The organism is Rhizobium sp. 01T444 (genome assembly GCF_056398305.1).
Window position 1 is genome coordinate 56,458 of record NZ_JBFTPD010000016.1, and the last position, 56,438, is coordinate 112,895.

Below are 56,438 nucleotides of genomic sequence, written 5' to 3' on the forward strand. Positions count from 1 at the left end.
CTGGCAGCCGATGATCGGCTGCAGACCGTCGTCCAGCGCCTTCTGGGAAAATTCCAGGGCGACGAAAAGATTGTTGGTATCGGTGATGGCGATTGCCGGCTGGCTGTCGCCCGATGCCTTGTAGAGGATCTTTTTGAGGGGCAGCGCGCCCTCGAGCAGCGAATAGGCGGAGTGGACCCTCAGATGGACGAAGCCCGGTTTCCCGCCGACGACTGCGCCAGCAGCACCTTTTTCCGCATCCGCCATGATCTGCCTTTCGAACCGCCTCACTGAAGAGTGCGCATTGTCGGCATTGTCGGCGATTCTGTCCAGAAAAAGTCCTGCTTCGGGACCGCATGGCTGCCATGCGATCCCCTGAATTCTTACATTGCCATGACGATCAGCGAGAAGCTGGTAATGAACATTGCGATGGAGGTGAATGCTGCGATATCACGGATCATGTCAGTCATTTGGCTCTCCTTTTGCTCTTATGTTTTTAATTTGTTCCATTTATGTTCTGTTGTCAACAGGTTTACCCCCCGCTTCTGCGGGACATGGTTAACATCGGAGCAGTGGGACGATGGACACGCAGGAACTCAACGGCTTCATTGTCGAAGCCAAATCGCAGACTTATGTTGCCGGCGCCAAGGCACAGCCTTCCTATCGGATCGGCGCCCATGACCTCGGCTACAAGCGCGGCATCTGGCGCTATCTCGACAGCTATTTCGGCGGCACGGATTTTGCCGGTCAGGAAGTGGTGTGGCTGGAGGAAAAGCCGGTGTGGGCGATGAACTATTTCGGGCGGATCATCGAGCCCGGGATCATCGACGGAACTGTCGCCGGCACGATCATTAGCGCCGCGCTGTCACAGCTCTACAAACAAGGCCGCTTCCTCGGCGGCATGGTCTTCGATCATTCGCTGGGGCGCTATGTCGATACGAGCGAAGGCGACTGCACGCATTTCCGTGGCCATGAATTCATCCTTGTCGATGGTCACAAGGCCTATGAGCTCGATTATCGCGGCGGGCTGATTATCCCCTGATAATCAGAAATCCACGACCTTGCCGTCGGAGATCGTCACGCGCCGGTCCATGCGCCGGGCGAGCTCGTGGTTGTGTGTGGCGATYAGCGCGGCAAGGCCGGACTGACGCACCAGAGCCTCGAGAGCGTCGAAGACATAGCTGGCGGTTTCCGGGTCGAGATTGCCGGTCGGCTCGTCGGCCAGMAGCAGGCTCGGTGCATTGGCAACGGCGCGAGCGATTGCCACGCGCTGCTGCTCGCCGCCGGAAAGCTCGCCCGGGCGATGCGTACCGCGGTGGCCGATGCGCATGTAATCCAGAAGCATCTTTGCCCGCTCGCTCGCTTCCTTCCATGAGAGACCGGCGATGAGCTGCGGCATCATGATGTTCTCCTGCGCCGAGAATTCCGGCAGCAGGTGATGGAACTGATAAACAAAGCCGATCTCACCGCGGCGGATGGCCGTGCGCTTGTCATCGGAAAGGCCATCACAGGGGCGACCGTTGACCATTACCTCGCCGCCGTCAGGATGCTCCAGCAGCCCTGCGACATGCAGCAGCGTCGACTTGCCGGTGCCTGACGGCGCCACCAGCGCCACCATCTCACCGCTCGACAGGGTGAAATCCGCACCCTTGAGGATGGTCAGCAGCGTTTCGCCCTGCCCGTAATGGCGCTCGACGCCCGAAAGCTTGAGAACGACGTTGCGTTTCATGAATGCGGCATTCCTTGGATTGGGCCGGGGATTTGACCTTGGATCACGGCCCTATTCGTAACGAAGGGCCTGGACGGGGTCGAGGCGGGAGGCGCGCCAGGCGGGGAAGATCGTCGCGATGAAGGAGAGCGTCAGCGCCATGATGACGACGGACACCGTTTCGCTCACATCCATTTCCGCCGGAAGCTGGCTCAGGAAGTAGAGCTGCGGATCGAAAAGCACCGTGCCAGAGACCCATGAGAAGAACTGGCGGATGGACTCGATGTTGATGCAGACGAGCACGCCGAGCAGCACGCCAGCGATCGTGCCGACAATGCCGATTGCAGCTCCCGTCATGAAGAAGATACGCATTATTGCGCCGGCGCTCGCGCCCATGGTGCGCAGGATCGCGATATCGCTGCCCTTGTCCTTCACCAGCATGATGAGGCCGGAGATGATGTTGAGCGCTGCGACGAGCACGATCAGCGTCAGGATCATGAACATGACGTTGCGCTCGACCTGCAGGGCGGAAAAGAAGGTCTGGTTGCGCTGACGCCAGTCGGTGATGGCTATCTGCCGACCGGCCGCCTCCTCCACCTTGGGCCTCAGATTGTCGATATCGTCGGGGTTATTGACGAAGAGTTCGATCGACTGCACCAGCCCGTCGGCATTGAAATAAAGCTGCGATTCCTCGAGCGGCATATAGATGATCGAGGAATCGTATTCCGACATGCCGATCTCGAAGAGACCGGAGATCTTGTAGGATTTGATGCGCGGATTGACGCCCATCGGCGTCACATCACCTTCCGGTGACGTCAACGTAATCAGGTCACCGACCCGCAGGCCGAGCTGGTCGGCCATGCGCGTGCCCATCAAAACGCTGTCGCCTGCAGCAAAGCCTACCATGTCGCCGGACTTGATATTGTCGGATACTGCCTTGAGCTTGGTCAGGTCTTCGGCGCGCGTGCCGCGCACCAGCGCACCGGTGCTGCCGCCCGTCCGCGAGGAAGCCAGCACCTGGCCCTCGACCAGCGGCAGCGCCATCTTGATACCGGGCACCGCCTCGAATTTCTTCACGAGGTCGGCATAGTCGGTGAAGGGACCATCGACCGGCTGGATGATCATGTGGCCGTTGATACCGAGGATGCGGGAGACGAGTTCCGTGCGGAACCCGTTCATAACAGCCATGACGATGATCAGCGTCGCAACGCCCAGCATGATGCCGACAAAGGAGAAGCCGGCAATCACCGAAATGAACGCTTCCTTGCGGCGGGCGCGCAGATAACRCCACGCCACCAGGCGTTCGAAGGTGGAAAATGGCTTGCCAGCCGGACCCAAGCCGGATTTGGAACTCCGGTCCAATGCTGCCTCTGCCATTTCGCCTCCGTCTTTCTTAAGCCACGAACCTGTTAATCGCCGCCTCGATGGTCATCGTCTCGCGGGCGCCAGTCTTGCGGTCCTTCACTTCCACTTCGCCATTCGCGACCGCGCGCGGACCGGCAATGATCTGGTACGGCACGCCGATCAGGTCGGCGGTCGCAAACTTGGTGCCGGCACGGTCGTCCGTGTCGTCATAGAGCACATCCTTGCCGGCCTTGGTCAGCGCCGCGTAGATCAGCTCGCAGGTGCCGTCGCAGGCTTCGTCGCCGGCCTTCATGTTGATGACCACGACATCGAAGGGCGCGACCGACTCCGGCCAGATGATTCCGTTCTCATCATGCGATGCTTCGATGATGGCGGGAACAAGGCGTGTCGGGCCGATACCGTAGGAACCCATGTGAACGGTATGTTCCTTGCCGTCGGGACCCTGGACCTTCGCACCCATCGGCTCGGAATACCTGGTACCGAAGTAGAAAATATGACCGACTTCGATGCCGCGCGCAGAAAGACGCTCGCCTTCCGGAATGGCGTTGAAGGCGGCCTCGTCATGCATCTCGGAGGTCGCGGCATAAAGCGACGTCCACCTGTCGAAGATCGACTTCAGGCCGTCAACGCTATCGAAATCCGTATTTTCCACGGGAATGTCAAAATTGACGAAATCCTTGTGGCAGAAGACTTCAGACTCACCGGTATCGGCAAGAATGATGAACTCGTGGCTGAGATCGCCGCCGATCGGGCCGGTGTCCGCGCGCATCGGAATGGCGCGCAGGCCGAGACGATCGAAGGTGCGCAGATAGGCGGTGAACATCTTGTTGTAGGAATGTTCCGCACCTTCGCGCGTCAAGTCGAAGGAGTAAGCGTCCTTCATCATGAATTCGCGCGAGCGCATGGTGCCGAAGCGCGGACGGATCTCGTCACGGAATTTCAGCTGGATATGATAGAGATTGAGCGGCAGGTCCTTGTAGGACTTCACGGAGGAACGGAAGATATCCGTGATCACTTCTTCGTTGGTCGGGCCGTAGAGCATCGGACGGTCCTGACGGTCCTTGATGCGCAGCATCTCCTTGCCATAGGCGTCGTAACGGCCACTCTCCTGCCAGAGCTCGGCCGACTGCAGCGTCGGCATCAGAAGCTCGATGGCGCCGGCGCGGTTCTGCTCCTCGCGGATGATGTTGTTGACCTTGTCCAGCACCTTCTTGCCGAGCGGCAGCCAGGAATAGATGCCCTGGGACTGCTGGCGCACCATGCCGGAGCGCAGCATCAGCCGGTGAGAGACGATTTCCGCCTCCTTGGGGTTTTCCTTCAGGATGGGTATGAAAAAGCGGGACAGACGCATGGCGGATTCCGGTACAGTTGAGACGCCGCTTACCCAAGCGGAATCGACGGCATTTGTTAAAGATGGGAGCGTTCATAGCCGCTTCGCGGCAGGAAGGAAACCCGCGACCGGTGCCAGCTGCCTCCCGCAGACGCATGTTAGCGCCCACAAATTGAGCAGGCGCGAAAAAGCGCGTATTTATAAGGGCTTGAAGGCAAATCTTGTCAACAGAAAAATTTTGCGTGAGTGTAGCAAAAATGCAAAAAAAGCTAATGACAAAGCACAATCTTTGAGCTAGCTTTAGCTCACAAAACAGGCAGGAAGGTTAAATTCTTGCCGAACTCGCGGTCAAGTCTTGGGAGGATCAGATCTTAGGCGCGCTCGTCGCTGCCCCGGTAACGGTTAAGGATCACGCGATAATTAAAACAAGGCTTTTAGCCTTGTTTTTTTTTGCTTTTTCGGCTTCCACCATTCCTGAAAAATCAAGCTCGCCTTTCGTTAAGTAAGCTCGCCTTCCGTTACGCAAGCTCTTTGCCTCACTTGCGTGACGTACGTATGACAGATTTTTCGCGGTTGCATTTACATCTGCTCAAAGATTGAGCAAAAGCCATCCCTAATAGAAGCTAGGCCCTATTTGTGGAAGTGCATCGAAGCCGAGACCGAAATAGGTCGAGCAGATATACCAGAAGCCATAAATTGCACCTGAAACGAGCGTCGTCAGCGAAAAAACAAAAACCGGACGAAAACGGGTCGGGGCGCTCGGCACGGTGCCCAGCACAACATCATTATCGTCCGCCTGGGTGCGCAGGCCGATCGGCAGTACGGCAAAAAGCGTGATCCACCAGATGATGAAATAGACTGCGAATCCCTGGAGGAAGGCCTGAAACATCTTGGTTCCCGTCGATATGGTGCCTTGGCGGCAGGTTTTGGCTGCTTATAAGGCGGAATGGCCGCGAGTTCAAAGGCGGTGAACAGTTTAGGTCACTCTGACGCAGAGCTTCAGACCTGTTCCAGCTCGATCAATGTACCGAAGAAGTCCTTCGGGTGGAGGAAAAGCACCGGGTTGCCATGCGCGCCAATCTTCGGCTCGCCATTGCCAAGCACCCTCGCCCCCGATGCCGTTAACCGATCGCGGGCGGCGAGGATATCGGCGACCTCGTAGCAGATGTGGTGCATTCCGCCCGACGGGTTCTTCTCGAGGAAGGCCGCAATGGGTGAGGCTTCACCGAGCGGCTCCAGCAGTTCCACCTTGGTATTCGGCAGTTCCACGAAAACGACCGTCACGCCATGCGCCGGTAGTGCTTGCGGCTGCGAGACCGCTGCCCCCAGAGTGTCGCGATAGCTCGCGACTGCGGCGGCCAGATCAGGCACGGCGATGGCGATATGGTTCACCCGGCCAAGCATCATCAGACCCTGGTGATGAAGACCGTGACGAGAGGCTTCTTGCCCCAGGTATGATTGGCGGCAGCGCGCACGGCGCGGCGCAGAGCCTCCTGTACCATGTCGATATCCTTCCGGCGGGCGCGTGGAATGCTCTCGAACGCCCCGATCGCGGCGTCGAACAACCCATCTTCCATATCCTCGCCCTCGTCGTCATAGACCGGCAGGCCGATCGCCACGAGATCGGGCTCGCCGATGATGTCGTAGCGGCTGTCGAGCACGATGCTCAGGGCGACATGGCCGACATAGGAAAGCTTCTTGCGCTCGCCGATGCCCATCTCATCGAAGTCACCGATCAGTGACCCATCCTTGTAGATGCGGCCATGCGGCGCCTCGTCGATCACCTCGACCGGTCCCGGTGCAAGCCGCAACACATCACCGTTTCGCACGCGCGGCACCGTCGGAATGCCCGACTGTTCGGCAAGCTCCTTATGCGCCGTCAGATGCGTTGCCTCGCCATGCACGGGCACAACGACTTTCGGCCGTGTCCACTCGTACATCTTCTGCAACTCGTTGCGGCGCGGATGGCCGGAGACATGCACCAGCGCCTCTGTGTCGGTAATGATGTGAACGCCCTGCTCCACCAGACCGTTCTTGATGTCCTGGATCGCCTTCTCGTTACCGGGGATGGCACGCGAGGAGAAGACAACGATATCGCCGGCGGTGAACGCCACATTGCGCATCTCGTCACGGGAGAGCTTGGCAAGGGCAGCGCGCGGCTCGCCCTGACTGCCGGTGAGGATCACCACGACCTTGTCACGCGGGATGAAGCCGTAATCTTCCTCGGAAATGAAGGGCTTTACGCCTTCCAGCAGGCCGATGTCCTGAGCAACGTCGCACACACGCTTCAGCGAGCTTCCGAGCAGCAGCACTTCGCGACCGGCGGCTTCGGCGGCTTCGGCGACAGTGCGGATACGGCCGACATTCGAGGAGAAGGTGGTAATTGCCACACGTCCTTCGGCATTCTCGATGATCTTGCGCAAGCTCTCCGAGACATCCTTCTCGGAGGGCGAAACGCCGTCACGCAGCGCATTGGTGGAGTCGCAGAGCAACGCCAGCACGCCCTCATCGCCAATCTGACGGAAGCGCGCCTCGTCGGTCAGCGGTCCGAGCGACGGCTCATGGTCGATCTTCCAGTCGCCGGTGTGGATGACATTGCCGAGCGGCGTGCGGATCACCAACGACATGGGCTCGGGGATCGAGTGATTGACGGCGACACCCTCGATGCTGAAGGGGCCGACATTGATCGTATCGCCGGCCTTGAAGATCGTCACCGGTACTTCGCCGATCGCATCCTTCTCGAAATTGCGCTTGGCTTCCAGCAAGCCGGCCGTGAAGGGCGAGGCATAGACCGGCACGTTGAGGCCCGGCCAGAGATCGGCGAGCGCGCCATAGTGATCCTCATGGGCGTGGGTGATGATGATCGCCTTGAGGTTCTTGCGCTCATTGGCAAGGAAGCGGATATCCGGCAGGACGAGATCGACACCCGGCAGATCCGGCCCCGGAAAGGTTACGCCGCAATCCACCATGATCCACTGGCGATGATCCGCCGGGCCGTAGCCGTACAGCGCGAGATTCATGCCGATCTCGCCGACGCCGCCCAGGGGCAGAAATACCAGTTCGTCCTGTTTCGCCATAATGTTTGTTTTTTCCACTATCCAAAGAATACATCGCCGGCCGCAATCGGCATTATCCTGCCTGCGCCGGTATCGAGCATCAACAGGCCATTATCATCTATTCCGGCGAAATATCCTGAAATCGACCTGTCGGGCAGATTCACGGTTATCTTTTCGCCAATGCCGCAGGCAACCGCACGCCATAGCGCCGTGACCTCGCTTATACCCTGCCCCTCGTCCCAGATATCCAGCACTTCGGTCATCGACGCAAAGAGGTGGGCGAAGAGTTCTTCGGGCGAAGCCGCACTTCCCTGATCACGCAGGCAGGTCACCGGATAGATTGGGTTGTCCGGCATGACGGATACATTGATGCCGATACCGATCACCACGGCATGGCGACCATCCGCCAGCCGTTCGCCTTCCACGAGGATGCCGCAGGTCTTCTTGCGGCCGATCAGGATATCGTTCGGCCATTTCACTTCCAGCGGCTCGGCGCCCGGCGGCAACACGCTTCGGATCGCCTGATGCACGGCGACCGCGATTGCCAGCGGCAGGGAGGCAAGGCGCTCCATAGGCGCCGGATCGATCAGAAGAAGGGAGGCGTAGAGATTGCCGCGCTCGGAAACCCAGGGACGGCCCCGACGGCCGCGGCCGCCGGTCTGTCTTTCGGCGGTCACCCAGAGCAGACCGCCATCCCCTGCCCGAGCCCGGGCAAGGCATTCCGTGTTGGTCGACGACGTATCCGACAAGGCCTCGTGCCTGATATCGCCGAGCGATATCCGGCGCCGCTTGTCGGAAGCCATCAGAACAGCGTTGCCGCAGCGAGCTCTGCCGCACCACCGATCGGACCGCCGATGAGAACATAGGCAGCGACGAAGAGGCCGGAGAGACCGAAGACGAGGCGCAGCGAACCGGAAACGCGGGCGAACTCGCCGGTCGCCTCATCGAACCACATCAGCTTGATGACGCGCAGGTAGTAGTAAGCGCCGACGACCGAAGCCAGGACACCGATGACGGCAAGCGCATAGAGCTTGGCTTCGATGGCGGCGACGAAGACGAAGTACTTCGCAAAGAAGCCAGCGAGCGGCGGGATACCGGCAAGCGAGAACATCAGTGCGGTCAGCACGACAGCCATGAAGGGGTTCGTCGTCGACAGGCCGGCGAGATCGCTGACATTCTCGACAACCGTACCGTCCTTGCGGCGCATCGACATGATGATGGCGAAGGAGCCGAGGGTCATGACCATGTAGATCGCCATGTAGAGTATGACGCCTGTGACACCCGTCTGGTTGCCGGCTGCGAGGCCGACCAGTGCATAACCCATGTGACCAATCGAGGAATAGGCCATCAGTCGCTTGATGTTCTTCTGGCCGATGGCGGCAAACGAACCGAGCAGCATGGAAGCGATCGAAATGAAGACGATGACCTGCTGCCAGTCGGTCAGCACCGGCTCGAAGGCGGTGATGACGATACGGGTCATCATCGCCATGGCGGCAACCTTCGGTGCGCTCGCCAGGAAGGCAGTGACCGGGGTCGGCGCGCCTTCATAAACGTCCGGCGTCCACATGTGGAACGGAACGGCCGAGATCTTGAAGGCGATGCCGGCGAGGATGAAGACGAGGCCGAAGATCAGGCCGAGCGAGCGTGCTCCTTCGACCGTGAGCGCCTGGGCAACCTCGGCGAAATGCGTGTGACCGGTGAAGCCGTAGACCAGCGACATGCCGTAGAGCAGCATGCCCGAGGAAAGCGCGCCAAGGACGAAATACTTCAGGCCGGCTTCGGTCGACTTCAGGCTGTCGCGGTTGATCGCAGCGATGACGTAGATCGCCAGAGACTGCAGTTCGAGGCCGAGGTAGAGCGCAATCAGATCATTTGCCGAGATCATCAGCATGATGCCGAGCGTGCAGAGCACCAGGAGAACCGGGAACTCGAACTTGTCGAGCTGGTTTTCCCGCGCATGACCCATCGACATGAACAGCGCGACCAGAGAACCGATCAGGGCCAGCACCTTCATGAAGCGTGCAAAGCCGTCGGCGAGATAGACGCCGCCATAGGCAAGGCCGTCGCCGGGAACGAAGATCAGCCACAGGCCCGAGATGGCAATCACGATCATCGCCAGCGCGCTGACGAGCGGACCGGACCGCTCGCCCGAGAAAACGCCGATCATGAGCAGCAGAAGGGCACCGATCGCGAGGATGATTTCCGGCGCGGACAGGTACAGGCTCAGGGAGATTGTTTCAGCAGTCATGTCCTAAAGTCCCGTCATTTCATCGACAGCGCAACATTCTGCGCTGCCTGCACTGCGGCCGAATAGCTGTTGATCAGATGGTCTACCGAAGCTGCGGTCGCATCGAAGACCGGAGCCGGATAGACGCCGAAGAAAATAGTGAGCGCGACCAGCGGATAAAGGATGACCTTTTCACGCGGCGAAAGGTCGAGCAGAGCCTTCAGCTTTTCCTTCTCCAGCGCACCGAAGATCACCCGGCGATAAAGCCAGAGCGCATAGGCAGCCGAGAGGATGACACCGGTGGCGGCAAAGAGCGCAACCCAGGTGTTGGCGCGGAAGACACCGATCAGCGTCAGGAATTCGCCGATGAAGCCCGAAGTGCCCGGCAGGCCGACATTGGCCATAGTGAAGACCATGAAGGCCACGGCATATTTCGGCATGTTGTTGACCAGACCGCCGTAAGCCGCGATCTCGCGGGTGTGGGTACGGTCATAGACGACACCGACGCAGAGGAAGAGCGCGCCCGAGACGATGCCGTGCGACAGCATCTGAAAGATCGAACCCTGCAGGCCCTGAGCGTTCGCCGCGAAAATGCCCATGGTCACGTAGCCCATGTGAGCGACCGAGGAATAGGCGATCAGCTTCTTGATGTCGTCCTGCATCATCGCGACCAGCGAGGTGTAGATGATAGCGATAACGGACAGCGCGAACACGAGCGGCGCGAAATGATCCGAAGCGACCGGGAACATGCCGATCGAGAAGCGGATCAGGCCGTAGCCGCCGAGCTTCAGAAGCACGCCTGCCAGGATGACGGAACCGGCCGTCGGCGCCTGGACGTGTGCGTCGGGGAGCCAGGTATGGACCGGCCACATCGGCATTTTCACCGCGAAGGACGCGAAGAAGGCAAGCCACAGCCAGGTCTGCATTGCCGGCGGGAACTTGTAGGCCAGCAGCGCGGTGATGTCAGTCGTGCCGGCCTGCCAGTACATGGCCATGATGGCGAGCAGCATCAGCACCGAGCCGAGCAGCGTGTAGAGGAAGAACTTGTAGCTCGCATAGACGCGGTTCGCACCGCCCCAGACGCCGATAATCAGGAACATCGGAATGAGGCCGCCTTCGAAGAAGACGTAGAAGAGAACGATATCGAGCGAGACGAAGACACCGACCATCATCACTTCAAGGATGAGGAAGGCGATCATGTATTCCTTCAGGCGCTTCTCGATCGAGAGCCAGCTTGCGAGCACGCAGAAGGGCATCAAGAAGGTCGAGAGGATGATGAACAGCATGGAGATGCCGTCGACACCGACATGGTAGCCGATACCGGTGCCGAGCCAGCTATGCTGCTCGATCATCTGGAAGCCCGGATTGGCGTTGTCGAAACCGATCCAGATGAAGAGCGAGAGGATGAAGGTGAAGACCGTGGTGATCAGCGAAATCCACAGCACGTTCTTGCGGCCGTTCTCGGTTTCGCCGTTCATCAGCAACAAGAGCACCACGCCGACGAGCGGCAGGAAGGTGACCGTTGAAAGAATAGGCCAATCGGTCATCAGAAGGAACTCCCGAGYATCATCCAGGTAACGAGCGCTGCAACGCCGATCAGCATCGCGAAGGCATAGTGATAGAGGTAGCCGGTTTGCAGGCGCACGACGCGGTCGGTAACGTTGACGACGCGGGCGGCAATGCCGTTCGGACCGTAGGTATCGATGACGCCGACATCACCCTTCTTCCAGAGGAAGTTGCCAAGCGCCTTGGCGCTGCGCACGAAGAGGAAGTCGTAGAGCTCGTCGAAGTACCACTTGTTGAGCAGGAACTGGTAGAGCACACGGTGCTGCTCGGCGAGCTTGCGCGGCGTCGACGGCGACCTGATGTACATGTACCAGGCGGTAACGAAACCGAGCAGCATGGCGATGAAGGGACTGAGGCCGACCCAGGCCGGGACGTGATGGAATTCTTCCACCAGTTCGTTCTCGGCACCAGTGAAGAGTGCGCCCTTCCAGAACTCGGCATATTCCTCGCCGTAGAAACGGCCTTCGAAGAGCACGCCCGCGACGACCGCGCCGATCGCCAGGATGTAGAGCGGCACCAGCATGACCTGCGGCGATTCATGGACGTGATGCATGACTTCATGCGAAGCGCGCGGCCTGCCGAAGAAGGTCATGAAGATCAGGCGCCAGGAATAGAAGCTCGTGAAAAGTGCCGCAATAACGAGCAGCGTGAAGGCGAAGCCCGCAGCCGGCGAATGCGACGCATAGGTAGCCTCGATGATGACATCCTTGGAGAAGAAGCCTGCAAAACCGATCGGGGTGAAGGGGATGCCGACACCGGTGATCGCGAGCGTACCGATGATCATGAGGCCGCCGGTAACTTTGATATGCGGGTACAGACCACCCATATGACGCATGTCCTGCTCGCCATCGACGGCGTGGATGACCGAGCCGGCGCAAAGGAAGAGCAGAGCCTTGAAGAAGGCGTGCGTGAAGAGGTGGAAGATCGCCGCGCCATAGGCGCCGACGCCGAGGGCGACGAACATGTAGCCGAGCTGCGAGCAGGTCGAGTAGGCGATGACGCGCTTGATGTCGTTCTGCACAAGGCCGACGGTCGCCGCGAAGAAGGCAGTGATCGCGCCGATGATCGTCACGACGACGAGTGCGTCCGGCGACAGTTCGAAAAGCGGCGACATGCGGGCGACTAGGAAGACGCCGGCGGTCACCATTGTTGCGGCATGGATGAGTGCGGATACCGGGGTTGGGCCTTCCATGGCATCCGGCAGCCAGGTGTGCAGCAGGAACTGCGCCGACTTACCCATTGCGCCCATGAAGAGCAGCAGGCAGGCGCCGGTCAGCGCATGCGCCTTGTCGAGATGCATGCCGAAGAGGTTCAGGATCACTTCACCGGCTTCACCGCCGCCTTCCGCCGGAGCGAAGGTCGAAGCATTGGCGAAGATCGTGTCGAAGTTGATCGAGCCGAACAGCACGAAGACGGTGGCAATACCGAGCACGAAGCCGAAGTCGCCGACGCGGTTGACGATGAAGGCCTTTATTGCAGCCGCCGATGCCGAGGGCTTCTTGTACCAGAAGCCGATCAGCAGATATGAGGCGAGACCCACGCCTTCCCAGCCGAAGAACATCTGGGCGAGGTTGTCGGCGGTCACCAGCATGAGCATGGCGAAGGTAAAGAGCGACAGATAGGCGAAGAAGCGCGGGCGATGCGGATCGGTGTGCATGTACCCGATCGAGTAGACGTGCACCAGGGTCGAGACCGTATTGACGACGATCAGCATGACCGAGGTCAGCGTATCGACACGCAGAGACCAGGAGACGTCGATGCCGCCGGACTGGATCCAGCGCAGAACCTCGACCTTGATCACGCCTTCCGGATGGCCGAGCGCAACCGTGAAGAAGACGACCCAGGACAGGATGGCGGCGATGATCATCAGGCCGCTGGTGACATATTCCGACGCCTTGGCGCCGATCGCACGGCCAAAGAAGCCGGCAATGATCGCACCGATCAAGGGAAGGAAGACGATAGCCTTATAGAGGAACATGAGCCGCTCAGCCCTTCATCATATTGACGTCTTCGACCGCGATCGAACCGCGGTTGCGGTAGAAGACAACGAGAATTGCGAGACCGATCGCCGCTTCAGCAGCAGCAACAGTCAGAATGAACAGTGCGAACACCTGGCCGACGATGTCGTTGAGGAACGACGAGAAGGCGACCATGTTGATGTTGACCGACAACAGGATCAATTCGACCGACATCAGGATGACGATGATGTTCTTCCGGTTCAGGAAGATGCCGAAGATGCCGATCGTGAAGAGGATGGCGCTGACCGTGAGATAGTGGGAAAGTCCGATGACCATGTTCTTTGCTCCTTGACCTCTCGGCTCAGCTCACGCCTTGGCCCGGCTTGACCTTGATCACCTCGACGGCGGTCGCAGGCGTGCGGGCAACCTGGCGGGAAATATTCTGCCGCTTGATATTGGTGCGATGCTTCAGCGTCAGCACGATCGCGCCGATCATGGCGACCAGCAGGATCAGACCGGCGATCTGGAAGAAGTAGACGTAGTTCGTATAGAGCACATCGCCGAGAGCCGCCGTATTGGTGCGTTCGGTCAGTGCCGGGATCGGCATGGCGACCGTCTTGGCAATCTCGGGCGAGATCGAGCTGCCGCCGATGACGACGATGAGTTCGGCTGCGAGGATGAGACCGATCAGCGCGCCGATCGGCGCATATTCGAGAACACCGGCGCGAAGCTCGGTGAAGTCGATGTCGAGCATCATCACAACGAAGAGGAAGAGAACAGCGACCGCGCCCACATAGACGACGAGCAGGATCATCGCCAGGAATTCGGCACCCAGCAACAGGAAGAGACCCGCTGCATTGAAGAACACCAGGATCAAGAACAGAACCGAGTGAACCGGGTTCTTCGCCCAGATGACCATGAACGCCGACGCTATCGCGACAAAGGCGAAAAGATAGAAAAATAGAGCCTGCAGACCCATGTTGGTGCCTTTTTCATCTTCCCCCGGGCAGCCGGGAGTTTCCCTGCCCGATAGGACTTCGCACAGCTTTCGCCGGCAAAGCCCCGGTGCATGTTGACCGCGGTGAGCAAGAGTGCTCTTCCCGCGGCATTTCAAATTTCAATCAACGATACGGCGCATCGATCGCCATGTTGCGGGCGATTTCACGCTCCCACCGGTCGCCGTTTTCGAGGAGCCTCTGCTTGTCGAAGTAGAGTTCTTCACGGGTTTCGGTGGCGAATTCGAAATTCGGGCCTTCGACGATCGCATCAACAGGGCAAGCTTCCTGGCAGAAGCCGCAGTAGATGCACTTCACCATGTCGATGTCGTAACGCACTGTGCGGCGCGTGCCGTCATTGCGGCGCGGGCCGGCTTCGATGGTGATCGCCTGAGCGGGACAGATCGCTTCGCACAGCTTGCAGGCGATGCAGCGCTCTTCACCGTTGGGATAACGGCGCAGTGCATGCTCGCCGCGGAAGCGCGGGCTGACCGGACCCTTTTCGAAGGGGTAATTGATCGTCGCCTTCTGCTTGAAGAAATAGCGCATCGACAGGAAGAAGGCGCCGACGAATTCCTTAAGAAAAAGCGAGTTGATGGAGGCGGACAGGCTTCCCATCTTCAATCTCCAATTTTGCCGGAAACGAGGTTGGACATCAGCCTGCCCATCCCGTCAGTTTCAGCACGAATGCAACGATGACGACCATGGCGAGCGACAGCGGAAGGAAAACCTTCCAGCCGAGACGCATGAGCTGGTCGTAGCGGTAACGCGGCACGAAAGCCTTGACCATGGCGAACATGAAGAACACCAGGCACGACTTCAGCATGAACCAGATGATACCGGGCACCCAGTTGATGAGCCAGAAATCAACCGGCGGCAGCCAGCCACCCAGGAAGAGGATCGTCGTCAGCGAGCACATCAGCACGACGGCCGCATATTCGCCGAGCATGAACATCATGTACGGAGCCGAGCCGTATTCGACCATGAAGCCGGCGACGAGTTCGGATTCTGCTTCCGGAAGGTCGAAAGGCGGGCGGTTCGTCTCGGCGAGCGCAGAGATGAAGAAGACGATGAACATAGGGAACAGCGCCAGCCAGTGCCAGTCGAGGAACGAGTTCGGCAGGCCGAGCATCGTACCGAGGCCGGTGCGCTGGGCATTGACGATGTCAGTCAGGTTCAGCGAACCGACGCAGAGAAGAACGGTAACGATGACGAAGCCGATCGAGACTTCGTAAGACACCATCTGTGCGGCGGAGCGCAGCGCGCCGAGGAACGGATACTTCGAGTTCGAAGCCCAGCCACCCATGATGATGCCGTAAACTTCGAGCGAGGAGATCGCCAGGATGTACAGGATGCCGACATTGATGTTGGCAACCACCCAGCCGTCAGCAAGCGGCACGACCGCCCAGGTCGACAGCGCCAGAAGCACGGTCACGAGCGGGGCGAGCAGGAAGACCGCCTTGTTGGCGCCGGCCGGAATGACCGGCTCCTTGAAGACGAACTTCAGAAGGTCGGCGAAGGACTGGAACAGGCCGAAGGGGCCGACGACGTTCGGACCGCGGCGCAGCTGGACGGCAGCCCAGATCTTGCGGTCGGCAAGAAGGACGTAAGCAATGAAGACCAGCAGGCAGACGAGCAGCAGCAGTGACTGACCGATCATGATGATCGCCGGCCAGACATAGGTCGAGAAGAAAGAATCCATGAGTTCCTGCCCTTACTCTGCCGCGACTTTGAAATTGTTGCGGGCCAATGCCGAGCACTCGGCCATGACAGCCGAGGCGCGCGCTATCGGGTTCGTCAAATAGAAGTCTTTGACCGACGACGCAAACCCGGATTTGTTCATCTTACCGGCTTTTTTCGCCAGTGCGGCAATTTGGGCGCTATCACCTTCGGTGATCTCATCGATGGCCGCAAAATGCGGGAATGCCGCATAGAGTTTGCTGCGCAATTCGCCGAGAGAATCAAAGGGAAGCTTCTTGCCGAGCACGTCGGAAAGGGCGCGGATGATCGCCCAGTCTTCGCGGGCGTCGCCCGGTGCGAAACCGGCGCGATTGCCCATCTGGACACGGCCTTCGGTGTTGACCCAGGTGCCGGACTTTTCGGTGTAGGCAGCAGCCGGCAGGATGACATCGGCGCCATGTGCGCCGTTATCGCCATGCGAGCCGATATAAACGGTGAACTTCGCAGCCTTGGTCGAGAAGTCGAGTTCGTCGGCGCCGAGCAGGAAGAGCACGTCCATGGCCTTCAGCATCTCGGCGGCATTGGCGCCCTTGGCGCCCGGCACGAAGCCGAGGTCGAGGCCGCCGACGCGCGACGCCGCGGTGTGCAGCACCGCAAAACCGTTCCAGCCTTCAGCGATCGCGCCGACATTGACGGCGAGCTTGGCGGCGGTTGCGAGAACGCCTGCGCCATCCGTGCGGGTCAGAGCGCCCTGACCGATGATGATCATCGGCTTGGAAGCCTTGGAGAGGACTTCGGCGAAGGCGTGGCCGCCGTCGAGAATGTCCTTCAGCGTATCGGGGCCTGCGCCGAGGTAATCATACTTATAGCGCATCTCGCCGCCCTCACCGATCACACCGATCGGGAAGCCGCCGCGACGGAAACGCTTGCGGATGCGAGCATTGAGGATGGCGGCTTCAAAGCGCGGATTCGCACCGACGATAAGCAGCGCGTCGGCCTGTTCGATGCCTGATATAGTCGGATTGAAGAGGTAGCTTGCACGGCCGAGCGACGGATCAAGTGCCGCCCCATCCTGGCGACAGTCGAGGTTCCCGGAACCCAGCGACTTTACCAGTTCGGACAGGGCATACATTTCTTCAACCGAAGCGAGGTCGCCGGCAATCGCGCCTATCTTTTCGCCCGACGTTGCCGATACGGCAGCCTTGATGGCGCCGAAGGCTTCGCCCCAGCTCGCCGGCTGCAGGCGGCCGTCCTTGCGGACGTAAGGGCGGTCGAGGCGCTGCGTCTTCAGGCCGTCCCAGACGTGACGGGTCTTGTCGGAGATCCACTCTTCGTTCACCGCCTCGTTGACGCGCGGCAGGATGCGCATGACTTCGCGGCCGCGGGTATCCACGCGGATTGCCGAACCGACAGCGTCCATGACGTCGATCGATTCGGTCTTGTTCAGCTCCCACGGACGGGCCGTGAAGGCGAAGGGCTTGGAGGTGAGCGCGCCGACCGGGCAGAGGTCAACAACGTTGCCCTGCAGCTCGGAGGTCATGGCCTGCTCGAGATAGGTGGTGATTTCAGCGTCTTCGCCGCGGCCGATCAGGCCGAGTTCGGAAATGCCGGCCACTTCCGTCGTGAAGCGGACGCAACGCGTGCAGTGAATGCAGCGGTTCATGACGGTCTTGACGAGCGGGCCGATATACTTGTCTTCGACGGCGCGCTTGTCTTCCTGATAGCGCGACGTGTCGATCCCGAAGGCCATGGCCTGGTCCTGCAGATCGCATTCGCCGCCCTGGTCGCAGATCGGGCAATCCAGCGGATGGTTGATCAGCAGGAATTCCATCACGCCTTCGCGGGCCTTCTTGACCATCGGCGTGTTGGTGAAGACTTCAGGCAGTTCGCCGTTCGGGCCGCCGCGGATATCGCGCACGCCCATGGCGCAGGAAGCCTGCGGCTTCGGCGGACCGCCCTTGACCTCGACGAGGCACATGCGGCAATTGCCGGCAACCGACAGACGCTCATGGAAGCAGAAGCGCGGAACTTCAGCACCGGCCTCTTCGCACGCCTGAATCAGCGTGTAATGATCCGGAACTTCGATCTCGTTACCGTCAATCTTCAGTTTTGCCATCGTCACTCAGTCCTGTTTCCCATTCGCCGGGCACCGGCAAACAAACCTATTTTTGCAACATCCATATTGCCAAGACAGACATTTCGTCCGTCCTGGCGCCGGAATTGCCCAAATTCTCTTTCGCTGGTTCCGAGACCCGAAACCCGCCATCGGCACCACGACCCGGAGCCCCTGCCCCGTCGATCAATATGCCATTCTTCCGGCCATCGCCTGCGGCCGGAAACCTATTTCTTCCTGCGACCCCGTGTCGCCAGGACCTTGGCCTGGCCAACCCAGTCGTCACGCAGGATGCGGCCATCGAAGCCGAGTTCGGCGTCCAGGCTCGCAACGTCGGCATCGCTCCATGCCGCGATATCAGCAAAGGTGCGGATGCCTCTTTTGTTCAGCACCTGCTCCAGCTTCGGACCGATGCCGGCGATCAGCTTCAGGTCGTCAACCTTCCTGGACCTTGCGGCCGGCTTCGCCTTGGCAACCGTCGGCTTTACAGTTTCTACCGTCGGGGCCCTGGTGGAAACCACCGTCAGCTTCGGCTTTACAGCCTTGCGAACCGGCATAGCCGTTTCAGCCGGGCGGCGAATATTCTCCGGACGGATGGCCATCTCAGGCGTTTCTTCATCCGGCGGCGTTTCGTCGAGCGCTGCGGCTGCCATGTTCGCCGTCTCGAATGCTCCCTGCAGCGCGCCGAAGAAGACGCCGGCCATCTGCGTGGAAATGCCGAAACCGATCGCCGTGGCTGCGGCAAATGCCGCAGCTTGATGCGCCATCAGCGGATGAACGGGCATCGCACGCGCATTTTCCAGCATGCCGGCAGCAAGACGGCCGAAGTCAGCCGCGAAATCGGCTGCCCCTTCTCCCACCTTGCTATCGGATGCCTTGGTCGTCATGCGCTTACTCTGCCGCCTCCAGAACCGCACCGTGATCGAGCGCACTGGCCGTATACTGGTCGATGCGGGCTTCGATTTCCGGACGGAAGTTACGGATCAGACCCTGCACCGGCCATGCGGCGGCATCGCCGAGCGCGCAGATGGTGTGGCCTTCGATCTGCTTGGTGACCTGGAACAGCATGTCGATTTCGCGCTTCTGGGCGTTGCCGCGTGCCATACGCTCCATCACGCGCCACATCCAGCCGGTGCCTTCGCGGCACGGCGTGCACTGGCCGCAGCTCTCATGCTTGAAGAAGGCCGAGATACGGGCGATCGCCTTGATGACGTCGGTGGACTTGTCCATGACGATCGAGGCGGCCGTGCCGAAGGAGGAGCCGACGGCGCGCAGACCGTCGAAGTCCATCGGGCAGTCGATGATGTCCTTGGCCGGAACGATCGGGCACGATGCGCCACCCGGAATGACGGCCAGCAGGTTGTCCCAACCGCCGCGGATGCCGCCGGCGTGCTTGTCCACCAGTTCGCGGAAGGTGATGCCCATGCTCTCTTCTACGGTGCACGGCTTGTTGACGTGACCGGAGAGCATGAAGAGCTTGGTGCCGACGTTGTTCGGACGGCCGATGGACGAGAACCAGCCGGCACCACGGCGCAGGATGGTCGGGGCAACGGCGATCGATTCGACATTGTTGACCGTCGTCGGGCAGCCATAGAGACCCATATTGGCCGGGAAYGGCGGCTTSARGCGCGGCTGGCCCTTCTTGCCTTCAAGGCTTTCGAGCAGCGCGGTTTCTTCGCCGCAGATATAAGCGCCGGCGCCGTGATGGACGAAGATGTCCATGTCCCAGCCGAGCTTGTTGTTCTTGCCGAGAAGGCCGGCATCATAGCATTCATCGATTGCGGCCTGCAGCGCTTCGCGCTCGCGGATATATTCACCGCGCACATAGATATAGGCAGCGTTGGCGCCCATGGCGAAGCTTGCGACCACGCAGCCTTCGATCAGCGTATGCGGATCGTTGCGCATGATGTCGCGGTCCTTGCAGGTGCCGGGCTCCGATTCGTCGGCATTCACGACGAGGTAATGCGGACGGCCGTCGCTCTGCTTGGGCATGAACGACCACTTGAGACCCGTCGGGAAGCCTGCGCCGCCACGTCCGCGAAGGCCGGAAGCCTTCATCTCGTCGATGATCCAGTCACGGCCCTTTTCGAGGATCTGCTTGGTGCCATCCCAGTGGCCGCGGCTCATCGCGCCCTTCAGGGATTTGTCCTTAAGGCCGTAGATGTTGGTAAAGATGCGGTCTTTATCTTCTAACATATCTCACACCTCTTACCGCGGCTTCTTGCCGAAGACCTTGATATATTCCGCTTCGCCGCCCTTGGCGAGCGCCTTGGCCTGCTTGACCCAGTCATCGCGCTCGATGCGGCCGCGGAAATTCAGGAAACCATCGACCCATTCGCGTTCGGCCTTCTTCCAACCCGCGATCTGCGAGAAGGTGAAAATGCCGATTTCGTTCAACGTTGCTTCGATCTTCGGACCAACGCCGGAAATCATCTTGAGATCATCGGGAGCGGCGGGCTTTTCGATGCCGGCCGGGCGATTCTTGTCGGTCAGCGACGGCTTTACAACGGCTTCAGCAACAGGTTTCGGCGCGGGTTCGGAAGCAGCCGTACCGGACAGCGGCTGAACTTCGGCAGCCTTCGCGTTCTTGGCCGATGCCTTGGGAGACGTTGCCGGCGTCTTCAGCGACGCGTTGGTCTCTGCATCGGTGCTCTTCGGGCGAGCGGCCTCGGAGGGCGGAACCGGCGCGCCGTCGACAGGCGCGGCAGCCGGGGCCTTCTTAACCCCAGTGCGGCTGACAGCAACATCGTCCAGCAGGGTCGTCGGGCCACCTTCGGGTGAGGACAGGTGACGGTCGATCTGCGGGCCGACCTTGACGCTCGCCCCATTTCCTGCCGCGAACGTATCGATGATTTCTTCCAGGCGCTCCGGCGTCAGATCCTCGTAGGTATCCTTGCCGATCATCACCATCGGAGCGTTGACGCAGGCCCCGAGACATTCGACCTCTTCCCAGGAGAGCGTGCCCTCGGCGTTGCGCTCGAACGGATGCTGGTGGATCTTGCTGCGGCAGACCCCCATCAGCTTTTCCGAACCGCGCAGCATGCAGGGCGTCGTGCCGCAGACCTGCACGTGAGCGCGGGTGCCGACGGGATGAAGCTGGAATTGGGTATAGAAGGTCGCGACTTCGAGGACACGGATATAGGCCATGTCCAGCATGTCGGCGATCTTTTCGATCGCCGGACGGGTGACCCAACCATCCTGCTCCTGCGCACGCATCAACAGCGGAATAACCGCGGACTGCTGACGGCCTGCGGGATATTTCTGAATCGTCTTTTCCGCCCAGACCGCATTTTCATCGCTGAAAGCGAATGCGGCCGGCTGGAATTGATCTTCGGCTAATCGACGAACGGACATTCTTCCTCACGCCTTGTCAGTTTAGCGTTCCACACCGCGAAGCAGTCAAAGACTGCATTTCACAGGCATAGGCCGACTGGTCTTTTTGCATAAACACCACGAACTTGCCGCCATTCGGCACGGCGGCCTTGATTTGATAGCCCTTGGACAAAAGATCGCCCATGGACGATTGCTCTGCCGGCGGCTGCGCTTCCTCATGGCCCAGCGGCGTGCCGAGCTTTCCGGCATCCTGCGCAAAGGCGGAGGAAGCCGAAAGAAGAAGTGCGGCTGCGAGCGGCAGAGCCTGCATCAGCGGTCCACCTCGCCGAACACGATGTCGAGCGAGCCGAGAACGGCCGCGACGTCGGCAAGCTGGTGGCCACGGCACATGAAGTCCATCGCCTGCAGGTGTGCATAACCCGGAGCGCGGATCTTGCAGCGGTAAGGCTTGTTGGTGCCGTCGGAGACGAGGTAGACGCCGAACTCACCCTTTGGCGCTTCGACGGCAGCATAAACTTCGCCGGCCGGAACGTGATAGCCTTCGGTATAAAGCTTGAAGTGGTGGATCAGCGCTTCCATCGACCGCTTCATCTCGCCGCGCTTCGGCGGAACGACCTTGCCGTCGATCGAGGAGAACGGTCCCGCCTTGGCATCACCGAGCAGGCGGTTCACGCACTGCTTCATGATCTTCACCGATTCGCGCATCTCGATCATGCGGATCAGGTAACGATCGTAGTTGTCGCCGTTCTTGCCGATCGGAATGTCGAACTCGAGATCCGAGTAGCATTCATAGGGCTGCGCGCGGCGCAGGTCCCAGGCAGCGCCCGAACCGCGCACCATGACGCCCGAGAAGCCCCAGGCCCAGCAATCTTCCAGCGAGACGACACCGATATCGACGTTACGCTGCTTGAAGATGCGGTTGCCGGTCAGAAGGTCGTCGATATCGTCGAGCTTGCCCGGGAATTGGTCGCACCACTTGCCGATATCCTGCACGAGCTCTTCCGGCAGGTCCTGATGGACACCGCCCGGACGGAAGTAAGCGGCGTGCATGCGTGAGCCGCTAGCACGCTCATAGAACACCATCAGCTTTTCGCGCTCTTCGAAGCCCCAAAGCGGCGGCGTCAGCGCACCGACGTCCATGGCCTGCGTCGTGACGTTCAGCAGGTGCGACAGAATACGACCGATTTCCGAGTAGAGCACGCGGATGAGCTGGCCGCGAATCGGGATCTCGATGCCGAGCAGCTTTTCGACCGCCATCGCATAGGCATGTTCCTGGTTCATCGGCGCCACGTAGTCGAGGCGGTCGAAGTAGGGAACGGCCTGCAGATAGGTCTTGGTCTCGATCAGCTTTTCGGTACCGCGGTGCAGCAGGCCGATATGCGGATCGACGCGCTCCACGATTTCGCCGTCAAGCTCCAGCACAAGACGCAGAACGCCGTGCGCTGCCGGATGCTGCGGCCCGAAATTGATGTTGAAGTTACGGACGTTATGTTCGGTCATGGCGATGGGCTCGCTTTTTCAGGTAGTCAGTGAACAGCAGGCTTTCGGCCCGCCACACGCCTCAAACTTACTGCTTCGCCTTTTCGTCGCCCGGCAGCACATATTCCGTGCCTTCCCAAGGGGACAAGAAATCGAAATTGCGGAATTCCTGCTTCAGTTCGACAGGTTCGTAAACGACGCGCTTTGCCGCATCGTCGTAGCGAACTTCAACGAAACCGGTCGTCGGGAAGTCCTTGCGCAGCGGATGGCCTTCGAAACCGTAGTCGGTCAGGATCCGGCGCAGGTCCGGGTGGCCGGTGAAGAGCACCCCGTACATGTCCCAGGTCTCGCGCTCGAACCAGTCGGCGCCCGGATAAACGGCGCAGGCGGACGGAACCGGCGTATCCTCGTCGGTCGCCACCTTCACGCGGATGCGCAGGTTCTGCTTCGGAGACAGAATATGATAGACGACATCGAAGCGCAGTTCGCGCTGCGGCCAGTCGACGCCGCAAATATCCGTCAGGTTGACGAAGCCGCATTTGGCGTCATCGCGCAGGAAGGTCAGCAGCGGAATAAGGTTATCGCCAGTCGTCGTCAGCGTCAGCTCGCCATATTTGAGCTGTGAGGCGGCAATCAGGTTGCCACGCGCTTCCGAAAGGTACGACGAAAGCTCAGTAAGGGCTTCGCTCATAATTCTCTGTCCTTACCCTTAGCGTTCGATCGTGCCGGTGCGGCGGATCTTCTTCTGCAGCAGAAGCACGCCGTAAAGCAGCGCCTCCGCCGTGGGGGGACAGCCCGGCACGTAGATATCGATCGGCACGACGCGGTCGCAACCGCGCACGACCGAATAGGAATAGTGGTAGTAGCCGCCGCCATTGGCGCAGGAGCCCATGGAGATGACGTAACGCGGCTCGGGCATCTGGTCGTAGACCTTGCGGAGCGCAGGCGCCATCTTGTTGGTCAGCGTGCCGGCGACGATCATGACGTCGGACTGGCGCGGCGAGGCACGCGGGGCGAAGCCGAAACGCTCGACGTCGTAACGCGGCATGGAGAGCTGCATCATTTCGACGGCGCAGCAGGCAAGACCGAAGGTCATCCACATCAGCGAGCCGGTACGGGCCCAGTTGATCAGCTCATCGGTCGAGGTGACGAGAAAACCCTTGTCGGCGAGCTCGTTGTTGATCTCGCCGAAGAACGCGTCGTTGCTGCCGATCGGCTTGCCGGTGGAGGGATCGATAATCCCCYTCGGCTGCTGCGCTACGAGCGTCTGATTGCTAGCGGGGGCTACTCCCATTCCAGGGCTCCCTTCTTCCATTCATAGATAAAGCCGATGGTCAGCACGAAAAGGAAGACCATCATGGACCAGAAGCCGAACCAGCCGATGGCGCCGAAGGAAATGGCCCACGGGAAGAGGAAAGCGACTTCAAGGTCGAAGATGATGAAGAGAATCGACACGAGATAGAAGCGGATGTCGAACTTCATGCGAGCGTCGTCGAATGCGTTGAAGCCGCATTCATAAGCCGAAAGCTTTTCCGAATCGGGCGCCTTGAAGGCAACGGCAAACGGCGCAATGAGAAGCGCCAGGCCGATAACGAGCGCGATGCCGATGAAGATAGCGATCGGAATATAGGAACTGAGCAGTTCAGTCATCATGTTCATCCCTGCTTGCGGGCGGCGCCTGGCGGCGCAACTGGGCAAATGCCCGGCAAGCGAACGTGCGTTGCAACAAGCCGTGGTTAGCGCAGCCGGAGCCCCGGCGCAAGACTTTTACAGAAGCTATTCGAACAGCGTGAGACGGACATTATCAAGCAGATGCAACGATGTCGCGACAAATCCGCAAATGTCGTGGAAGGCCGCATGGCTGACCCTCGGAAACTGCATGGCTTTTCGGAGATAAATGGCGCGAGTGACGGGGCTCGAACCCGCGACCTCCGGCGTGACAGGCCGGCACTCTAACCGACTGAGCTACACCCGCGCATTGGACCTTTCGGACCGTGAGGATACCACGCAACCGGACAGACGGCGTCAAATTGACGCCTGCTTTGAAATGGCGCGAGTGACGGGGCTCGAACCCGCGACCTCCGGCGTGACAGGCCGGCACTCTAACCGACTGAGCTACACCCGCATTCTTTCAAGCAATCCGGTGCCTGAGCACCTTCTCCAAACGGGCTGGCCGTTGGGATGAGCGGCTAACTAAGGGGTTCGCCTTTTAGTGTCAAGCAGGTTTGGAGACAAAACCATGACAGTCCTGAAATTGTTTCGGAAAGCCTTCTCGATCCTCCCGGCAAATCGGCGATTCTGCTTTGCCTGCGGACCTCATATCCGTTGCGTCAGGTTTTCCACAAGCAGCCCGCACGGATGCGGTGGGGATGCCTGAAACGCCTCGGCCCGCGACAGAGCTTCGCAACGGAAGCTCGAATCGCATGCGCTCTCTCAGAGCCTGAAGTCGGGCAGCCGCCTCAGGCCTTGCCAGCATATTGCTCGTCGCTGACCTGCTCCAGCCAGTCGGCGACGCTGCCGTTCAATGCTTCCTGGATGGCGATATGGCTCATGGCGGTCTCGGGGCTTGCGCCATGCCAGTGCTTCTCGCCCGGCGGGAACCACACAACATCACCCGGGCGGATTTCCCTGATTTCCCCGCCCCATGTCTGAGCGAGGCCTCTGCCTGACGTAACGATCAGCGTCTGCCCCAGGGGGTGCGTATGCCAGGCAGTGCGCGCGCCCGGCTCGAAGGTCACGTGAGTGCCCCGCACGCGCGCCGGCTCCGGCGCCTCGACGAGCGGATCGAGACGAACTGAGCCGGTGAAATAATCGGCCTGGCCCTTCGTGGAAGGGCGCGAGCCTGTAGCCTTGATATCCATGATCTTTCCTGTTCTTCCGTCGTCTGCGGTTGAAGCCGTCGTGGACAAGGATATTTGATCGCAGCAGGCGATCCAAGCGCCATCGGCAATTGCCGCCCTACCCGGCGCCTGCTACTGCGAGGGCCTTTCATCACGAACGGAGGATTTCCATGAAACATCATGCTTTTGGCCGCCTGCCCTTTACCGTCACCGATGTGGGCTTCGGCGCCTGGCAGATCGGCGGCTCCTGGGGCGATGTCAGCGAAGCGGACGGCCGCGCTGCCTTGAATGCCGCGCTCGACGCCGGCATGACCTTCATCGATACCGCCGACGTCTATGGCGACGGCCGTTCCGAAAAGATCATTGCCGAAGTGCTGAAGGCGCGCGGCGGTGAACGCCCGATGGTCGCGACCAAGGCCGGCCGCCGTCTGAACCCGCATGTCGCTGATGGCTACACCAAGGCCAATCTGGAAGGCTTCATCGACCGCAGCCTGAAAAACCTGCAGGTCGACAGCCTCGATCTCGTGCAGCTCCACTGCCCGCCGACGGAAGTGCTCTATCGCCCGGAAGTCTTCGCAGGTCTGGACGAGCTGCAGAAGGCCGGCAAGATCAAGGGCTACGGCGTCAGCGTCGAGAAGGTCGAGGAAGCACTGAAAGCGATCGAATATCCCGGCGTCGTCAGCATCCAGATCATCTACAACATCTTCCGCCAGCGTCCCGATCATCTGTTCTTCAGCGAAGCCCGCCGCAAGAACGTGGCGATCATCGCCCGCGTGCCGCTCGCCAGCGGCCTGCTCTCCGGCAAGATCACCCGCGACACGAAGTTCGCAAGCGACGACCACCGCAACTTCAACCGAAATGGCGAAGCCTTCGATGTCGGCGAGACCTTCTCGGGCGTGCCCTTCGAGGTCGGCCTGCAGGCCGTCGAGGAAGTACGCAAACTGGTGCCGGCGGGTGCGAGCATGGCCGCCTTTGCGCTGCGCTGGATCCTGATGGCAGAGGCCGTCACGGTCGTCATCCCCGGCGCACGCAATGCCGAGCAGGCCAAGGCCAATGCGGCCGCCGCCGATCTTGCGCCGCTCTCGGCTGACGTCATGGCGGCGACACGCGAGATTTACAAGCGACTGATCGCACCGCATGTCCATCAGCGCTGGTAGGCCCTGACTGATTGCTCAGGCCCGGCCGGCCAAGACGGCCGGGCCTGATCTATCCATCCGGCCCGTGCTGGATCACACCGTTACGACAATCTTGCCGAACTGCTCGTTCGATTCCAGGAAGCGGTGCGCCTCGACGATCTGCTCGAAGGGGAATGTCCTTGATATGACGGGTTTGAGAGCACCGGATGCGAACCCTTCCAGAATAAACCGCTTTGCCGCGTCCAGCCGGGCCGGATCGCGGGTGATTTCGTGAACGAGATAGCCGCGCAGCGTCAGACATTTTCCGAGCACGGCAGGCAGAGGAAAGGGCGTCGGCGCCGAGCTCAGTCCGCCATATTCGATGAGAATGCCGCCCGATGACATTGCTGCCGTCAGCGGTCCGAAGATCGGGCCTGCCACGGCGTCGAAGACGACCCGCACACCGTCCGCCCCGGCGATTTCCCTCAGCCGCATTTCAAGGTCCTCCTCCTGCGATGCAATGACATGCGCGGCACCGACATCCTGCAATGACTGACGTTTCGCCGCGGTCCTCGTGATCGCGATCGGCGTGGCACCCACCATGTTGACGATCTGGATCGCAGCAAGCCCCACGCTGCTCGATGCCGCGGTAACGGCAATGAAATCACCCTTCTGCAGCCGAGCAATATCGATAAGAGCGCCATAGGCCGTGAGATATTGCATCCAAATCGCGGCTGCCGCCACCCAGGAGAGCGACGGCGGGTGCCTGACTACGTATTCAGCGGGAAATGCGACCAGTTCGCCATAAGCCGGTGTGCGCACCATGGAGATCGGCGGAATGATGCTGACGCCGTCACCCGGCGCAAAGCCATCCACGCCCTCGCCTACCGCCTCGACGATGCCGGCCGCTTCGAGGCCCAGCCCAGATGGCAAAGGCGCAGTCTCGATGTAGTTGCCGGACCGGAGCAGCGCCTCGGCTCTGTTGATGCCCAGCGCCTTGACGCGGATTTGAACCTGCCCCGGCCCGGGTGCCGGTACATTTACATCCTCGATGCGAAGAACCTCGGGACCACCCAGCTCGTGAAAGCGGATTATGCGTGCCATTTCCATCGACTCCAAAACAATTGAACCGAATGAGCTATGACAAGCGGACGACAGAAGATAAATTCGCCAGAAAGCAAGACAGAAGAAACTATGGGTTTGCAATATGGATCGTCTCACCAGCATGACCGTCTTCGTGAAGGCCGTGGATCTGGGCTCATTTGCGGCAGCGGCAGCAGCACTCGGCCTATCTGGCCCCATGGTCGGCAAGCACATCCGCTTTCTGGAAGAGCGATTGGGGGTCAGCCTTATCAGCCGGACGACACGCCGCCAGAGCCTGACGGATTTTGGGCGCGCCTATTATGAGCGCTGTCGGATGATCCTTGCCGAGACGGAGGCGGCGGATGCGCTCGCGATCGATCATCTTTCCGAACCATGCGGCAAGCTGCGTGTCACCATGCCCGTGCATTTTGGGCGTCATTGCGTGCTTCCGGTTCTGATCGAGCTTGCAAAGCGATATCCGAACCTCGAACTCGATCTGTCGCTCAGCGATCCCATTACCGATCTCGCCGATGACGGTTACGATCTCGCGATCCGGACCGGCGAACTGGCAGACAGGTCAGGCATTATCGCGCGCCGCGTCGCGCGCCAGCGCATGGTGGTCTGCGCCTCAGCGAGCTATCTCGATGCGCATGGTAGACCTGAGCAGATCGAAGATATCGGCAGGCACAATGCGATCATCTACGCACGCTCTGCCCGCTTCAGCCCATGGCTCTTCCCGCATGGCGACCAGCCTCCGGTGGAAGTTCGGCCGAACAGCCGATTGCGGCTCGATGATCTCGATGCAATTGCAGATGCGGCAACGGCCGGCATGGGGCTTGCCTGGCTGCCTTACTGGCTCATCCGCGACCGCGTGCAGGCTGGAGCGCTGGAAGTGCTGCTGCCGGGTCAGCCGGAGTTTCTCTATGACTGCCATGCGCTTTGGCTGCAGACACCGCACCTGCCGCTCAGGATCCGTCTTGCCGTCGACGCATTGGCGGCCGCACTGCCCAAATTCATGGTCTAGGTCCGTCGGGTCGTCAGTGTGATTGAGCCAAAGAAAAGGCCGGGCAAAACCCGGCCTTTCCATTTCGCGGGAATGCGAACTCAGTTCGTAGCGGTCAGGTTGACCGGGAAGAACAGGGTTTCGCCCGAGGAGTCGCTCACACCGTCATTGTCGGTCACAGCATAGGCCTTGCCTGATGCGTCGAAGGCGAAACCTTCCAGCTTGTCGAGAACATAGCCATTGGTGGCCGACTTCAGGTCGCCGATGAAATCATGGGCTTCCGTCTTCTTGACGACCGGCAGTTCGGCCCCGAGCTTGCCGGGCTTCAGGTCGGAGATTGCGACCTTATAGAGCTTCTTCAGCTTGGCCGCATCGCCGACGAGGTTGTCGCGCTCGATGATGTAGACGCTGTCGCCCTGAGCGGTGATTTCGGAGAGGCCGACCCAGCCGCTCTCGGTCTTATCAAGCGGATAGCGGACGCCGCCCCATTCCTTCTTCTTGGGGTTATAGGAGAGGAGCTTCACAAAGCCCTTCTCGTCGTCGTTCCACTCGCGCTGAACGGCCATCCACAGCGTTGTATCGTCGCCGGTACCGATGATCGTGACACCTTCGAAGCCGTAGCGGATTTCGTTGGCGAGCAACTCCTTCGGCAGGGCGATCTCGGTCTTGATGTCGCCCTTGGCGGTAACATTGTAGAGCGCATGCGGAACCAGGCGCTCGGTATAGCCTTCCGAAGCCAGCCAGAAGGAGCCGTCGGCGGCAACAGCGATGCCTTCGATATCGAGCTTCTGAGCCGGAGCGCCGTCACGCTTGACGACCAGCGCATCGGTGATGACGGCCGGCTTCTTGGTGGCGTCGATCGTGTAGATCGTCGGCTGCGAACCGAGGACGCTGTCGCTGACGGCGTAGAGCATGCCCGGCTTGCCCGGAACGGCGGCGAGGCCCGAAAGGGCTGCAAAGCCGATCGGATTGCCGTCCTTCTCGGCGGAGACAATGTGCGGATAGGCCTTCTCGCCTTCGCGGCGCTCGTAGATCATCACGTGCGAACGCGCACCGCCGTCTTTGCCGAGGTCGAGTTCATTGGCGGTCGCAAGCAGGTTACGCTGCGGAATGGCGATCGCGCCTTCCGGAGAAATACCCGACGGCAGGATCTGCAGCAGTTCCGGATCGGCGCCCGTGTCCTTGTAGACGCCGACGACGGAAGCGCGCTCGGCGAGCAGGAAGAACAGGTTGTCAGTGCCGAACTTGGCCGCTTCGAGACCTTCCGGCTCGACGCCCTTCGACGAGGAGCGGCTTTCCGGATAGTGGCCGAGCGCGGCGACGGCACGCTCGAAGGAGCTGCCGGATTCGAAGAGGACCTTGCCGGTCTTGTCGAAGATGGTGAAGCCGCGCGAACCGCCTTCATAATCGCCTTCGTTGGCGACGACGAGACGGTTGTCGTCCAGCCACTTCACAGCGTCGGGCTCGCGATGGACGCCCTTCTTCTCGCCGGTAAATTTCAGGGCGCCGTCACGCTTGGTGTCGATGCCGGTGAGATCAACGGTGCCGGCGGTGAAATGCGTCTTCACCGTGCCGGTCGCGCCGTCGAGGATGATGATCTCGTTATTTTCCTGCAGGGTCAGGGCGATTTCGTTCTGGCTGTTGAAGGCAACGAATTCCGGCTCCGGATCCTCGGGTGCAACGCCGGCGAGACCGGCCAGGGCAACGTGCTTGATTGTGCCACAATCGACGGTACCGTCGGTCTTGACCTGGAAGACGACGAGGTCGCCTGCCGGCATCTGCGGGATCTTGCCGTCGTTGACATCTTCGTCGCGCTCGTTTTCGATCGCGATAGTGCCGAGCGTCCTATCCTTGTTGAGGGCGATCGAATCAGGCTGGCCGCCGAGATCGCAGGTGGCATCGATCTTCTTACCGGCGATATCGACGATCGCCAGACGGCCTGACGGCTTCTGCTTGCTTTCGCCGGTGTTGACGGCGACGAGCGCCTTGCCGGCTGCAGTCGTGACCGAGGTCGGTTCACCGTCCATCATCAGCGCGCCGCCGGCCTTGGGCGCTTTGGCATCGGTGATGTCGATGAAGCCAATCGCGCCGAGCGGACTGTCGCTGTAGATCAGCGTGTTACCATCCTGCGAAGCGGTAATGATTTCGGCCGAGGTGGCCGAAAGCTTGTCCTTGTCAGCCGGCAGGTTGGTCGCGACCGGGAAAGAGGCGATGCGGTTGAAAACCGGCTCGGCCGCTGCCGGGAAGGCAACGGATGCAAAAAGCATGGCAGCGAGCGCTGCCTTGCGCGAAGACAATGTCATTGAAAATCCCCCAATGTCGAAAAAATCGAACAGAGGTTTTTTGCGGGACTGCCATGACAGACACATGACAGCCTGCGACATTTTGTACGGTTTGCGTCAGGCCGCCTGCCGTTCGCGACGCATCTCGCTGCGCATGATGAAGAGCGACGCGGCGAGGATAAGCGCAGCGCCGAGCCACAGATAACCAGCCGGCGCATAGCCGAAGAAAAGCCAGCCGGCGAGCACGTTCAGCGGCAGCTTCAGGTCGTCGAAAGGCTGCACATAGGCAGCGTCGGCACTGGCATAGGCGAGCGTCAGCAGATATTGCGCCACGACCGTCAGGAGGCCTGCCAGAAGGAAGAGAGCAAGTGCGGCGCCCGTCGGCACCACAAAGCCCGCCGCGAGCGCCAGGCCGCCATTGATCGGCGTCAGCAGCACCAGCAGCCACACGGTGATCGTCTCCGGCTTCTCAATGCCGGTCAGGCTCTTGGTGATGAGCGAAGAGGCGCCCCAAAGCAGGGCCGAGATAACAGGCAGAAGTGCTGCCCAGGTGAAGCTGTCCGACCATGGCTGGAGGATGATCATGGCGCCGATAAAGCCGACACCTGTCGCCATCCAGCGAGTGGGGCCAACACGCTCGCCGAGGAAAAGGCGTGCGCCGAGAATGATGAAGAAGGGCGAGGTCATGACGAGTGCGATCGCCTGCCAGATCGGCACGGAGGCGAGGCCGGAGACCCAAGCCTCGACGCCGAGCGCGGCAAGGACGACACGCACGATATGCCGCCAGGGATAATCCGTGCGCATGGCAGAAAGGCCAACCTTGCGCAGGAAGGGCAAGGAGAAAAGGAAGGCGAAGCCATATTGCCAGAAGGCTGCGGAGGCCGCCGGGAAGGCAAGCTTCATCGTGAGCCATTGGGTGACGACATTGAGGAGCGAGAAGACGACGCCTCCAAGCACCATGAAGGCTGCACCGGCGAAGGCGCGGGAGTGCGAAACTGCAAGGGAATTCTGATTCATGTCTTCCATCCGGAATAGGGACCAAACATAAATCAGGACGCATGAGGCTACAGAACGCAGACGCCGACAGATCCCTGCCCGCGCGCGGCCATGCTCATTCTCTTTCATCCGGACTCTAACCGTCGGCTCCGGAATCACACCGGATCTGCTGACCCTTCCCAAACCAAGGCTTGAGAAGGCGCTCGCGGGCTCAGGCCGTAGCCCTTACCGCCGGTGGGGACTTTCACCCCGCCCTGAGAACATCACCGTCGTAAGACAAAGCGCTGCATGCCGCAAGCGGCGAAAACAAAAAGGGGTCCGGCGATGCCGAACCCCCCTCGAAATCCTGCGCGACCGTTCTCGTTTACGGCCGGCGGACAATCTCGTATCAGCCGTTGACGGCGTCCTTCAGGCCCTTGCCGGGCGTGAACTTCGGCACGTTGCGTGCCGGAATGTCAACTTCGGCGCCGGTCGACGGGTTGCGACCCTTCGTGGCAGCGCGATGAGAAACCGTGAAGCTGCCGAAGCCAGCGAGACGGATGTCGCCCTTGTTCTTCAGCTCGGCCTGCACAACATCAAAAACTGCGTCTACGGCAGATGCTGCGTCAGACTTCGTCAGTCCAGCCTTTTCGGCTACTGCGGACACGAGTTCATTCTTGTTCATGTTTCCACCCCTTTCTAAATGGTTTGAAACAACTCAATCTGTAAGCTAGGCGCAGAAATCGCTTTCATCAGGCCCGCCGAGAACCCAAAAACCCTGCAAATCAAGGAAAAGCAAGCGTCTACATGACGTTTTCACAAAAAAGGCCGGCGTTTCCGCCGGCCTTTTTCAGGATTTGCAACAATTGGGCATAAATGTGGCCGCCAAAGCTCAATGAGCGATGGCTGCACCTGCATCATCGAGCCCTTCGACAGTCGCGATGACGGGCGTTTCCACCGTGCCATCCCACTCGATCGGCTCGGGACGACGGACCAGCGCATGCTTGATCACTTCGCCCATGCGGGAGACCGGAATGATCTCCATGTTGTTCTTCACGTTGTCCGGAATCTCTGCCAGATCCTTGGCATTCTCTTCCGGAATCAGCACCTTCTTGATGCCGCCGCGCAATGCGGCCAGCAGCTTTTCCTTCAGGCCGCCGATCGGCAGGACACGGCCGCGCAGGGTGATTTCACCCGTCATTGCCACATCCTTGTTGACCGGAATGCCAGTCATGATCGAGACGATCGCGGTTGCCATCGCGACACCTGCAGACGGACCATCCTTCGGCGTTGCGCCTTCCGGCACGTGCACATGGATGTCGCTCTTGTCGAAGAGCGGCGGCTGGATGCCGAAATCGACGGCGCGCGAGCGGACGTAAGACGCCGCTGCCGAGATCGATTCCTTCATCACTTCCTTCAGGTTGCCGGTGACGGTCATGCGGCCCTTGCCGGGCATCATGACGCCTTCGATCGTCAGCAACTCGCCGCCAACTTCCGTCCAGGCAAGACCCGTGACCACGCCGACCTGATCCTCACGCTCGGCTTCGCCGTGGCGGAAGCGCGGAACGCCAAGATAATCGTCGATATTCGCTGCCGTGACGTGAACCGACTTCGTCTTGCCCTTGATGATCTCTGTGACCGCCTTGCGGGCGAGCTTCATCAATTCGCGTTCGAAGTTACGGACACCGGCTTCGCGGGTATAATGCTGGCTGATCGCCATCAGGGCATCGTCGCTGACCGAGAATTCGCTCGGCTGCAGCGCATGTTCCTTGATGGCCTTCGGCAGCAGGTGCCGCTTGGCGATCTCGCGCTTTTCGTCTTCGGTGTAGCCGGCGATACGGATGATTTCCATGCGGTCCATCAGCGGAGCCGGGATGTTCAGCGTATTCGCCGTCGTGATAAACATCACGTCCGACAGGTCGTATTCGACTTCCAGGTAGTGGTCCATGAAGGTCGAGTTCTGAGCCGGATCGAGTACCTCGAGCAAAGCCGAAGACGGATCGCCGCGATAATCCTGGCCGAGCTTGTCGATCTCATCGAGCAAGAAGAGCGGGTTGGACTTCTTCGCCTTCTTCATCGACTGGATGACCTTGCCGGGCATCGAACCGATATAGGTGCGGCGGTGGCCGCGGATTTCGGCTTCGTCACGGACGCCACCGAGAGCCATGCGGACATATTCACGGCCGGTTGCCTTGGCAATCGACTGGGCGAGCGAGGTCTTACCGACGCCCGGAGGGCCGACCAAGCACAGGATGGGACCCTTGATCTTGGTGGCACGAGCCTGGACCGCCAGATACTCGACGATGCGCTCCTTGACCTTTTCGAGACCGAAGTGATCGGCTTCGAGGATCTTCTCGGCATTGTTGAGATCGGCCTTGATCTTCGACTTCTTGCCCCAGGGAATACCGAGCAGCCAGTCCAGATAGTTGCGCACGACGGTGGCTTCCGCCGACATCGGGCTCATCTGGCGCAGCTTCTTCAGCTCCGCATCGGCCTTTTCACGGGCTTCCTTGGACAGTTTGGTCTTGGCGATGCGCTCTTCCAGTTCGCTCATCTCGTCGCGGCCTTCCTCGCCGTCGCCGAGTTCCTTCTGGATCGCCTTCATCTGCTCATTSAGGTAGTATTCGCGCTGGGTCTTCTCCATCTGGCGCTTGACGCGCGAGCGGATGCGCTTTTCGACCTGCAGGACCGAGATTTCGCCTTCCATGAAGCCAAGCGCCTTTTCGAGGCGAGCCTTGACGCTGGTGGTTTCCAGCATCTCCTGCTTCTCGGTGATCTTGATCGACAGGTGCGAAGCAACCGTATCGGCGAGCTTCGAATAGTCGTCGATCTGGCTGGCCGCACCGACAACCTCGGGCGAAATCTTCTTGTTGAGCTTCACGTAGCTCTCGAATTCCGACACGACGGAACGCGACAAGGCTTCCAGTTCGACCGGATCGTCATGCGGCTCTTCGAGCACATGGCCGAGGGCTTCGTAGAAATCCTCGCGGCTCGTATAGGTATCGATCTCGGCGCGGGCACGGCCTTCGACCAGAACCTTTACGGTGCCGTCAGGCAGCTTCAGGAGCTGCAGCACGTTCGCAACCGTACCGACGCGATGGATCGCTGACGGGTCCGGATCATCATCGCTGGCGTTGATCTGGGTGACCAGCATGATCTGCTTGTCGGAACCCATGACCTCTTCGAGCGCGCGGATCGACTTTTCCCGTCCGACGAACAGCGGGACGATCATATGGGGGAATACCACGATGTCGCGCAGGGGGAGAACAGGATAGGCGGTGCTGGTGCTCGCTACAGACGTTTTCTTCGTCATTTTTATTCCTTTCCATCGTCCCGTTACCGGGCTCTTTGGCGCGGCCGCTTGGGACCGGCCGGCACTCTCACTTGTTGTTACAAGTGGAGGTTCTGACTACGCTTTTCAAGCCACGTTAACGCCCGCGTTCCACGGTTGTGACAGCTTTATTACATGGAACGCCAACACAATGAAGCGCCTATCTGGAGCGACGCTTACCATTTCCGAACCGCCTAAAATAACAACGCCAGCAACACGCTACGGAATCACAGCATCATTGCCAAGGGTCATCCTTTGCGCAATATCGGCGAAGGCTGTTTTCAACCTTGCCCGCAACTATTATCAGCGCCCGGCACCTGTTTTCAAATAGAAAGGGGCCTGCACAAGGCAAGCCCCTTAAAATAACGGTTCTCAGCTCAAGCTTCAGGCCGAAACGTTTGCCTTCTCGTCCTGGCGGTCGGCGTAGATATACAGCGGACGGGCCGAGCCGCGTGCGACCTCTTCGGAGATGACGACTTCACGAACGCCTTCCAGCGCCGGCAGTTCGAACATCGTGTCGAGCAGGATCTTTTCCATGATCGAACGCAGGCCACGAGCACCGGTCTTGCGGATGATCGCCTTGCGGGCGATTTCGCGCAGCGCGTCCTCGTGGAAGGACAGTTCCACGTCTTCCATCTCGAACAGGCGCTGRTACTGCTTGAYSARGGCGTTCTTCGGCTCGGWCAGGATCTKSAYCAGKGCRKCCTCATCGAGGTCTTCCAGSGTSGCSAKMACCGGCAGACGRCCGATGAATTCCGGGATSAGGCCGAACTTGACCAGGTCTTCCGGCTCTAGTTCGCGCAGCACTTCGCCGACGCGGCGGTCGTCCTGTGCCTTAACGGTCGCGCCGAAGCCGATCGAGGTCTTCTCGCCGCGAGCCGAAATGATCTTGTCGAGGCCAGCAAAGGCGCCGCCGCAGATGAACAGGATGTTCGTCGTGTCGACCTGCAGGAATTCCTGCTGCGGATGCTTGCGGCCGCCCTGCGGCGGTACGGAAGCAACCGTGCCTTCCATGATCTTCAGAAGCGCCTGCTGCACGCCCTCGCCCGATACGTCRCGGGTGATSGACGGGTTGTCGGACTTGCGGGAGATCTTGTCGACTTCGTCGATGTAGACAATGCCGCGCTGGGCGCGCTCGACATTGTAATCCGCAGCCTGCAGAAGCTTCAAAATGATGTTTTCGACATCTTCACCGACATAGCCGGCTTCCGTCAGCGTCGTCGCATCGGCCATCGTGAAGGGAACGTCGATGATGCGGGCGAGCGTCTGGGCAAGATAGGTCTTGCCGCAGCCGGTCGGGCCAACCAGCATGATGTTCGACTTCGCCAATTCGACGTCGCCGTTCTTGGAGGCGTGCGCGAGACGCTTGTAGTGGTTGTGAACGGCGACCGACAGGATCTTCTTCGCCTGACGCTGGCCGATGACATATTCGTCGAGGACCTTGATGATGTCCTGGGGCGTCGGGACGCCGTCACGGGACTTGACCATCGAGGACTTGTTCTCCTCGCGGATGATGTCCATGCACAACTCGACGCATTCATCGCAGATGAACACGGTCGGTCCGGCAATAAGCTTCCGGACTTCATGCTGGCTCTTTCCGCAGAAAGAACAATAGAGGGTGTTCTTACTGTCGCCGCCGTTGCTGCCGCTGACCTTGCTCATATCACTTTCCTTCCAGCACGCCGCATTTCGAACGCGAAATCACGGTCCACTCAATCAGCTCCCTGGCAGCACTCCCTACCCGGAGTTCCTGCCGACAAGGGCTTCAGGGGGTACGAACCGGGCCCAATCAATCATGTCCGGGTACCGGCGGCAACGAATTCCCCTTCGAATGCCGAATGCTATGTCACAAAAATTCAACATAGCATTAATAGTTACTATTAGCGTCTCCGCCGCCAGATGAAACCCCTTGTTCAATCACAAATGGGATAGAACTGTGGCGGCGAAAACACCATCCCTATTAATTACTAGGCCTGATCGCCTTCCATTTCGATGCGCGAGGTCAGAACCTTGTCGATGACGCCCCAGGTCTGGGCCTCGTCCGCATCCATGAAATGGTCGCGGTCAAGGGTCTTTTCGACTTCCTCATAGGTACGGCCCGTGTGCTTCACATACACCTCGTTGAGGCGGCGCTTCATCTTCAGGATGTCGCGGGCGTGGCGCTCGATGTCCGATGCCTGACCCTGGAAACCGCCCGAAGGCTGATGGACCATGATGCGTGAATTCGGCGTGGCGAAGCGCATGTCCTTGTGACCGGCGGCCAGAAGCAGCGAGCCCATGGAAGCGGCCTGACCGATGCAAAGCGTCGAAACGGCCGGCTTGATGAACTGCATCGTGTCGTAGATCGCCATGCCGGCAGTGACGACACCACCCGGCGAATTGATGTAGAGCGCGATTTCCTTCTTCGGGTTTTCGGCCTCGAGGAAGAGAAGCTGGGCGCAGACGAGTGTCGCCATATGGTCCTCGACAGGGCCCGTCAGGAAGATGATGCGTTCCTTGAGCAGGCGGGAATAGATGTCGTAGGAGCGTTCACCGCGATTGGTCTGTTCCACAACCATCGGCACGAGTGCCATAGCGGTATCGACTGGGTTTCTCATGTGCGTCCTTTTAACGTCTTTCCGGCGAAAGCCGGGAATCAAAGAAAAATGCCTTGTCCCTACATAGAGTGTCCCAGCCCCCCTCTTCAAGACACGCATAAGGATAACGTTAAGAAGCAGGCGCGACATATGGCTTTGACATTTCCCTATCCCGTTTCTCCCAAACGCTTGTTAACGGCGAGGCCAGACCTTTGGCTCTCACAGTTATTCTCTGCGACAGGATGAAGGAAGGCTTACCGCGCCCGATGGATCTCACGGGTATTTACCGGGCGGAAAGCTTACCGGCAGATATCGACGAAATTGCCGAGCGCAGATCTGTGCCATTAATCAAACAGCGAGCTTCTTCGGCAAGGATGCGGCCAATTCTCAAGGGGTTGCTGCCGTGTTCAATGTCACTACAGGTCTGTCCATCTGGTGTTCCGAAGCCCTTACGCTGGCTCTGGTTCTGTTCGTGGCCTGGCGCCACGACCGGAAAAGCGGCGCCTACCTTTATTGGGGGCTCGGCTTCCTGTTCAGCGGCATCGGCTTTGCGCTGGTTGCGGTCCGCGGCGAAATCCCCGACCTGCTTTCCATCGAGATCGGCAATGCCATCGCCCTGCTCGGACAAAGTGCCTGGGTCGCCGGCTTCCTGGCGCTCGACCGCAAGAAGATGGAATGGTGGGCGCTTCTGCCGCCAGTAATCTGGCTTGCAGGCGTCTTCCTGCCGTGGATCAACGAGGATTATTCCAACCGCGTCATTCTCTACAATCTCGCCTCGGCGACCGGCGCCACTGCGCTTGCCATGGCGATAGCCGCCGGCGATATCCATCGCGAACGCACGCGCATCATGCTGATGGCCGTCTTTGTGCTGCAGGCCTTCCTCTGCTTCGGCGTGGCGCTGGCAATGGCGCTTATCCTGCCCTCGGATAAGCAGGCGACGAATTTCAGCGGCGGGGCCGCCATGGCCAGCGCCTTCCTGCTCACCATCGCCTTCGCGCTCACCTGCCGCCTCATCATGGAACGGTCGGAACGTCACCTGCGCTTCCTGACGCTGACGGATTCGCTGACGGGCGTGCTGAACCGCCGCGGCCTGCTCGGCTATTTCGACAAGATCCAGGAAAAGGCACATGACGAGCAGCACCAGGTCGGTGTCATCCTCTTTGACCTCGACCATTTCAAGCGCGTCAACGACCGTTTCGGCCATCAGTCGGGCGATGCCGTCCTCACCGCCTTCGCCCGCCTTGCCCGTCAGTATATCCCGAACAATATCTTCGGCCGCATGGGCGGCGAAGAATTCGCGGCCTTCGTGACCGTCCGCGACCAGACGGAAGCCGAAGCGTTGGCGGAATCGATCCGCGCCGAATTCTGCCGCCTGCCGGTCAGCACGGGCGAGGCACTGATCCCCGCCACCGTCAGCGTCGGCATCGCGCTTTCCTCGGCGATCGAAGCCAATATCGACCGGCTGGTGTCGGCCGCCGACCGTGCGCTCTATTCGGCAAAAGCTGCCGGCCGTAACTGCACGGTCGTCTTCGGCGAGGAAGAAGCGGCGGCACCCGCGCCTGGCGAGCCGAACTCCCATGCCGGCGAACTCGTGCCGACGGTCGACGATCAGGTGGAAGCACTACGCCGCATGGGTGTACTTTCCCGCGCAGGCTGAGTGGCCATCTTTTCGAGGCAAGGCAAATCCGCTAAGCCTCTGCCCATGATGATACCGCCCTTCCTCAAGATCGATCCAGCCACCCGCCATGTGTCGCTCGACGGCAGCGACCCGGCCTTCTACGGCAACCCGAACGCGGTCTATGCCGCGCTCCATGCCCATTGTCCCACCTTCTACTGGGAACAGCAGAAGCAGTGGTTCGTCACCGGCTACGATCATGTGAACGGGCTGCTGCGCGACCGCCGGTTCGGCCGGCAGATCCTGCATATTGCCAGCCGCGAGGAGCTCGGCCTGCCCGAACCTGAACCGCACCTCGCCGCCTTCGATCTCGCCGAGCGCTATTCGCTGCTGGAGCTGGAGCCGCCGGAACACACGCGGCTGCGCACCCTCGTCAACCGCGCCTTCGTCTCGCGCCATGTCGAGAAGATGAAGCCGGAAATCGAAGAACTTACCAACAGGCTGATCGACGCCTTTGCCGACAAGGGCGAAGTCGAGCTGCTTTCGGCCTTTGCCGATATCATCCCGGTGACGATGATCGCCCGCATGATCGGCATTCCCGAGGAAATGGGGCCGCAGCTCCTCAAGTGGTCACATGCCTATGTGCGCATGTATATGTTCGGGCGCACCCGTGCAGACGAAGATGCTGCGGAGCAGGCGGCACGGGAATTTTCCGATTATGTGAAGACGGTCATTGCCGTGCGCCGGTCCGAACCGCGTGACGACCTGCTGACACATATGATCCATACCGAGCACAAGGGCCAGTACCTGACGGAAGACGAGCTCATCTCGACGACCATCGTGCTGCTCAATGCCGGCCATGAAGCGACGGTCCACCAGATCGGCAATTCGGTGCGCATCATTCTGGATAGCGGCTACAACCCGGCTGAGCTTTTCCGCGACGAAACCGCCACCGAGCGCACCGTCGAGGAGTCACTGCGCATCTGCGCGCCCGTCCACATCTTCCAGCGCTGGGCGCTCGAGCCCGCCGAGATCGACGGCATCGCGTTCAAGCGCGGCGACAAGGTGAGCATGATCCTGGCCGCCGCCAATCACGATCCAGCGAAATTCAGCGATCCCCTCACCTTCAAGCCCGACCGCAACGAGGCACCCAATCTCTCATTCGGCGCCGGCATCCATTTCTGCATCGGCGCGCCGCTGGCGCGGCTGGAGCTCAACGTCGTGCTGCCGATACTGTTCAAGCGCCTGCCGGGGCTCAAACTTGCCAAGACGCCCGTCGTCAAGGACGTCTACCACTTCCACGGGCTCGATCGCCTGGATCTCGTCTGGTAAGCCTTCATATCCGACACTCGGAAACGAAAACGGCCGGCAAGCTCATCGCGTGCCGGCCGTTTCTGTTCCGCGAGGAAATATCGCATCAGCCGTAACGGCCGGTGATGTAGTCTTCCGTACGCTTGACCTTCGGAGACTGGAAGATCTGCGCGGTCGGGCCGTATTCGATCAATTCGCCCAGATACATGAAGGCTGTGTTGTCAGAGATGCGGCTTGCCTGCTGCATGTTGTGAGTGACGATGACGATCGTGAACTCGCCCTTCAACTGCGCGACCAGCTCTTCGACCTTGGCAGTCGAGATCGGGTCGAGGGCCGAGGTCGGCTCGTCGAGAAGCAGCACCTCCGGACGCAGCGCCACGCCGCGGGCGATGCAAAGACGCTGCTGCTGGCCGCCCGAAAGGCCGAGGCCGCTGCCCTTCAGCTTGTCCTTCACCTCATCCCAGAGAGCGGCCTGACGCAGCGCCTGCTCGACGCGCACGTCCATATCGGCCTTGTTGAGGCGCTCGTGGTGGCGAATGCCATAGGCGATGTTGTCATAGATCGACATCGGGAACGGCACCGGCTTCTGGAACACCATGCCGACGCGGGCGCGCAGTTCATTCATCGAGAAGCTCGGGTCGAGGATGTTCTTGCCGTCGAGCTTGATCGAGCCGGTGGCGCGCATCTTCGGATACAGCATGTAGATGCGGTTCAGGATGCGCAGCAGGGTGGACTTGCCGCAGCCGGACGGACCGATCAGGGCCGAGACCTGGCGCTCCGGGAAGCTCAGGCTCACATCCTTGATCGCGTGGGCGTCGCCGTAATAGAAATTGACTTTCTCGAGGGAGATCTTATCTCTCGCCATCGGCTTTTCCAGCTTGCTGGCAGTATCGATAGTGTCTGCAGACTGAAGCATCATTTCCCACCTTTTCGGTTCAGGACGGAGCGCGATACGACGCTCAGGATTAGAACGACGGCCGTCATCACGAAGGCACCGGCCCATGCAAGATTCTGCCATTGCTCATAGGGGCTCATGGCAAACTGGAAGATGACGACGGGAATGTTCGCCATCGGCTGCGACATATCCAGGCTCCAATACTGATTGTTCAGAGCCGTGAAGAGGAGCGGCGCGGTTTCGCCCGAAATGCGGGCGATCGCAAGCAGGATACCGGTGAGGATACCCGTGGAGGCGGCACGATAGAGGACGTTGAGAGTGACCTTCCAGCGCGGAATGCCGAGCGAAAGGGCTGCCTCACGCATGACATCGGGAACCAGCCTCAGCATCTCGTCGGTCGTGCGCACCACGACCGGCAGGAAGATGAAGGCGAGCGCGATGCCGCCGGCAAAGCCGGAGAAGCGTGAGGTCGGACGGACGACCACTTCATAGACGAACAAGCCGATGATGATCGACGGCGCAGAGAGCAGGATATCGTTGACGAAGCGGATGGCCTCGCCGAGCTTCTTGCCGCGGGCGAATTCCGACAGGTAGGTGCCGGCGAGCACGCCGATCGGTGTACCGATCACAACGGCGAGAACGACCATCAGCAGGCTGCCCATGAACGCGTTGGCGAGACCGCCGCCGTCTTCGCCGGGCGGCGGTGTCATTTCCGTGAGAAGGCTGGGGCTCAGCGCAGACAGACCGTGGACCAGCGTCGTCCAGAGTATCCACACCAGAAAGACCAGGCCGAGTACGGTGGCGATGCCGCAGAGCGTCAGCGCGATTGCGCTGCCGATCTGGCGGCGGCGGTAGAGGGAGCCCGAATAGGTAGCCATGATTATTCCCCCCTCTGCTTTGCCATACGCACCAGCATGAGTTTGGCGGCCGCCAGAACGATGAAGGTGACAACGAAGAGGATGAGGCCAAGTGCTGCCACCGACGACCGGTAGAGGTCGTCCGAAGCCTCGGCAAACTCATTGGCGAGCGTCGCGGCAATCGAGGTGCCGGGCTCCATCAGCGACACGGCAATGTTATGGGTGTTGCCGAGGACGAAGGTGACCGCCATGGTCTCGCCGAGCGCGCGGCCGAGACCAAGGAAGATGCCACCGACAACGGCAGTGCGGGTGTGCGGAATGACGATGTCGCGCACCACTTCCCACTTTGTCGAACCAAGCGCATAGGCCGATTCCTTCAGCTGCGCGGGGACGACTAGGAAGACGTCACGCATGACCGACGAGATGAAGGGGATGATCATGATCGCCAGCACGATGCCTGAGGTCAGCATGCCGATGCCGAGCGGGGCACCCGAAAACAGCGCACCGATCAGCGGGATCGGACCCAGCCAGTCGATGAGCACCGGCTGGATGTAATCCGACATGAACGGAGCAAAGGTGAAAAGACCCCACATGCCGTAAATGATCGAGGGGATGCCGGCGAGAAGCTCGATGGCACCGCCGATCGGTCCGCGGATGGAGCGCGGCGCAACTTCGGTAATGAAAACCGCGATGCCGAGGCTAACGGGAACGCCGATGATCATGGCGAGTGCCGAGGTGACCAGCGTGCCGTAGATCGGCACGAGACCTGCGAATTGCTGAGCAACCGGATCCCATTCGGTGCCGGTCAGGAAGCCGAAGCCGAAGGTGCGGAAGGCAAGAAGCCCGCCCATGGCCATGGAGATCGCCGCTGCCAGCAGAGCGGCGAGAACAAACAGGCCGCAGCCCAAAACTATCCAATAAAAAATCCGATCGCCTGCGGCGCCGTCGCGGCGCTTCACGCCCGCGGTGTCGGCGGGCAGCGATGCCAATGCTTCGCTCATATCCGTACGCTCTGCTGCTTTGAGGGGGTGTCAAAGGCATTCGGGGCAGAAAGCTTGGCTTTCCGCCCCGACCGCAGTTTCGTCAGGATCAGCTCTTGAAAGAGGCCGTCCAGTAATCTTCGATCTGCTTCACGAGCGTGTCCGGAAGCGGAACGTAATCGAGCGAGGAAGCTTCCTTCTGGCCCTTTTCGAGAGCCCACTTGAAGAAGGAGAAAGCAGCCTTGGAGCGTTCAGCGTCCTTCGGCTCCTTGTACATGATGGCCCAGGTGGTTGCCGTGATCGGCCAGGCCTTTTCGCCCGGAGCGTTGGTCATGATCAGGTAGAAGTCCTGAGCCTTGCCCCATTCTGCGCTTGCAGCGGCAGCCGAGAAGCTTTCAGCGTTCGGCTTCGGATACTGGCCGGCAGCGTTCTGGATGAGAACGTAGGGCAGCTTGTTCTGCAGGGCGTAGGCGTATTCGACGTAACCGATCGAGTCCTTGACGCGGGTAACGTAAGCAGCAACGCCTTCGTTGCCCTTGCCGCCGATGCCGACCGGCCAGTTAACGGCAGTGCCTTCACCAACCTTCGACTTCCAGTCCGGGTTTACCTTGGAGAAGAAGTTGGTCCAGTTGAAGGAGGTGCCCGAGCCGTCCGAACGGTGAACAACTGCGATCTGGCTGTCGGGCAGCTTCAGGCCCGGGTTCAGATCGGCGATGGCCTTGTCGTTCCACTTGGTGACGTTGCCGAGGTAAATGTCAGCGAGGACCTTGCCGGAGAGCTTCAGTTCGCCTGATTTGATGCCCTTGACGTTGATGACGGGAACGATGCCGCCGACAACGAGCGGGAACTGGCCAAAGCCGCCAGCCGTCAGATCTTCCGGCTTGAGCGGGGCGTCGGAAGCGCCGAAGTCAACCGTTGCAGCCTTGATCTGGGCGATACCGCCGCCCGAACCGATCGACTGGTAGTTCAGCTTGTCGCCGGTTTCCTTGTTGTAGTCTGCCGACCACTTCGAAAGAACCGGATAGACGAAGGTCGAACCAGCGCCGGTAATATCGGCAGCGGAGGCCGAGACTGCCAGAGCGGCAACCAGGCCGGCGCCGAGGCAGGCCGAAAGAAGTTTCTTGGTGAGCATTTGCGACTCTTCCCTGATGGAACGAAAGGACGACGAGGCTCGGCGCCATGGAGGGGGTGTCCACTGTCAGGGGCGCTGAATTTCCTCGTCACGGGAAGGCGGCTAGGCGTCTATTATTACAGTTTGATGACAGTTTGTGACGGGTGACATGAAATGCAACGCTGTGCATAAGTCGCTGAAGTCACTGACTTTCCTAGTGAATCGCGCGCTGACAAAGCCTTCGTAAATGAGGTGCGGCCCTATTGCCGCAGGGCTGCGGTCGATTGCCGCAGCAATGCGTGAAAATGTCGTTTTCAGACGCCAAAATGCTCCGAGGACCGGACGACCACCCGAGTGTGCTGCCGCAATCTATGCGGCAAGCTCTTGAAGCTTGCTGGATATCTCGAGTGCCGACATAGGTTTTCCGATCAGATAGCCCTGCAGCTGGTCGCAGCCGGCCTCACGCAGGATCGCCGCCTGGCGCGTATTCTCGATACCTTCAGCTGTCACGGGAATCTGCAGAGCGGTCGCCAGGGAGATGGTGGCTCTCAGAACATCGGCGCCATTCGAGGCTTGGTCGAGAGCGGATACGAGCGAACGGTCGATCTTCATGCGATCAAACCCGAACTGCCGCAATGCGCCGATGCTTGCATAGCCGCAGCCAAAGTCATCAAGCGCGAATTTTATACCGACCTGTTTGAGGTGATCTATCGACCTGCGGGCCTGTTCCGGATTTGTCATCAGGACGCCTTCCGTGATCTCCAATGTCAAACGCTTCGGATCGAAATCGAGCTCCTGCAGAAGCGAGATCACTTCGGCGGCGAATTCCGGATTGCAGAGTTGGACCGGCGAAACGTTCACCGACAATGACAGGCCAGGCCAGTTCTTGGCATGCCCGATCGATGTTTTCAGCATATGAGCGCCGAGCGCATCGATGAGGCCGCACCTTTCGGCGAGCGGGATGAAAATCTCAGGGCTTATGTTCCCTGTTGGAACTCGCCAACGCGCTAGCGCTTCAAGACCAGTAACAGCACCTGTCGCAGCAGAGACGAGAGGCTGGAAAAAGGCTTCGATCGCACCATTGCTAATGGCGCTCTTCAACAAAGCTTCCATTTCGGCGACCCTCTGGCGTTCCAGATCCAGCTCCGGGTCGTATTCGATCGCCCGGCCTCTGCCGTTTGCCTTGGCACGATAGAGCGCCATATCCGCCCTGCGGAGAAGCTCCAAAGGCGGTACGTCTCCGTCACGTGCGGCAGCTCCGATGCTTGCGCCAACTTCGATCGTTCGCCCTTCGATTTTGAAGGGCTCGGTGAACAGCGCCAGAATAGTCTCTTCTATCTCCCCACGCGCGGCGGTTCCAATCTGCACCAGCGCAAACTCGTCGCCTCCCAGCCGGGCGGCCGCAACGACTTCAGGGTGACAGGCGATCAGGGCGTTCGAGACGATCCGGATCAGGTCATCCCCTACCGCATGCCCCCAGGCGTCGTTGACAGCCTTGAATCCATCGAGATCGACCAGATAGAGCCGGGGTGGCGCAACATCGGTATCTTCCAGCTCTTCCAGCAGTGCGAGAAGCCCGTGCCTGTTCAACAGGCCGCTCAGGCTATCGTGGTTCGCTTCGAAAATCGCCGCTTGCGCCAATTGGCGCWGGCGGCGCGCCTCTGCTGCACCCACCAGCAGAACACCACCCAGAAACATCGCAAGGATGATGACAGCAGCCGCGACGTAAGGATAGACTTCGTGAAACACGGCGGTTCCGGGCGCTTTGCTGGGCCAGACAAGATGGCCTATGACGCCACCTCCTATGTCCGTGATCGGTGTGTTCAGCAGGCCCGACTCGGGCGCGGCGGCGAGGCGCAGCCCTTCGAGTTCATGCTCGTCCGAAAAAGTGTCGAGAACCTCCGACGTGAGATCCTTGTAGAGGCTCAGCACACTCAGCTTCGGAAGCTCGCCTTCTGCGGTGAAAGGCTGGATTGCCTGTGACACGATCAGCGCGATGCCCGTTTCGGTTCGGATGAAATTGACCACCGGCGCCTGTCCGGATTCAGCAGCTTTGTCGATCTGCTGGTAAAAAGCTTCGCCGAAAGAAGCACTAGGCTGGAAGGGCTTGCCTTTGGCATATGCGGAGATGACCGAAGAGCGGTCGGGGCCGATCACGACCGCGCCGTCATAGAGCGGATAATCCGCTGTGGTCTTGCCCCAGTTCTCATAGGCCCAATCCGTGGCGTCAGGAGATGAGATCGCTTTATAGGCATCATCCCATACGGCGTTGTCCGTGGTTGTCGCGCTCAAACGATTGGCAAAGGCCGAGATCGCTGCACGGGCAGCGCGCGTGGCCCTGGCATCATCGATCTTGTTTGCAGACCGGTTCATCGTGGCGACGACATGGGCCATGAGGCCCGTCAGCACGAGAGCGACGACGAGGAAGAAGATGGTTGTCGCAATGATGGAAGACGTTTGGGTTCGAACGTGCCTACCTGCAAGATTCGACGACATGCCAATCCCGAAAAGATGAATTGCAAGGCCATGTCTATGGTGACGGCAGGAGACATCATGTCCGCAATGCGCTGCAGATAAGATCTATCATTTGATGATGTAGACACTATTAACGAGAATGATCAAAAGCCATCCATCCGGGCAGCTTTTTAGACCTTGATCACATAATCCTTGCGAGTCGTTTCAACGACTTCCCAGGTTCCTTTAAAGCCTGGCCTGAGGATTATCCGGTCGCCCGCCTTCAGATGAACCGGCTCACCGCCATCCTCGGTCACGATCGAATGGCCGGAGAGCAGGCTGAAATATTCCCACTCCTCATAGACGATCCGCCACTTGCCAGGCGTTGCCTCCCAGATGCCGGAATATAGGCCGCCCTCGGCCTCCTCCAGGTTCCAGGTGCGGAATTGCGGATTGCCGGAAATGATGCGCTCGGCGGCGGGAGCGCCGACTTCCGGTTCGACGCTGTCGATATCGAAGGAGATCATGTTTGCCATGGTTATCGCGCTGAGGTCAGAAGTTTCAGGCCGAAGCCCATGAAGATGACGCCGGCCGCGGCGTCAAGTGTTCTACGGCCGCGCGCATAGACGCCTGCAACGGCAGGGTTGCGCAATACTGTCAGCACGAACGAGTACCAGAGCGAGGAGACCAGAACCATCGTGGCGACGGCAGCAGCACCCTGCATCCAGCTATGCTCGGCCGGCAGCGTCGCCGCAAAGAGCGAGGCGACGAAGAAGGCCGATTTCGGATTGGCGAGGTTGGTTGCGAGCCCCGAATAGAAAGCCTGCTTCGGGCCGATCCCTGCCCGCACGGCTTGCGGCTCTCCACTGCCCGCCTTGCGCCAGGTGCTCCAGACGAGCTTTGCACCGAGGAAGCAGAGATAGAGCCCGCCGGCGACCTTCAGGAACAGATAGGCGAAAGGTGCGGCCGCAAAGAGTGCGCTGATGCCGAGCCAGCCGGCGAGCCCCCAGCAGAAGGTGCCTAGGATGACGCCAGCGATGACGGCCACTGCCGCGCTTCGCGAACCCTCCAGCGCCGTCCGGACGACGATGAGGAAGTTCGGACCTGGCGTGATGGCGGCCACCGCCCAGATGGCGGCGACGGAAAGCAAAAACATGAAGGCTTTTCCTCAGGTGTAGTCCGTCACATAGCTTTGACAGACTTCTCATTGAAATCAAACGATTTTAGGGATGATAGCAGCCACCATGTCCGGCAATTTCCGCGAATGATCGGCTTGGCCGCCTTCACGCCAAATCCGTCACCACCAATAAAAGATCGCTGCAATTACAGCGCGCTCCGTGCCTCTCAGCCGGCTTGCGCGAGCGCCTGCGCGGCCGCACGAAGAGCGGGCGTGTCCCTCCCCTCCGTCAGCCGCTCATAAACGGGTCGAAGCAGCCCATCGGCTTCCTCGGTCCGCCCATGCTCCGTCCAGAGCCTCGCCAGATCAGTTGCCGCCCGGATTTCCCAGGCGCCAGCGCCTTGCCTGCGGCTCACGTCCAATGACAACGTAAAACAGGTCTCTGCATCCATGTGGCTCAGTCCTGGTGCAGCCAAAAGAATGCAGCCCCTCAGCCGCAGAAGCTCCGGAAGGTAGGAATAGTAGCCCTTTTCCTCGATCAGCTGCTCGGTTTCCTCTGCGAGTTCCCATGCTTCGGCAGATCGCCCGCCGGCCAGAAGGCCCATGATGAGAACGAAGTGGAACCGCACTGTGAAGAGTTCGAAGCGTGTGGCGTGAAGATCCTCCAGCTGTTTACGCAGCGCCGTAACGCCGGCTTCGAAGTCACCCCGCCGTATCGCGATCTCGGCCTTGTAAGCATGCCCCATGGAGAGATATGGGCCGAAAGCCTGGGTCTCCGCGCGGGCGATGAAGGAAACCAAGTGTTCCTCCGCCACGTCGAAATCGCCGATCCACAGAAGCGTCGCGATCGAACTCAGCGAGATCGCGAAGGATACGGGATGGCGCATCGTCTCCGCATCCTTGAAGCATTGGCGGATCACCGCGCGAGCCCGGTCGGTATGGCCTTCCAGCCAGAGATTTGTCGACCAGCCTATCCTGGCCCAGGTGTAGTGATCGAAGCCGTAATGCATCTGCTTGCTGGCTGGCGAAAGAGCGGGCTCGACAACGGGTTTCAGCGTCGCATGTGCTTCAGCGAGGCGCCCGACCAGACAGTAAGAGAGGCCGAGAAGAGCCCTGGATAGCGTGGTCGCCGCAGGATCGCCTATTCGATCGGCGATCTCGGTGCAGCGCTCGGCGTATTCCACGCATAGCCTGAACTCGCCGCTGCGCAGATGGAAGAAGTGGATCGGTCCCAGCAGTCTTGCGGCATTGAGGTCGTCGCCGCGCGCTTCGGCTATCTCCAGACTCCTGTTCAGCGCGGCAGCCGACATCTCGTTGTGGCCTCGCATGAACATCATCGATACTCCGAATGCCGCCTGGAGCTGCATCTCCTCGCTCGTGCCACGGGTGGCATCGTCCAGCGACTGGAGTGCGCGCTCCGTCCATCGTTGGCACTCCGGCAGCAAGCCCATCGCACGGAAGACAGGAGCAACGGAGGCGACAAGGCCGACCCCGAGCGATGTGTCGCCGTTCTCTCCAAAACACCATTCAAGTGCGCTGCGAACGTTATCGACTGCATTGAAGTGCGGCGCTCGCTCCAAGGGGGTCGAGAGCGACGTCCACTCGCTGCCGTTCTGTTCGAACCAAAGGCGGCAATAGGCTGCGTGCCGCCTCGCCAGTTCCTGCCACTCGTCGTCCCTGCCGAGTTCGATCACGTAGGCGCGCGTGGTGTCGAGAAGCCGGTAACGCATCATGGCACCGATCGGGCGGGCGGCCACCATCGACTTTTCCACTAGATTGTCGATAGCCGCAAAAACCGAAGCACGATCGAGCGTGTCGTTCGTCACCACCTCCAAAGCAGCATCGAGTGGAAAATTTCCCACGAACACCGCGAGCCTGCGCAGCACCGCACGTTCGGTTTCGGACAGAAGCCCATAGCTCCAGTCGAGGGTGGCCTGCAGCGTTTGCTGGCGCGGCGGGGCTGTCCGCAAACCCTGCCACAGGTGTGTCAGCCTTTGATCGAGCAATGCTGCGGTCTGCTCCAAACCATAGGCCTCGACGCGTCTGGCGGCGAGTTCGATGGCCAGGGCGACCCCGTCGAGCTTTCGGCATATGTCGCAGACAATTGCAGCTTCGGCCTCGTTTCCGTCGAGTTGGGCACCGCTGGCTATCGCACGTTCGACGAAAAGCTGCGCTGCCGGATATTGCTGAACGGCTGCGGACGGCGCTTCATTGACTTCCGGTGGATATCCCAAAGCATCCAACCTGTAGATGCGCTCGCTGTCGATGCGCAGCGCCTCACGGCTCGTCGCAATGATATGCACCTGTGGTGCGGCGTCCAGAATGGACGAAGCAATGGTGGCGACCGTTTCCACCAGGTGCTCACAGGTATCGAGGATCAGGAGAAGGCGTTTGTCCCTGAGAAACCGCATCACATCGGGTGTCGCGTCTTCGGCCTGGACCGGAAGTCCGAGCAGGGCAGCGATCGTCGTCGCAGCAAGTTTCGGATCGGCGACCACGCCGAGATCAACGAACAGCACGTGTCCGGCAAAAACCTCGGCGGCCTGATGGGCTGCAGCAATCGCGACGGTCGTCTTTCCCACTCCGCCCGGGCCGACGATCGTGACGAGCCGGGAATCCGTCAGTTGTGCGCCCAGCTTCATGACATCGACGTCACGGCCGACCATTCGGGCGAGCCGTGGAGGAAGGTTCGCATGCGGAAACACGTCCTCGACGAGCGGGCTATCGCGATGATCGGGCAACACGGCGACAGTGGGTGCGACGAAGCAGTAGCCCCTCCCCGCAATCGTGGTGATGTAGCGCGCGCCGTCCTGGCCATCGCCGAGGGCCTTGCGTAGCCCGGCCATATGGAAGCGAAGGCTGCCTTCCTCGACGAGGGCGTCGGGCCAGACCCTGTCCATCAGCTCCTTCTTGCTGACGATTTCATTTGGGGATGTCACGAGCGCTACAAGAATGTCGAGGGCACGTCCGCCCAGTTCCACAGGGACACCCTCCCTGCTCAGAAGCCTTTCGCCTACCGCCAGCTTGAACGGTCCGAAGCGAATTCCCTTGATATCCCCGACTGCTACGATCGCCATGGCTCATCCCTCTGGCCGACGTCTGTGCGCTGGCGGACATTAGTCCAGCAGTTCGATCCGTGCCACTACCCGAAGGTATTGAAACGGGAGAAAAACAGTCGATGCGCGAATATCGGCTGTTGTTAACATGCTCCGCTTTCGTCTCCTGACAACAGCTAACAACGCATAACGGGCGCTTCTCGGCATACGGCAGTAGGTTTCGGTCAGCACAAACGTGCAACTGCAACATCCTGATCCCCGAGGAGAAAGCCATGATCAAGACCGAAGTCGCTGATGCAATCGACCAGGACCGCCGCCGTTTTCTCGCCGCCGCCTCCCTGGGCGTGGCGGTTGCAAGTTCAGGCGCGCTTCTGCCTTCCCATCTGCTTGCTGCCACAGCCGATGAGGCGATCAAGCCGTTCCACGTTCATTTTCCGAACGAAACCCTCAAAGACCTCCATCGCCGCGTCGCCGCCACACGCTGGCCGGATCGCGAGACGGTGAGCGACCACTCGCAGGGCGTTCAGCTCTCCACCATCAAGAAGCTCGCCGACCACTGGGCCAAGAACTACGATTGGCGCAAGGTCGAAGCGAAGCTCAACTCCTACCCGCAGTTCATCACGAAGATCGATGGGCTGGACATCCACTTCATCCATGTGAAGTCCAAGCACGAGAATGCGCTGCCGATCATCATCACCCATGGCTGGCCGGGATCGATCATCGAGCAATTGAAGATCATCGGGCCACTGACCGATCCGACAGCGCATGGCGGCAGCGCCGAAGACGCCTTCCATGTCGTCATTCCCTCGCTTCCCGGCTATGGTTTCTCCGGCAAGCCGACTGAGCCGGGCTGGAATCCGCCGCGCATCGCCAAGGCCTGGGCCGCGCTCATGCAGCGTCTCGGTTACACGAAGTATGTCGCCCAAGGCGGTGACTGGGGCAATGCCGTCACCGAACTGATGGCGGTGCAGGAACCGGCCGGCCTTCTCGGCATCCACACCAACATGGCGGCCACCGTACCTGCCGATATTGCCAAGCTGCTGTCGTCAGGCGCCCCCGCACCCGACAGCCTCTCGGCCGATGAAAAGCGCGCCTATGAGCAGCTCGACGATTTTTACAAGAACGGCCTCGGTTATGCGATCGAGATGAACAACCGGCCGCAGACGCTCTATGGCATCGTCGACTCCCCGATCGGCCTTGCCGCCTGGATGCTCGATCATGACATCCGCAGCTATGACATGATCGCCCGCGTCTTCGACGGAAAACAGGAAGGGCTTTCGAAGGACGATATCCTCGACAACGTCACGCTCTACTGGCTGACGAACACCGCAATCTCTTCCGGCCGGCTTTATTGGGACAACGCCCACTTCCCCTCCGGCGGTTTCTTCGATCCGCGCGGCATCAAGATACCGGTCGCGGTCAGCGCCTTCCCCGACGAGATTTACCAGGCTCCGAAGAGCTGGGCCGAGAAGGCCTATCCGCAGCTCATCTTCTACAACCGCCCATCCAAGGGTGGCCACTTCGCAGCCTGGGAGCAACCCATGTTCCTGACCGAAGATCTGCGCGCCGCGTTCAAGCCGCTTCGCAAATCGATCTGACAACAGGGCGGCGCGGTGCGCGCCGCCCGACACAGCGATCTCAACCCCTTATCGAAGAAGGAGACAGACAATGCGCGACAATCAGATCGTCGATTCCAGCTTCACCGCCATCATCAATGCGCCGATCGAGAAGATCGACATTCCCAACTGGTGCTTCACACTGCCGGAGAAGGAATATCAGTCCTGCTCGCCAGCCCATATCGCCGCCGGCTTTACGACCGCGCCTGACGGCACGCGCATGTCGATCAACGTCGAGACGATCGGCGGCAGCCTGATGGTCCAGCACTATGTCGAGACGCTCGGAGAGAAGGATCATCTGATCCTCGATTCAGACTCCGACGTCTTCACGCCGACCGGCCGCGTGACCATCCATGTGACCTGGGAATTGAGCGTCAAGGCAATCGACAAGGACCGCTGCGAGTTCACCAACCGCGTCCAGTCCTTCGCCACCGACGAAATGTTGGCGAACCTGGATCGGCAGGGCATCCCCTTCGAGGTGTTCCGCACGCAGCGCCAGCCGATGTCGATCGCCCATAACAAGGGTGAGACGCCGCTCTTTGCAGCGAGCATCGAGCGCTTTGCGCTTCGTAACCAGTCATCGTCGAGAGCCGCCTAAGCGCCAAAGGAGGATGCGATGACCGAACTGTCCTACGAACACGGCATTACCGGGCTTCTGGTGGTCGACCCGTATAACGACTTCATTTCCGAAGGAGGCAAGATCTGGCCGCGCATACAGGCGGTCGCCGAGGCCAACAATTGCGTCCCGCACATGGAGCAGATTCTCAAGGCGGCACGGCAGGTCAAACTCCCCGTCTTCTTCGCGATGCACCACCGCTTTCGCGAAGGCGACTATGAGAACTGGAAGTATATCGCCCCTATTCAGAAGCTGGCCTGGAAGCGCAAGACCTTCGAGTTCGGCACCTGGGGCGGAGAATTCAAGGCGGAGTTCGTTCCTGCTGCGGGCGAGGTCGTGGCATCGGAGCATTGGTGCTCCAGCGGCTTTGCCAACACCGACCTCGACAACCAGCTCAAAAGGCGGGGCATCCACAGACTGATCGTCATCGGCCTGATCGCGCATACCTGCATCGAGGCAACGGTCCGCTTCGCAGCCGAGCTTGGATACGACGTGACGGTCGTGAAGGACGCGGTCGCCGACTATTCCGACGAGATGATGCATGCGGCGCTGGAAATCAACATGCCGAACTACGCCAGCGCCATCGTGACGACCGAGCAAATCCTCGGAGCATTGGCGGCCATGCAGAACATGGCACCGGCGGCGTAACCGGCCGTATCGAGAGCTGAAGGAGGTCGGCCGAATGGCCGTCCTTGGCGCCCACGGCATTCGCCAGCGGTCATAGACGTCGCCGACGCCTGACCGAAGAAGTAAACACCCGCCCAACAGGGGCATCCGCAACGAAAGCAAAAAGGAGTGCGTCATGGACCAGAAAATGAACCCCAAAGTCCTCTACACCGCAAAGACACACGTCACCGGCGGTCGCGAACACGGTGTCGCCCGCAGTTCCGACGGGCGTCTCGATGTAAGGCTCGGCGTACCGGGCACGGCGCGCATCGGCACCAATCCCGAGCAGCTCTTCGCAGCAGGCTGGTCGGCTTGCTTCGAGAGTGCCATCGGGCTCATCGTGAAGAAGAAGCACATCACGCTCGGCGGTGACGTCACGATCGATGCCGAAGTCGATCTCAACCTGTCCGACACTGACGGCTACTCGCTGACCGCTCGCCTTAACGTCGGCATTCCAGGCGTAGAGCGCGACGTCGCCCAATCGCTGATCGACGAGGCGCATCAGATTTGCCCGTACTCGAAGGCAACGCGCGGAAATATCGACGTCACGATCAAGCTGGTCTGACGAGGCCGACTGGCCGCGACCGGTGCCAAGAAGGAGCGCCTGCAGTAACGTCAGGCCTTCGTGATCGCGTTAACGCAGTCGCTCAACAAGGACAGTCTGGAAGCGGTCCACGCTTCCAGACTGTCCTCCGAACAACTCGATTGCCCGCCTGCCACAACGGATCGACGTACTGGCGCCGTCTACTTCATCGGCTTACGCCAGCTTTTTCAAGGCGGCGACCGGTTCCTTTGCCAGCGGTCTCGCCGAGGCAGGGTTCTGGCCGGTGATGAGGCGGCCATCAACGACGACATGGGGCTCCCAGTTGGCCACGGACGAGTACTGGGCACCCTCCGCCGTTAAGGCGTCCTTGGCCCAGCCGGCAGATCAAAAGCCGATCAGAATCTTTCCGACAATCTTGCCGCTATCCTGCAGTTCATGCGCCTCGGCGATCTGATCCAGCACGAGCGTCACCGCGATCTTCGGAACGTAGGCTCCCGAAGCCGCGCAGGCAGAGACTTCCTCGGCCGCTTCCCGCATCGCTGGTTCCGGCATGGTGTAGACGTAGACGAAACGGAAAGCGAAGCCACCGAGCAGCGCGGGGAAGAAGGGGATCGAGAGCGTGGCTTGCGGCGACTCCGTGGAATAGGCCGAGACAACGCCGTCACGCGCGAGACAAGCGACTGCGGTGTCAATATTGGCGGTGATGTCCACGTCGACAATACGGTTGACGCCCCGGCCGTCGGTTGCCGATCTCACCGCCTGCGCGACATCCTCCCTATACCTGTTGATGACGAGATCGGCCCCTGCCGCACGCGCGACGTCCGCCTGTTCGTCTCGACTGACAGTCGCCGCCACCCMTGCCCCGGCCCACTTGGCGAGAAGAATGGCGGCGTTGCCAACCGAACCCGCGCCTCCCTGGACGAGAACCCGCTTGCCGCGCAGGTCCCCATCGGCGAACAGGCATCGATGCGCAGTCATCGCAGGGACTCCGAGCGATGCTCCGGTCTCGAACGACACGTTGGCAGCAAGTCCGACAGCCTGCCCGGACGGTACCAAAACGAACTCCGCCGCGGTACCAAACGCCCTGCCCGTCTGCGCCATATAGACCCACACCCGCTCGCCGATACGGGCGTCGGGCACGCCGGGACCGACGCGGTCGATGATGCCCGCTCCATCCTGGTGCGGGACGATCCTCCGGAACGGCATCGCCTTTCCGCCAAATCCGGTTCTCGTCTTGATGTCGGAAGGATTGATGCCCGACGCGAGAACCCTGACCCGGACTTCCCCGGCCCCGGGTTGCGGATCGGGAAGTTCGCCGATGGTCAGCACTTCTCTCGCAGTCCCTTGTCTTTCGTAGAACGCAGCTCGCATAACGCACCTCTCACAAAAAGCTCGCTTCCAGCTAGGTGCGACACACGCGAACTTGCAAGTAGGCAATAGTTTTGCTTATAGGGATACAAAGTACACTATTGGAGCGCAGGATGGACGTCGATTATAAATGTCCGGTCGAGATCACCGTGGATGTCACAGGCGGCAAGTGGAAGCCGATGATCATCTACCGTCTCCTCGACGGCCCGCGTCGGTTCGGCGAGCTACGCCGCCTGGT

General features: G+C 60.2%; 53 protein-coding genes, 2 tRNA genes, 1 pseudogene and 1 riboswitch (2 of these 57 only partly in view). Of the genes and pseudogenes, 12 read left to right on the plus strand and 44 right to left on the minus strand.

Annotated elements, in window-relative coordinates:
• Nucleotides 1-246: the start of a DNA polymerase III subunit alpha gene (gene dnaE / locus AC1DTN_RS21115; RefSeq protein WP_310382971.1), read on the minus strand. The gene continues 3,252 nt to the left of window position 1, outside the view; 246 of the gene's 3,498 nt are visible here — the first part of the coding sequence; the start codon lies at nt 244-246; its stop codon lies off the left edge, out of view.
• A gap of 313 nt (nt 247-559) precedes the next feature.
• Here dnaE and AC1DTN_RS21120 point away from each other — a divergent pair, with 313 nt between their 5' ends.
• Nucleotides 560-1,021: a DUF5680 domain-containing protein gene (locus AC1DTN_RS21120; protein WP_439014673.1), complete on the plus strand. Its 462-nt coding sequence runs from the start codon at nt 560-562 to the stop codon at nt 1,019-1,021.
• 3 nt (nt 1,022-1,024) lie between these two features.
• Here AC1DTN_RS21120 and AC1DTN_RS21125 read toward each other — a convergent pair whose 3' ends face one another.
• From AC1DTN_RS21125 to proS, 3 genes are read right to left on the minus strand one after another with little or no spacing between them, the layout of a single operon-like run.
• Nucleotides 1,025-1,708, minus strand: coding sequence for an ABC transporter ATP-binding protein (locus tag AC1DTN_RS21125; RefSeq protein ID WP_439014672.1), 684 nt, complete (start codon nt 1,706-1,708; stop codon nt 1,025-1,027).
• A 51-nt stretch (nt 1,709-1,759) separates the two neighbouring features.
• Entirely contained in the window at nt 1,760-3,064 is a 1,305-nt protein-coding gene (locus tag AC1DTN_RS21130; RefSeq protein WP_477922472.1) for a lipoprotein-releasing ABC transporter permease subunit, read from the minus strand.
• A gap of 16 nt (nt 3,065-3,080) precedes the next feature.
• Nucleotides 3,081-4,403 carry a proline--tRNA ligase gene (gene proS, locus AC1DTN_RS21135; RefSeq protein WP_439014671.1) on the minus strand — a complete coding sequence of 441 codons (1,323 nt, stop codon included), beginning with the start codon at nt 4,401-4,403 and terminating at the stop codon, nt 3,081-3,083.
• Between proS and AC1DTN_RS21140 the strand changes: the two genes are divergently transcribed.
• Nucleotides 4,402-4,680, plus strand: coding sequence for a hypothetical protein (locus tag AC1DTN_RS21140; RefSeq protein ID WP_162748094.1), 279 nt, complete (start codon nt 4,402-4,404; stop codon nt 4,678-4,680). The genes proS and AC1DTN_RS21140 overlap by 2 nt on opposite strands.
• Nucleotides 4,681-4,995: 315 nt before the next feature.
• On the opposite strand, the gene AC1DTN_RS21145 is transcribed toward AC1DTN_RS21140, so the two are convergent.
• From AC1DTN_RS21145 to AC1DTN_RS21255, 23 genes are all read right to left on the minus strand, one after another.
• The gene (locus AC1DTN_RS21145; RefSeq protein ID WP_192727455.1) at nt 4,996-5,271 is read right to left on the minus strand and encodes a DUF1467 family protein; all 276 of its coding nucleotides are present in this window, start codon (nt 5,269-5,271) and stop codon (nt 4,996-4,998) included.
• A 110-nt stretch (nt 5,272-5,381) separates the two neighbouring features.
• The gene (gene mce / locus AC1DTN_RS21150) at nt 5,382-5,786 is read right to left on the minus strand and encodes a methylmalonyl-CoA epimerase (protein ID WP_439017191.1); all 405 of its coding nucleotides are present in this window, start codon (nt 5,784-5,786) and stop codon (nt 5,382-5,384) included.
• Between the two features lie 2 nt (nt 5,787-5,788).
• Nucleotides 5,789-7,459 carry a ribonuclease J gene (locus tag AC1DTN_RS21155; RefSeq protein ID WP_113324436.1) on the minus strand — a complete coding sequence of 557 codons (1,671 nt, stop codon included), beginning with the start codon at nt 7,457-7,459 and terminating at the stop codon, nt 5,789-5,791.
• A 17-nt stretch (nt 7,460-7,476) separates the two neighbouring features.
• Nucleotides 7,477-8,241, minus strand: coding sequence for a biotin--[acetyl-CoA-carboxylase] ligase (locus AC1DTN_RS21160; protein ID WP_113324437.1), 765 nt, complete (start codon nt 8,239-8,241; stop codon nt 7,477-7,479).
• Nucleotides 8,241-9,686, minus strand: coding sequence for an NADH-quinone oxidoreductase subunit NuoN (gene nuoN, locus AC1DTN_RS21165; RefSeq protein WP_113324438.1), 1,446 nt, complete (start codon nt 9,684-9,686; stop codon nt 8,241-8,243). Before nuoN ends, AC1DTN_RS21160 begins: the two co-directional genes overlap by 1 nt.
• Nucleotides 9,687-9,700: 14 nt before the next feature.
• A complete protein-coding gene (locus tag AC1DTN_RS21170) occupies nt 9,701-11,212 on the minus strand; it encodes an NADH-quinone oxidoreductase subunit M (protein WP_007823904.1) in 1,512 nt (503 codons plus the stop codon).
• Nucleotides 11,212-13,209 (minus strand): NADH-quinone oxidoreductase subunit L, encoded by a 1,998-nt coding sequence (gene nuoL / locus AC1DTN_RS21175; protein ID WP_477922475.1) that lies wholly within the window; start codon nt 13,207-13,209, stop codon nt 11,212-11,214. Before nuoL ends, AC1DTN_RS21170 begins: the two co-directional genes overlap by 1 nt.
• Before the next feature lie 7 nt (nt 13,210-13,216).
• Nucleotides 13,217-13,525: an NADH-quinone oxidoreductase subunit NuoK gene (gene nuoK, locus AC1DTN_RS21180; protein ID WP_007823900.1), complete on the minus strand. Its 309-nt coding sequence runs from the start codon at nt 13,523-13,525 to the stop codon at nt 13,217-13,219.
• A gap of 25 nt (nt 13,526-13,550) precedes the next feature.
• On the minus strand, nt 13,551-14,168 hold the full coding sequence (locus AC1DTN_RS21185; RefSeq protein ID WP_113324440.1) for an NADH-quinone oxidoreductase subunit J: 618 nt from the start codon (nt 14,166-14,168) through the stop codon (nt 13,551-13,553).
• A gap of 142 nt (nt 14,169-14,310) precedes the next feature.
• Entirely contained in the window at nt 14,311-14,802 is a 492-nt protein-coding gene (gene nuoI / locus AC1DTN_RS21190) for an NADH-quinone oxidoreductase subunit NuoI (protein WP_037096244.1), read from the minus strand.
• Nucleotides 14,803-14,839: 37 nt separating this feature from the next.
• Nucleotides 14,840-15,886, minus strand: coding sequence for an NADH-quinone oxidoreductase subunit NuoH (nuoH, locus tag AC1DTN_RS21195; RefSeq protein WP_007823890.1), 1,047 nt, complete (start codon nt 15,884-15,886; stop codon nt 14,840-14,842).
• A gap of 12 nt (nt 15,887-15,898) precedes the next feature.
• Nucleotides 15,899-17,980 (minus strand): NADH-quinone oxidoreductase subunit NuoG, encoded by a 2,082-nt coding sequence (gene nuoG, locus AC1DTN_RS21200; protein WP_113324441.1) that lies wholly within the window; start codon nt 17,978-17,980, stop codon nt 15,899-15,901.
• A gap of 224 nt (nt 17,981-18,204) precedes the next feature.
• Nucleotides 18,205-18,864 (minus strand): 5' DNA nuclease, encoded by a 660-nt coding sequence (locus AC1DTN_RS21205; protein WP_113324442.1) that lies wholly within the window; start codon nt 18,862-18,864, stop codon nt 18,205-18,207.
• 4 nt (nt 18,865-18,868) lie between these two features.
• Complete coding sequence (gene nuoF / locus AC1DTN_RS21210; RefSeq protein WP_477922478.1) at nt 18,869-20,173, minus strand: NADH-quinone oxidoreductase subunit NuoF; 1,305 nt, start codon at nt 20,171-20,173, stop codon at nt 18,869-18,871.
• Between the two features lie 12 nt (nt 20,174-20,185).
• Complete coding sequence (locus AC1DTN_RS21215; RefSeq protein WP_113324444.1) at nt 20,186-21,331, minus strand: NADH-quinone oxidoreductase subunit E; 1,146 nt, start codon at nt 21,329-21,331, stop codon at nt 20,186-20,188.
• 16 nt (nt 21,332-21,347) lie between these two features.
• Nucleotides 21,348-21,620, minus strand: coding sequence for a hypothetical protein (locus tag AC1DTN_RS21220; protein ID WP_113324445.1), 273 nt, complete (start codon nt 21,618-21,620; stop codon nt 21,348-21,350).
• Nucleotides 21,620-22,810, minus strand: a complete 1,191-nt coding sequence (locus AC1DTN_RS21225; RefSeq protein WP_113324446.1) for an NADH-quinone oxidoreductase subunit D — start codon at nt 22,808-22,810, stop codon at nt 21,620-21,622. The genes AC1DTN_RS21220 and AC1DTN_RS21225 overlap by 1 nt, the downstream gene beginning before the upstream one ends.
• A gap of 67 nt (nt 22,811-22,877) precedes the next feature.
• Nucleotides 22,878-23,480, minus strand: coding sequence for an NADH-quinone oxidoreductase subunit C (locus tag AC1DTN_RS21230; RefSeq protein ID WP_007823880.1), 603 nt, complete (start codon nt 23,478-23,480; stop codon nt 22,878-22,880).
• A gap of 18 nt (nt 23,481-23,498) precedes the next feature.
• Nucleotides 23,499-24,083, minus strand: a complete 585-nt coding sequence (locus AC1DTN_RS21235) for a NuoB/complex I 20 kDa subunit family protein (protein ID WP_477922481.1) — start codon at nt 24,081-24,083, stop codon at nt 23,499-23,501.
• Nucleotides 24,074-24,439, minus strand: coding sequence for an NADH-quinone oxidoreductase subunit A (locus tag AC1DTN_RS21240; RefSeq protein ID WP_113324478.1), 366 nt, complete (start codon nt 24,437-24,439; stop codon nt 24,074-24,076). The genes AC1DTN_RS21235 and AC1DTN_RS21240 overlap by 10 nt, the downstream gene beginning before the upstream one ends.
• A 248-nt stretch (nt 24,440-24,687) precedes the next feature.
• Nucleotides 24,688-24,764: transfer RNA gene (locus tag AC1DTN_RS21245), tRNA-Asp, on the minus strand.
• A 73-nt stretch (nt 24,765-24,837) separates the two neighbouring features.
• Nucleotides 24,838-24,914: transfer RNA gene (locus AC1DTN_RS21250), tRNA-Asp, on the minus strand.
• 334 nt (nt 24,915-25,248) lie between these two features.
• Nucleotides 25,249-25,650 carry a (R)-mandelonitrile lyase gene (locus AC1DTN_RS21255; protein ID WP_113324447.1) on the minus strand — a complete coding sequence of 134 codons (402 nt, stop codon included), beginning with the start codon at nt 25,648-25,650 and terminating at the stop codon, nt 25,249-25,251.
• 149 nt (nt 25,651-25,799) lie between these two features.
• Here AC1DTN_RS21255 and AC1DTN_RS21260 point away from each other — a divergent pair, with 149 nt between their 5' ends.
• On the plus strand, nt 25,800-26,786 hold the full coding sequence (locus AC1DTN_RS21260) for an aldo/keto reductase (protein ID WP_310382960.1): 987 nt from the start codon (nt 25,800-25,802) through the stop codon (nt 26,784-26,786).
• Nucleotides 26,787-26,858: 72 nt separating this feature from the next.
• Here the strand turns inward: AC1DTN_RS21260 and AC1DTN_RS21265 are convergent, their stop codons facing one another.
• Nucleotides 26,859-27,848, minus strand: a complete 990-nt coding sequence (locus AC1DTN_RS21265) for a zinc-dependent alcohol dehydrogenase family protein (protein ID WP_113324479.1) — start codon at nt 27,846-27,848, stop codon at nt 26,859-26,861.
• A gap of 103 nt (nt 27,849-27,951) precedes the next feature.
• Between AC1DTN_RS21265 and AC1DTN_RS21270 the strand changes: the two genes are divergently transcribed.
• Nucleotides 27,952-28,851, plus strand: coding sequence for a LysR family transcriptional regulator (locus AC1DTN_RS21270; RefSeq protein WP_113324449.1), 900 nt, complete (start codon nt 27,952-27,954; stop codon nt 28,849-28,851).
• A gap of 80 nt (nt 28,852-28,931) precedes the next feature.
• Here AC1DTN_RS21270 and AC1DTN_RS21275 read toward each other — a convergent pair whose 3' ends face one another.
• The 4 genes from AC1DTN_RS21275 to lon form a co-directional block, all read right to left on the minus strand.
• The gene (locus AC1DTN_RS21275; RefSeq protein ID WP_439014670.1) at nt 28,932-31,133 is read right to left on the minus strand and encodes an esterase-like activity of phytase family protein; all 2,202 of its coding nucleotides are present in this window, start codon (nt 31,131-31,133) and stop codon (nt 28,932-28,934) included.
• Between the two features lie 96 nt (nt 31,134-31,229).
• Nucleotides 31,230-32,138 (minus strand): DMT family transporter, encoded by a 909-nt coding sequence (locus AC1DTN_RS21280; protein ID WP_439014669.1) that lies wholly within the window; start codon nt 32,136-32,138, stop codon nt 31,230-31,232.
• A gap of 83 nt (nt 32,139-32,221) precedes the next feature.
• A riboswitch (FMN riboswitch) is annotated at nt 32,222-32,374 on the minus strand.
• A gap of 122 nt (nt 32,375-32,496) precedes the next feature.
• Entirely contained in the window at nt 32,497-32,772 is a 276-nt protein-coding gene (gene hupB, locus AC1DTN_RS21285) for a DNA-binding protein HupB (RefSeq protein ID WP_003558438.1), read from the minus strand.
• Nucleotides 32,773-32,979: 207 nt separating this feature from the next.
• Nucleotides 32,980-35,400 (minus strand): endopeptidase La, encoded by a 2,421-nt coding sequence (gene lon, locus AC1DTN_RS21290; RefSeq protein WP_113324451.1) that lies wholly within the window; start codon nt 35,398-35,400, stop codon nt 32,980-32,982.
• Between lon and AC1DTN_RS21295 the strand changes: the two genes are divergently transcribed.
• The gene (locus AC1DTN_RS21295; RefSeq protein ID WP_477922485.1) at nt 35,366-35,749 is read left to right on the plus strand and encodes a hypothetical protein; all 384 of its coding nucleotides are present in this window, start codon (nt 35,366-35,368) and stop codon (nt 35,747-35,749) included. The two genes, lon and AC1DTN_RS21295, sit on opposite strands and share 35 nt — an antisense overlap.
• A gap of 53 nt (nt 35,750-35,802) precedes the next feature.
• Here the strand turns inward: AC1DTN_RS21295 and clpX are convergent, their stop codons facing one another.
• On the minus strand, nt 35,803-37,080 hold the full coding sequence (gene clpX, locus AC1DTN_RS21300; protein ID WP_477922487.1) for an ATP-dependent Clp protease ATP-binding subunit ClpX: 1,278 nt from the start codon (nt 37,078-37,080) through the stop codon (nt 35,803-35,805).
• A 305-nt stretch (nt 37,081-37,385) separates the two neighbouring features.
• On the minus strand, nt 37,386-38,015 hold the full coding sequence (gene clpP / locus AC1DTN_RS21305) for an ATP-dependent Clp endopeptidase proteolytic subunit ClpP (protein WP_007819825.1): 630 nt from the start codon (nt 38,013-38,015) through the stop codon (nt 37,386-37,388).
• A gap of 382 nt (nt 38,016-38,397) precedes the next feature.
• Between clpP and AC1DTN_RS21310 the strand changes: the two genes are divergently transcribed.
• Nucleotides 38,398-39,651, plus strand: a complete 1,254-nt coding sequence (locus AC1DTN_RS21310) for a GGDEF domain-containing protein (RefSeq protein ID WP_113324452.1) — start codon at nt 38,398-38,400, stop codon at nt 39,649-39,651.
• 45 nt (nt 39,652-39,696) lie between these two features.
• Nucleotides 39,697-40,941 carry a cytochrome P450 gene (locus tag AC1DTN_RS21315; protein WP_113324453.1) on the plus strand — a complete coding sequence of 415 codons (1,245 nt, stop codon included), beginning with the start codon at nt 39,697-39,699 and terminating at the stop codon, nt 40,939-40,941.
• 85 nt (nt 40,942-41,026) lie between these two features.
• On the opposite strand, the gene pstB is transcribed toward AC1DTN_RS21315, so the two are convergent.
• The 8 genes from pstB to AC1DTN_RS21355 form a co-directional block, all read right to left on the minus strand.
• Nucleotides 41,027-41,836 carry a phosphate ABC transporter ATP-binding protein PstB gene (gene pstB, locus AC1DTN_RS21320; RefSeq protein ID WP_439014668.1) on the minus strand — a complete coding sequence of 270 codons (810 nt, stop codon included), beginning with the start codon at nt 41,834-41,836 and terminating at the stop codon, nt 41,027-41,029.
• Nucleotides 41,836-42,693 carry a phosphate ABC transporter permease PstA gene (gene pstA / locus AC1DTN_RS21325; protein WP_439014667.1) on the minus strand — a complete coding sequence of 286 codons (858 nt, stop codon included), beginning with the start codon at nt 42,691-42,693 and terminating at the stop codon, nt 41,836-41,838. The genes pstB and pstA overlap by 1 nt, the downstream gene beginning before the upstream one ends.
• A gap of 2 nt (nt 42,694-42,695) precedes the next feature.
• Nucleotides 42,696-43,673: a phosphate ABC transporter permease subunit PstC gene (gene pstC, locus AC1DTN_RS21330; RefSeq protein WP_477922491.1), complete on the minus strand. Its 978-nt coding sequence runs from the start codon at nt 43,671-43,673 to the stop codon at nt 42,696-42,698.
• Nucleotides 43,674-43,761: 88 nt separating this feature from the next.
• On the minus strand, nt 43,762-44,784 hold the full coding sequence (gene pstS / locus AC1DTN_RS21335) for a phosphate ABC transporter substrate-binding protein PstS (protein ID WP_007819837.1): 1,023 nt from the start codon (nt 44,782-44,784) through the stop codon (nt 43,762-43,764).
• Between the two features lie 348 nt (nt 44,785-45,132).
• On the minus strand, nt 45,133-47,259 hold the full coding sequence (locus tag AC1DTN_RS21340; protein WP_477922493.1) for a bifunctional diguanylate cyclase/phosphodiesterase: 2,127 nt from the start codon (nt 47,257-47,259) through the stop codon (nt 45,133-45,135).
• Nucleotides 47,260-47,408: 149 nt separating this feature from the next.
• On the minus strand, nt 47,409-47,753 hold the full coding sequence (locus AC1DTN_RS21345; protein WP_439014665.1) for a cupin domain-containing protein: 345 nt from the start codon (nt 47,751-47,753) through the stop codon (nt 47,409-47,411).
• Nucleotides 47,754-47,755: 2 nt separating this feature from the next.
• On the minus strand, nt 47,756-48,373 hold the full coding sequence (locus AC1DTN_RS21350) for a LysE family transporter (RefSeq protein WP_310382947.1): 618 nt from the start codon (nt 48,371-48,373) through the stop codon (nt 47,756-47,758).
• 188 nt (nt 48,374-48,561) lie between these two features.
• A complete protein-coding gene (locus AC1DTN_RS21355; RefSeq protein WP_442205947.1) occupies nt 48,562-51,411 on the minus strand; it encodes an ATP-binding protein in 2,850 nt (949 codons plus the stop codon).
• 251 nt (nt 51,412-51,662) lie between these two features.
• On the opposite strand from AC1DTN_RS21355, the gene AC1DTN_RS21360 reads away from it, so the two are divergent.
• The 4 genes from AC1DTN_RS21360 (at nt 51,663) to AC1DTN_RS21375 (ending at nt 54,853) form a co-directional block, all read left to right on the plus strand.
• Nucleotides 51,663-52,988 carry an epoxide hydrolase family protein gene (locus AC1DTN_RS21360; protein ID WP_477922497.1) on the plus strand — a complete coding sequence of 442 codons (1,326 nt, stop codon included), beginning with the start codon at nt 51,663-51,665 and terminating at the stop codon, nt 52,986-52,988.
• Nucleotides 52,989-53,058: 70 nt separating this feature from the next.
• Complete coding sequence (locus tag AC1DTN_RS21365; RefSeq protein WP_439014662.1) at nt 53,059-53,604, plus strand: hypothetical protein; 546 nt, start codon at nt 53,059-53,061, stop codon at nt 53,602-53,604.
• 18 nt (nt 53,605-53,622) lie between these two features.
• Nucleotides 53,623-54,270 (plus strand): cysteine hydrolase family protein, encoded by a 648-nt coding sequence (locus AC1DTN_RS21370; protein WP_113324460.1) that lies wholly within the window; start codon nt 53,623-53,625, stop codon nt 54,268-54,270.
• A 154-nt stretch (nt 54,271-54,424) separates the two neighbouring features.
• Nucleotides 54,425-54,853 carry an organic hydroperoxide resistance protein gene (locus tag AC1DTN_RS21375; RefSeq protein WP_310382943.1) on the plus strand — a complete coding sequence of 143 codons (429 nt, stop codon included), beginning with the start codon at nt 54,425-54,427 and terminating at the stop codon, nt 54,851-54,853.
• A gap of 192 nt (nt 54,854-55,045) precedes the next feature.
• Here the strand turns inward: AC1DTN_RS21375 and AC1DTN_RS21380 are convergent.
• Together AC1DTN_RS21380 and AC1DTN_RS21385 are read right to left on the minus strand one after the other, a co-directional pair.
• A pseudogene (locus AC1DTN_RS21380) lies at nt 55,046-55,201 on the minus strand (type 1 glutamine amidotransferase domain-containing protein); the annotation flags it as partial.
• Nucleotides 55,202-55,216: 15 nt separating this feature from the next.
• Entirely contained in the window at nt 55,217-56,161 is a 945-nt protein-coding gene (locus AC1DTN_RS21385; RefSeq protein WP_477922499.1) for an NADPH:quinone reductase, read from the minus strand.
• A gap of 152 nt (nt 56,162-56,313) precedes the next feature.
• Between AC1DTN_RS21385 and AC1DTN_RS21390 the strand changes: the two genes are divergently transcribed.
• On the plus strand, nt 56,314-56,438 hold the start of the coding sequence (locus AC1DTN_RS21390) for a winged helix-turn-helix transcriptional regulator (RefSeq protein ID WP_310382941.1). Its footprint extends 205 nt past the window's final position; 125 of the gene's 330 nt are visible here — the first part of the coding sequence; its start codon is at nt 56,314-56,316; its stop codon lies off the right edge, out of view.

Excerpts from the sequence above, each read along its gene's own strand:
- AC1DTN_RS21270 (WP_113324449.1), top strand. The coding sequence starts at position 27,952 with ATGGATCGTCTCACCAGCATGACCGTCTTCGTGAAGGCCGTGGATCTG.
- AC1DTN_RS21315 (WP_113324453.1), top strand. The coding sequence starts at position 39,697 with ATGATGATACCGCCCTTCCTCAAGATCGATCCAGCCACCCGCCATGTG.
- AC1DTN_RS21215 (WP_113324444.1), bottom strand. The coding sequence starts at position 21,331 with ATGTCCGTTCGTCGATTAGCCGAAGATCAATTCCAGCCGGCCGCATTC.
- AC1DTN_RS21185 (WP_113324440.1), bottom strand. The coding sequence starts at position 14,168 with ATGGGTCTGCAGGCTCTATTTTTCTATCTTTTCGCCTTTGTCGCGATA.
- AC1DTN_RS21275 (WP_439014670.1), bottom strand. The coding sequence starts at position 31,133 with ATGACATTGTCTTCGCGCAAGGCAGCGCTCGCTGCCATGCTTTTTGCA.
- AC1DTN_RS21120 (WP_439014673.1), top strand. The coding sequence starts at position 560 with ATGGACACGCAGGAACTCAACGGCTTCATTGTCGAAGCCAAATCGCAG.
- AC1DTN_RS21170 (WP_007823904.1), bottom strand. The coding sequence starts at position 11,212 with ATGACCGATTGGCCTATTCTTTCAACGGTCACCTTCCTGCCGCTCGTC.
- AC1DTN_RS21255 (WP_113324447.1), bottom strand. The coding sequence starts at position 25,650 with ATGGATATCAAGGCTACAGGCTCGCGCCCTTCCACGAAGGGCCAGGCC.
- AC1DTN_RS21280 (WP_439014669.1), bottom strand. The coding sequence starts at position 32,138 with ATGGAAGACATGAATCAGAATTCCCTTGCAGTTTCGCACTCCCGCGCC.
- AC1DTN_RS21360 (WP_477922497.1), top strand. The coding sequence starts at position 51,663 with ATGATCAAGACCGAAGTCGCTGATGCAATCGACCAGGACCGCCGCCGT.
- AC1DTN_RS21160 (WP_113324437.1), bottom strand. The coding sequence starts at position 8,241 with ATGGCTTCCGACAAGCGGCGCCGGATATCGCTCGGCGATATCAGGCAC.
- proS (WP_439014671.1), bottom strand. The coding sequence starts at position 4,403 with ATGCGTCTGTCCCGCTTTTTCATACCCATCCTGAAGGAAAACCCCAAG.
- AC1DTN_RS21345 (WP_439014665.1), bottom strand. The coding sequence starts at position 47,753 with ATGGCAAACATGATCTCCTTCGATATCGACAGCGTCGAACCGGAAGTC.
- clpP (WP_007819825.1), bottom strand. The coding sequence starts at position 38,015 with ATGAGAAACCCAGTCGATACCGCTATGGCACTCGTGCCGATGGTTGTG.
- AC1DTN_RS21220 (WP_113324445.1), bottom strand. The coding sequence starts at position 21,620 with ATGCAGGCTCTGCCGCTCGCAGCCGCACTTCTTCTTTCGGCTTCCTCC.
- AC1DTN_RS21350 (WP_310382947.1), bottom strand. The coding sequence starts at position 48,373 with ATGTTTTTGCTTTCCGTCGCCGCCATCTGGGCGGTGGCCGCCATCACG.
- AC1DTN_RS21370 (WP_113324460.1), top strand. The coding sequence starts at position 53,623 with ATGACCGAACTGTCCTACGAACACGGCATTACCGGGCTTCTGGTGGTC.
- nuoI (WP_037096244.1), bottom strand. The coding sequence starts at position 14,802 with ATGGGAAGCCTGTCCGCCTCCATCAACTCGCTTTTTCTTAAGGAATTC.
- nuoK (WP_007823900.1), bottom strand. The coding sequence starts at position 13,525 with ATGGTCATCGGACTTTCCCACTATCTCACGGTCAGCGCCATCCTCTTC.
- mce (WP_439017191.1), bottom strand. The coding sequence starts at position 5,786 with ATGCTTGGCCGGGTGAACCATATCGCCATCGCCGTGCCTGATCTGGCC.
- pstS (WP_007819837.1), bottom strand. The coding sequence starts at position 44,784 with ATGCTCACCAAGAAACTTCTTTCGGCCTGCCTCGGCGCCGGCCTGGTT.
- AC1DTN_RS21140 (WP_162748094.1), top strand. The coding sequence starts at position 4,402 with ATGGCGGATTCCGGTACAGTTGAGACGCCGCTTACCCAAGCGGAATCG.
- pstA (WP_439014667.1), bottom strand. The coding sequence starts at position 42,693 with ATGGCTACCTATTCGGGCTCCCTCTACCGCCGCCGCCAGATCGGCAGC.
- nuoG (WP_113324441.1), bottom strand. The coding sequence starts at position 17,980 with ATGGCAAAACTGAAGATTGACGGTAACGAGATCGAAGTTCCGGATCAT.
- AC1DTN_RS21260 (WP_310382960.1), top strand. The coding sequence starts at position 25,800 with ATGAAACATCATGCTTTTGGCCGCCTGCCCTTTACCGTCACCGATGTG.
- AC1DTN_RS21230 (WP_007823880.1), bottom strand. The coding sequence starts at position 23,480 with ATGAGCGAAGCCCTTACTGAGCTTTCGTCGTACCTTTCGGAAGCGCGT.
- AC1DTN_RS21375 (WP_310382943.1), top strand. The coding sequence starts at position 54,425 with ATGGACCAGAAAATGAACCCCAAAGTCCTCTACACCGCAAAGACACAC.
- AC1DTN_RS21225 (WP_113324446.1), bottom strand. The coding sequence starts at position 22,810 with ATGACCGAACATAACGTCCGTAACTTCAACATCAATTTCGGGCCGCAG.
- pstC (WP_477922491.1), bottom strand. The coding sequence starts at position 43,673 with ATGAGCGAAGCATTGGCATCGCTGCCCGCCGACACCGCGGGCGTGAAG.
- AC1DTN_RS21145 (WP_192727455.1), bottom strand. The coding sequence starts at position 5,271 with ATGTTTCAGGCCTTCCTCCAGGGATTCGCAGTCTATTTCATCATCTGG.
- nuoH (WP_007823890.1), bottom strand. The coding sequence starts at position 15,886 with ATGGATTCTTTCTTCTCGACCTATGTCTGGCCGGCGATCATCATGATC.
- nuoN (WP_113324438.1), bottom strand. The coding sequence starts at position 9,686 with ATGACTGCTGAAACAATCTCCCTGAGCCTGTACCTGTCCGCGCCGGAA.
- AC1DTN_RS21265 (WP_113324479.1), bottom strand. The coding sequence starts at position 27,848 with ATGGCACGCATAATCCGCTTTCACGAGCTGGGTGGTCCCGAGGTTCTT.
- hupB (WP_003558438.1), bottom strand. The coding sequence starts at position 32,772 with ATGAACAAGAATGAACTCGTGTCCGCAGTAGCCGAAAAGGCTGGACTG.
- AC1DTN_RS21365 (WP_439014662.1), top strand. The coding sequence starts at position 53,059 with ATGCGCGACAATCAGATCGTCGATTCCAGCTTCACCGCCATCATCAAT.
- AC1DTN_RS21355 (WP_442205947.1), bottom strand. The coding sequence starts at position 51,411 with ATGGCGATCGTAGCAGTCGGGGATATCAAGGGAATTCGCTTCGGACCG.
- AC1DTN_RS21240 (WP_113324478.1), bottom strand. The coding sequence starts at position 24,439 with ATGACTGAACTGCTCAGTTCCTATATTCCGATCGCTATCTTCATCGGC.
- AC1DTN_RS21205 (WP_113324442.1), bottom strand. The coding sequence starts at position 18,864 with ATGACGACCAAGGCATCCGATAGCAAGGTGGGAGAAGGGGCAGCCGAT.
- pstB (WP_439014668.1), bottom strand. The coding sequence starts at position 41,836 with ATGCTTCAGTCTGCAGACACTATCGATACTGCCAGCAAGCTGGAAAAG.
- AC1DTN_RS21155 (WP_113324436.1), bottom strand. The coding sequence starts at position 7,459 with ATGGCGAAACAGGACGAACTGGTATTTCTGCCCCTGGGCGGCGTCGGC.